This is a genomic window from Rhizobium altiplani (assembly GCF_001542405.1).
GTDB lineage: Bacteria > Pseudomonadota > Alphaproteobacteria > Rhizobiales > Rhizobiaceae > Rhizobium > Rhizobium altiplani.
Map to the genome: position 1 here is coordinate 55309 of NZ_LNCD01000140.1, position 56955 is coordinate 112263.

At 61.0% G+C, this 56955-nt stretch carries 53 protein-coding genes and 2 tRNA genes (2 of these 55 cut by a window edge); 29 read left to right on the plus strand and 26 right to left on the minus strand.

All coding sequences use genetic code 11. From position 1 onward, the window contains the following. The 6 genes from truB to AS026_RS35390 all read left to right on the plus strand — a co-directional run. Positions 1 to 46, plus strand: the 3' portion of a protein-coding gene (gene truB, locus AS026_RS35365) for a tRNA pseudouridine(55) synthase TruB (RefSeq protein ID WP_018855384.1). It extends 887 nt beyond the left edge of the window; the window shows 46 of its 933 coding nt (coding positions 888-933); its start codon lies off the left edge, out of view; it ends in the stop codon at positions 44 to 46. A 124-nt stretch (positions 47 to 170) separates the two neighbouring features. Beyond that, entirely contained in the window at positions 171 to 1022 is an 852-nt protein-coding gene (locus AS026_RS35370; protein WP_062375549.1) for an alpha/beta fold hydrolase, read from the plus strand. A 157-nt stretch (positions 1023 to 1179) separates the two neighbouring features. Beyond that, on the plus strand, positions 1180 to 1449 hold the full coding sequence (gene rpsO, locus AS026_RS35375; RefSeq protein ID WP_025659731.1) for a 30S ribosomal protein S15: 270 nt from the start codon (positions 1180 to 1182) through the stop codon (positions 1447 to 1449). A gap of 318 nt (positions 1450 to 1767) precedes the next feature. Continuing rightward, positions 1768 to 3918, plus strand: coding sequence for a polyribonucleotide nucleotidyltransferase (gene pnp / locus AS026_RS35380; RefSeq protein ID WP_025659732.1), 2151 nt, complete (start codon positions 1768 to 1770; stop codon positions 3916 to 3918). Between the two features lie 75 nt (positions 3919 to 3993). Beyond that, positions 3994 to 5010: a class I SAM-dependent methyltransferase gene (locus AS026_RS35385; RefSeq protein ID WP_025659733.1), complete on the plus strand. Its 1017-nt coding sequence runs from the start codon at positions 3994 to 3996 to the stop codon at positions 5008 to 5010. Positions 5011 to 5041: 31 nt separating this feature from the next. Further along, the gene (locus tag AS026_RS35390) at positions 5042 to 5449 is read left to right on the plus strand and encodes an ester cyclase (RefSeq protein WP_062375551.1); all 408 of its coding nucleotides are present in this window, start codon (positions 5042 to 5044) and stop codon (positions 5447 to 5449) included. A 50-nt stretch (positions 5450 to 5499) separates the two neighbouring features. Here AS026_RS35390 and fabI read toward each other — a convergent pair whose 3' ends face one another. Genes fabI through fabA form a run of 3 tightly spaced genes read right to left on the minus strand, consistent with a single transcriptional unit; the run spans position 5500 to position 8108 of the window. After that, positions 5500 to 6306: an enoyl-ACP reductase FabI gene (fabI, locus tag AS026_RS35395; protein WP_025659735.1), complete on the minus strand. Its 807-nt coding sequence runs from the start codon at positions 6304 to 6306 to the stop codon at positions 5500 to 5502. 4 nt (positions 6307 to 6310) lie between these two features. Further along, on the minus strand, positions 6311 to 7534 hold the full coding sequence (fabB, locus tag AS026_RS35400; RefSeq protein WP_062375552.1) for a beta-ketoacyl-ACP synthase I: 1224 nt from the start codon (positions 7532 to 7534) through the stop codon (positions 6311 to 6313). 58 nt (positions 7535 to 7592) lie between these two features. Next, the gene (gene fabA / locus AS026_RS35405; protein ID WP_016552232.1) at positions 7593 to 8108 is read right to left on the minus strand and encodes a 3-hydroxyacyl-[acyl-carrier-protein] dehydratase FabA; all 516 of its coding nucleotides are present in this window, start codon (positions 8106 to 8108) and stop codon (positions 7593 to 7595) included. A gap of 305 nt (positions 8109 to 8413) precedes the next feature. Between fabA and irrA the strand changes: the two genes are divergently transcribed. Next, positions 8414 to 8833: an iron response transcriptional regulator IrrA gene (gene irrA / locus AS026_RS35410; protein ID WP_018855376.1), complete on the plus strand. Its 420-nt coding sequence runs from the start codon at positions 8414 to 8416 to the stop codon at positions 8831 to 8833. A 2-nt stretch (positions 8834 to 8835) separates the two neighbouring features. Here the strand turns inward: irrA and AS026_RS35415 are convergent, their stop codons facing one another. Beyond that, on the minus strand, positions 8836 to 9471 hold the full coding sequence (locus AS026_RS35415) for a trimeric intracellular cation channel family protein (RefSeq protein WP_025659736.1): 636 nt from the start codon (positions 9469 to 9471) through the stop codon (positions 8836 to 8838). Between the two features lie 123 nt (positions 9472 to 9594). On the opposite strand from AS026_RS35415, the gene AS026_RS35420 reads away from it, so the two are divergent. Next, positions 9595 to 10077 (plus strand): hypothetical protein, encoded by a 483-nt coding sequence (locus tag AS026_RS35420; protein WP_018855374.1) that lies wholly within the window; start codon positions 9595 to 9597, stop codon positions 10075 to 10077. Positions 10078 to 10082: 5 nt separating this feature from the next. On the opposite strand, the gene AS026_RS35425 is transcribed toward AS026_RS35420, so the two are convergent. The 4 genes from AS026_RS35425 to AS026_RS35440 all read right to left on the minus strand — a co-directional run bounded on the left by AS026_RS35425 (position 10083) and on the right by AS026_RS35440 (position 12444). Continuing rightward, complete coding sequence (locus AS026_RS35425; protein WP_062375553.1) at positions 10083 to 10868, minus strand: YdcF family protein; 786 nt, start codon at positions 10866 to 10868, stop codon at positions 10083 to 10085. Positions 10869 to 10932: 64 nt separating this feature from the next. After that, positions 10933 to 11643, minus strand: coding sequence for a YoaK family protein (locus AS026_RS35430; RefSeq protein ID WP_062375554.1), 711 nt, complete (start codon positions 11641 to 11643; stop codon positions 10933 to 10935). Between the two features lie 188 nt (positions 11644 to 11831). After that, positions 11832 to 11907 (minus strand) — tRNA-Ala (locus tag AS026_RS35435). A 150-nt stretch (positions 11908 to 12057) separates the two neighbouring features. Further along, the gene (locus tag AS026_RS35440; RefSeq protein WP_018855371.1) at positions 12058 to 12444 is read right to left on the minus strand and encodes a TIGR02300 family protein; all 387 of its coding nucleotides are present in this window, start codon (positions 12442 to 12444) and stop codon (positions 12058 to 12060) included. A 238-nt stretch (positions 12445 to 12682) separates the two neighbouring features. Between AS026_RS35440 and AS026_RS35445 the strand changes: the two genes are divergently transcribed. The 3 genes from AS026_RS35445 (at position 12683) to rpsA (ending at position 15850) form a co-directional block, all read left to right on the plus strand. After that, positions 12683 to 13324, plus strand: coding sequence for an FMN-binding negative transcriptional regulator (locus AS026_RS35445; protein ID WP_062375555.1), 642 nt, complete (start codon positions 12683 to 12685; stop codon positions 13322 to 13324). Positions 13325 to 13332: 8 nt separating this feature from the next. After that, positions 13333 to 13980, plus strand: a complete 648-nt coding sequence (gene cmk, locus AS026_RS35450) for a (d)CMP kinase (protein WP_025659740.1) — start codon at positions 13333 to 13335, stop codon at positions 13978 to 13980. A 166-nt stretch (positions 13981 to 14146) separates the two neighbouring features. Further along, complete coding sequence (rpsA, locus tag AS026_RS35455; RefSeq protein ID WP_018855368.1) at positions 14147 to 15850, plus strand: 30S ribosomal protein S1; 1704 nt, start codon at positions 14147 to 14149, stop codon at positions 15848 to 15850. An 84-nt stretch (positions 15851 to 15934) separates the two neighbouring features. On the opposite strand, the gene AS026_RS35460 is transcribed toward rpsA, so the two are convergent. From AS026_RS35460 to AS026_RS35470, 3 genes are all read right to left on the minus strand, one after another. After that, complete coding sequence (locus tag AS026_RS35460; RefSeq protein ID WP_062375556.1) at positions 15935 to 17479, minus strand: hypothetical protein; 1545 nt, start codon at positions 17477 to 17479, stop codon at positions 15935 to 15937. Between the two features lie 229 nt (positions 17480 to 17708). Continuing rightward, positions 17709 to 18332, minus strand: coding sequence for a ribonuclease D (locus AS026_RS35465; RefSeq protein ID WP_025659742.1), 624 nt, complete (start codon positions 18330 to 18332; stop codon positions 17709 to 17711). Between the two features lie 73 nt (positions 18333 to 18405). Continuing rightward, positions 18406 to 19212, minus strand: a complete 807-nt coding sequence (locus AS026_RS35470) for a MerR family transcriptional regulator (protein ID WP_062375557.1) — start codon at positions 19210 to 19212, stop codon at positions 18406 to 18408. Between the two features lie 199 nt (positions 19213 to 19411). Between AS026_RS35470 and AS026_RS35475 the strand changes: the two genes are divergently transcribed. Both AS026_RS35475 and AS026_RS35480 read left to right on the plus strand, forming a co-directional pair. Next, positions 19412 to 20689: a 4-aminobutyrate--2-oxoglutarate transaminase gene (locus AS026_RS35475; RefSeq protein WP_062375558.1), complete on the plus strand. Its 1278-nt coding sequence runs from the start codon at positions 19412 to 19414 to the stop codon at positions 20687 to 20689. Between the two features lie 32 nt (positions 20690 to 20721). Beyond that, entirely contained in the window at positions 20722 to 22203 is a 1482-nt protein-coding gene (locus AS026_RS35480) for an NAD-dependent succinate-semialdehyde dehydrogenase (protein ID WP_062375559.1), read from the plus strand. Between the two features lie 72 nt (positions 22204 to 22275). On the opposite strand, the gene AS026_RS35485 is transcribed toward AS026_RS35480, so the two are convergent. Beyond that, a complete protein-coding gene (locus AS026_RS35485; protein WP_062375560.1) occupies positions 22276 to 22719 on the minus strand; it encodes a PACE efflux transporter in 444 nt (147 codons plus the stop codon). A gap of 118 nt (positions 22720 to 22837) precedes the next feature. Further along, complete coding sequence (locus tag AS026_RS35490) at positions 22838 to 23047, minus strand: SlyX family protein (protein ID WP_025659747.1); 210 nt, start codon at positions 23045 to 23047, stop codon at positions 22838 to 22840. Between the two features lie 181 nt (positions 23048 to 23228). Here AS026_RS35490 and uxaC point away from each other — a divergent pair, with 181 nt between their 5' ends. Both uxaC and AS026_RS35500 read left to right on the plus strand, forming a co-directional pair. Next, positions 23229 to 24644 (plus strand): glucuronate isomerase, encoded by a 1416-nt coding sequence (gene uxaC / locus AS026_RS35495; protein ID WP_062375562.1) that lies wholly within the window; start codon positions 23229 to 23231, stop codon positions 24642 to 24644. After that, positions 24641 to 26095, plus strand: a complete 1455-nt coding sequence (locus AS026_RS35500) for a mannitol dehydrogenase family protein (protein ID WP_025659749.1) — start codon at positions 24641 to 24643, stop codon at positions 26093 to 26095. Before uxaC ends, AS026_RS35500 begins: the two co-directional genes overlap by 4 nt. 245 nt (positions 26096 to 26340) lie before the next feature. On the opposite strand, the gene AS026_RS35505 is transcribed toward AS026_RS35500, so the two are convergent. The 7 genes from AS026_RS35505 to AS026_RS35535 all read right to left on the minus strand — a co-directional run bounded on the left by AS026_RS35505 (position 26341) and on the right by AS026_RS35535 (position 35059). Beyond that, entirely contained in the window at positions 26341 to 28791 is a 2451-nt protein-coding gene (locus AS026_RS35505; RefSeq protein WP_025659750.1) for a GcvT family protein, read from the minus strand. Between the two features lies 1 nt (position 28792). After that, a complete protein-coding gene (locus AS026_RS35510; RefSeq protein WP_062375563.1) occupies positions 28793 to 29668 on the minus strand; it encodes a choline/ethanolamine kinase family protein in 876 nt (291 codons plus the stop codon). 66 nt (positions 29669 to 29734) lie between these two features. Continuing rightward, on the minus strand, positions 29735 to 30814 hold the full coding sequence (locus AS026_RS35515) for an ABC transporter ATP-binding protein (RefSeq protein WP_025659752.1): 1080 nt from the start codon (positions 30812 to 30814) through the stop codon (positions 29735 to 29737). A gap of 24 nt (positions 30815 to 30838) precedes the next feature. Further along, the gene (locus tag AS026_RS35520; RefSeq protein ID WP_062375564.1) at positions 30839 to 31912 is read right to left on the minus strand and encodes a Gfo/Idh/MocA family protein; all 1074 of its coding nucleotides are present in this window, start codon (positions 31910 to 31912) and stop codon (positions 30839 to 30841) included. A 21-nt stretch (positions 31913 to 31933) separates the two neighbouring features. Then, positions 31934 to 32818: a carbohydrate ABC transporter permease gene (locus tag AS026_RS35525; protein ID WP_018855354.1), complete on the minus strand. Its 885-nt coding sequence runs from the start codon at positions 32816 to 32818 to the stop codon at positions 31934 to 31936. Further along, positions 32811 to 33767 (minus strand): carbohydrate ABC transporter permease, encoded by a 957-nt coding sequence (locus AS026_RS35530; RefSeq protein WP_025659754.1) that lies wholly within the window; start codon positions 33765 to 33767, stop codon positions 32811 to 32813. Before AS026_RS35530 ends, AS026_RS35525 begins: the two co-directional genes overlap by 8 nt. A gap of 5 nt (positions 33768 to 33772) precedes the next feature. Then, positions 33773 to 35059 carry an ABC transporter substrate-binding protein gene (locus AS026_RS35535; protein ID WP_025659755.1) on the minus strand — a complete coding sequence of 429 codons (1287 nt, stop codon included), beginning with the start codon at positions 35057 to 35059 and terminating at the stop codon, positions 33773 to 33775. Between the two features lie 200 nt (positions 35060 to 35259). Between AS026_RS35535 and AS026_RS35540 the strand changes: the two genes are divergently transcribed. Both AS026_RS35540 and AS026_RS35545 read left to right on the plus strand, forming a co-directional pair. After that, on the plus strand, positions 35260 to 35937 hold the full coding sequence (locus AS026_RS35540) for a TetR/AcrR family transcriptional regulator (RefSeq protein ID WP_062375566.1): 678 nt from the start codon (positions 35260 to 35262) through the stop codon (positions 35935 to 35937). Positions 35938 to 36095: 158 nt separating this feature from the next. Continuing rightward, positions 36096 to 37370, plus strand: a complete 1275-nt coding sequence (locus AS026_RS35545; protein ID WP_018855350.1) for a Gfo/Idh/MocA family protein — start codon at positions 36096 to 36098, stop codon at positions 37368 to 37370. Here AS026_RS35545 and AS026_RS35550 read toward each other — a convergent pair. Genes AS026_RS35550 through AS026_RS35560 form a run of 3 tightly spaced genes read right to left on the minus strand, consistent with a single transcriptional unit; the run spans position 37367 to position 41264 of the window. Beyond that, a complete protein-coding gene (locus AS026_RS35550; RefSeq protein ID WP_062375576.1) occupies positions 37367 to 38377 on the minus strand; it encodes a hydroxyacid dehydrogenase in 1011 nt (336 codons plus the stop codon). The two genes, AS026_RS35545 and AS026_RS35550, sit on opposite strands and share 4 nt — an antisense overlap. Next, positions 38374 to 40230 (minus strand): DUF2264 domain-containing protein, encoded by a 1857-nt coding sequence (locus AS026_RS35555; RefSeq protein ID WP_062375578.1) that lies wholly within the window; start codon positions 40228 to 40230, stop codon positions 38374 to 38376. The genes AS026_RS35550 and AS026_RS35555 overlap by 4 nt, the downstream gene beginning before the upstream one ends. A gap of 14 nt (positions 40231 to 40244) precedes the next feature. Continuing rightward, positions 40245 to 41264, minus strand: coding sequence for a LacI family DNA-binding transcriptional regulator (locus AS026_RS35560; protein ID WP_062375581.1), 1020 nt, complete (start codon positions 41262 to 41264; stop codon positions 40245 to 40247). Between the two features lie 140 nt (positions 41265 to 41404). Here AS026_RS35560 and AS026_RS35565 point away from each other — a divergent pair, with 140 nt between their 5' ends. The 6 genes from AS026_RS35565 (at position 41405) to AS026_RS35590 (ending at position 48970) form a co-directional block, all read left to right on the plus strand. Then, the gene (locus AS026_RS35565; RefSeq protein WP_062375582.1) at positions 41405 to 42694 is read left to right on the plus strand and encodes an ABC transporter substrate-binding protein; all 1290 of its coding nucleotides are present in this window, start codon (positions 41405 to 41407) and stop codon (positions 42692 to 42694) included. Positions 42695 to 42876: 182 nt separating this feature from the next. Beyond that, the gene (locus AS026_RS35570; protein ID WP_082728674.1) at positions 42877 to 43899 is read left to right on the plus strand and encodes a LacI family DNA-binding transcriptional regulator; all 1023 of its coding nucleotides are present in this window, start codon (positions 42877 to 42879) and stop codon (positions 43897 to 43899) included. 41 nt (positions 43900 to 43940) lie between these two features. Next, positions 43941 to 45179 (plus strand): ABC transporter substrate-binding protein, encoded by a 1239-nt coding sequence (locus tag AS026_RS35575; RefSeq protein WP_018855344.1) that lies wholly within the window; start codon positions 43941 to 43943, stop codon positions 45177 to 45179. Between the two features lie 74 nt (positions 45180 to 45253). Beyond that, complete coding sequence (locus AS026_RS35580; RefSeq protein WP_018855343.1) at positions 45254 to 46168, plus strand: carbohydrate ABC transporter permease; 915 nt, start codon at positions 45254 to 45256, stop codon at positions 46166 to 46168. Then, positions 46168 to 47031 (plus strand): carbohydrate ABC transporter permease, encoded by an 864-nt coding sequence (locus AS026_RS35585; protein WP_025659762.1) that lies wholly within the window; start codon positions 46168 to 46170, stop codon positions 47029 to 47031. Before AS026_RS35580 ends, AS026_RS35585 begins: the two co-directional genes overlap by 1 nt. A 25-nt stretch (positions 47032 to 47056) precedes the next feature. Then, positions 47057 to 48970, plus strand: coding sequence for a glycoside hydrolase family 127 protein (locus AS026_RS35590; protein WP_062375825.1), 1914 nt, complete (start codon positions 47057 to 47059; stop codon positions 48968 to 48970). 27 nt (positions 48971 to 48997) lie between these two features. Here AS026_RS35590 and AS026_RS35595 read toward each other — a convergent pair whose 3' ends face one another. Next, entirely contained in the window at positions 48998 to 49735 is a 738-nt protein-coding gene (locus tag AS026_RS35595) for a type 1 glutamine amidotransferase (protein ID WP_062375584.1), read from the minus strand. 119 nt (positions 49736 to 49854) lie between these two features. Between AS026_RS35595 and AS026_RS35600 the strand changes: the two genes are divergently transcribed. Then, positions 49855 to 50151, plus strand: a complete 297-nt coding sequence (locus AS026_RS35600) for an Rdx family protein (RefSeq protein ID WP_062375585.1) — start codon at positions 49855 to 49857, stop codon at positions 50149 to 50151. Between the two features lie 2 nt (positions 50152 to 50153). Here AS026_RS35600 and AS026_RS35605 read toward each other — a convergent pair whose 3' ends face one another. Beyond that, entirely contained in the window at positions 50154 to 50582 is a 429-nt protein-coding gene (locus tag AS026_RS35605; RefSeq protein ID WP_100248237.1) for a BA14K family protein, read from the minus strand. 177 nt (positions 50583 to 50759) lie between these two features. On the opposite strand from AS026_RS35605, the gene AS026_RS35610 reads away from it, so the two are divergent. Then, a tRNA-Leu gene (locus AS026_RS35610) sits at positions 50760 to 50844 on the plus strand. A gap of 240 nt (positions 50845 to 51084) precedes the next feature. Here the strand turns inward: AS026_RS35610 and AS026_RS35615 are convergent. Next, positions 51085 to 51420, minus strand: coding sequence for a hypothetical protein (locus AS026_RS35615; protein ID WP_062375588.1), 336 nt, complete (start codon positions 51418 to 51420; stop codon positions 51085 to 51087). A gap of 348 nt (positions 51421 to 51768) precedes the next feature. Here AS026_RS35615 and purU point away from each other — a divergent pair, with 348 nt between their 5' ends. From purU to AS026_RS35635, 4 genes are all read left to right on the plus strand, one after another. Then, positions 51769 to 52653, plus strand: a complete 885-nt coding sequence (gene purU / locus AS026_RS35620) for a formyltetrahydrofolate deformylase (RefSeq protein WP_018855336.1) — start codon at positions 51769 to 51771, stop codon at positions 52651 to 52653. Positions 52654 to 52762: 109 nt separating this feature from the next. Then, positions 52763 to 55690, plus strand: coding sequence for an aminotransferase (locus AS026_RS35625; protein ID WP_062375593.1), 2928 nt, complete (start codon positions 52763 to 52765; stop codon positions 55688 to 55690). Between the two features lie 521 nt (positions 55691 to 56211). After that, positions 56212 to 56406, plus strand: a complete 195-nt coding sequence (locus AS026_RS35630; protein WP_007529092.1) for a hypothetical protein — start codon at positions 56212 to 56214, stop codon at positions 56404 to 56406. Between the two features lie 117 nt (positions 56407 to 56523). Beyond that, positions 56524 to 56955, plus strand: partial view of a P1 family peptidase gene (locus AS026_RS35635; RefSeq protein WP_062375597.1) — the 5' end (the start) only. Its footprint extends 594 nt past the window's final position; the window shows 432 of its 1026 coding nt (coding positions 1-432); the start codon lies at positions 56524 to 56526; the stop codon falls past the right edge of the window.

Sequence of the window (56955 nt, forward strand, 5' to 3'; positions counted from 1 at the left end):
CGAGATCGGTCAGGGCGAGTTCCGCCCAAAGCGGGTCTTTGGCTGAGGGTCGTTAAACCTCCGGTTTTGCGGTGGGTCGGCCAAACCACAGATAGCAATTGTCAATGTTCGGCATTGGGATATGTTTCCCTGATCTGGGCCGTCGGGTCCTTCAGATCAGGGAGACAGTTATGCGCAGACTTGCAGCCGGCATCCTGATGTTCTTCTCGGCGGTTTTGATAGCCGCCAACGCTTATTCCGCGGAGCGCTGGGCAACGTTGCCAGCCTTCCCGCCAATGCCGACCGCAAAGACGAGCGGCATGGCCCCCGTCAACGACATCAAGATGTACTACGCCGAATACGGCGAGGGTGAGCCGATGCTGTTCATCCACGGCGGACTCGGCAGCGCCGATGTCTGGGGCTATCAAGTGGCCGAGTTTGCCAAGGATCATTTGGTGATCGTCGCCGACAGCCGCGGGCATGGCCGCTCGACGCGCAGCGAGCAGCCGTTCGGGTATGATCTGATGACCTCCGACTATGTCGCTCTCCTCGATTATCTGAAGCTAGACAAGGTGACCCTGGTCGGCTGGTCTGATGGCGGCATCATCGGCATCGACATGGCGATGAAGAACCCGGAGAAGTTGACGCGCGTGATCGCGCAGGCGGCGAATGTGACGACGGACGGCGTCAAAGCCGACGTCATGACCAACAAGACCTTCAGCGGTTACATCGATGCGGCCGGCGAGACCTACAAGAAGCTGTCGCCGACGCCGAACGAGTATGATGCTTTCGTCACCCAGATCTCCGCGATGTGGGGAAGCCAGCCTGCCTGGACAGCCGACGACCTCGGCAAGATCAAGGTACCCGTCACCTTGACGATCGGCGACCACGACGAGGCAATCAAGCTCGACCATACCGAGATGATGGCCAAACAAATTCCAGGTTCGAGGCTGGTGATCCTCAAGGACGCAAGCCACTTCGCCATGCTGCAGGATCCAGAGGGCTACAATGCCATGATCCAAGATGCCATAGCTGGAAAGTGACGAATCGGCCATCTGCGGCATGCCTCTTTCAATTGCAGCACATTTGGTTTATACGCAGCGCCAGCAATCGGGCTCTGCCCGGATGCATTCGCGGCCGAAGCTGGACGACATCCCGGCTTTTGGCGACCTAATCTCCTCTCATAGAAAGGAACATCCGATGTCGATTACTGCTGAGCGCAAGACGGCTCTGATCAAGGAATACGCAACGTTCGAAGGCGACACCGGTTCTCCGGAAGTTCAAGTTGCCATCCTGACCGAGCGTATCAACAACCTGACCGGCCACTTCAAGGACCACAAGAAGGATAACCATTCCCGACGTGGTCTGCTGACGATGGTTTCCAGCCGCCGCTCGCTTCTTGACTACCTCAAGAAGAAGAACGAAGGCCGTTACACCAAGCTGATCACCAGCCTGGGTATCCGCCGCTAAGGCTTTTTCGGCGGGCGTTCCCCTTGGGACACCCGCCGGATTTTTTCGGGGAGAGACTTCCCCATCCCGCCATGCGTGGCGGATTGCCCGGCAGACCCGGATGGGCCGGTTCTGCTAAACCAACCGTTGACCTGTCATGGGGCAGGATTGCCGGATGCTTTTGGCCAGAGCCTCACAAGCTTTGGCCCGGTCTCTTATGGACCGATGAATGTAAAGCCTCCCGTTGTCTTGCCCATGATGCGTCACACCGATTGCGGTTGACCGTGCACCGTGCCTTGGAAGGCGAGGCGCATGTTCCCGCATTGAAGGACAAGACATATGTTCGATACTCATAGTGTGGAAATCGAGTGGGCAGGCCGCCCGCTGAAGCTCGAGACCGGCAAGATCGCCCGTCAGGCTGACGGTGCCGTTCTCGCGACCTACGGCGAAACCGTGGTTCTCGCCACCGTCGTTTCCGCCAAGGCGCCGAAGCCGGGCCAGGACTTCTTCCCGCTGACCGTCAACTACCAGGAAAAGACCTACGCAGCCGGCAAGATCCCCGGCGGCTACTTCAAGCGCGAAGGCCGTCCGTCGGAAAACGAAACCCTCGTTTCCCGCCTGATCGACCGCCCGATCCGTCCGCTCTTCCCGGAAGGCTACAAGAACGACACGCAGGTCGTCGTCACCGTCATCCAGCATGACCTTGAAAACAACCCCGACGTCCTGTCGATGGTTGCTGCGTCGGCAGCTCTGACGCTGTCGGGCGTTCCCTTCATGGGCCCGGTCGGTGGCGCCCGCGTCGGCTACATCAACGGCGAATACGTTCTGAACCCGCATCTCGACGAGATGGAAGAGTCGATCCTCGACCTCGTTGTAGCAGGTACGCACGACGCCGTTCTGATGGTTGAATCCGAAGCCAAGGAACTTAATGAAGAAGTCATGCTCGGCGCCGTCATGTTCGGCCACCGGGGCTTCCAGCCGGTCCTCGATGCGATCATCAAGCTTGCTGAAGTGGCTGCCAAGGAACCGCGTGACTTCCAGCCGGAAGACTACTCCGAACTCGAAGGCGAGATGCTGAAGCATTTCGAAGCCGAGCTTCGCACCGCCTACAAGAACACGCAGAAGGCTGAACGCTACGCTGCCGTCGACGCCGTCAAGGCGAAGGTCAAGGCACACTTCCTGCCGGAAGAAGGCGAAGCCAAGTACACGGCCGAAGAAGTCGGCGCGATCTTCAAGCACCTGCAGGCGAAGATCGTTCGTTGGAACATCCTCGACACCAAGAGCCGTATCGACGGCCGCGACCTCGAAACCGTTCGTCCGATCGTCTCGGAAGTCGGCCTCCTGCCGCGCACTCACGGTTCGGCGCTCTTCACCCGCGGTGAAACGCAGGCGATCGTCGTTGCCACGCTCGGCACCGGCGAAGACGAGCAGTACGTCGACAGCCTGACGGGCATGTACAAGGAGCGCTTCCTGCTCCATTACAACTTCCCGCCCTACTCGGTTGGCGAAACCGGCCGCATGGGTTCCCCAGGTCGCCGCGAAATCGGTCACGGCAAGCTCGCGTGGCGCGCCATCCGTCCGATGCTGCCGTCTGCTGAGCAGTTCCCTTACACCCTGCGCGTCGTCTCCGAGATCACCGAATCGAATGGCTCGTCCTCGATGGCGACCGTTTGCGGCACATCGCTTGCACTCATGGACGCTGGTGTTCCGCTCGCCAAGCCGGTTGCCGGTATCGCCATGGGCCTGATCCTCGAAGGCGACCGCTTCGCGGTTCTCTCCGACATCCTCGGCGACGAAGACCACCTCGGCGACATGGACTTCAAGGTTGCGGGTACCGCAGACGGCATCACCTCGCTGCAGATGGACATCAAGATCGCTGGTATCACCGAAGAGATCATGAAGGTCGCTCTCGGCCAGGCTCAGGGTGGCCGCGCCCACATCCTCGGCGAAATGGCCAAGGCCATCACCGAGAGCCGTGGCCAGCTCGGCGAGTTTGCACCGCGCATCGAAGTCATGAACATTCCAGTCGACAAGATCCGCGAAGTCATCGGCTCCGGCGGCAAGATCATCCGCGAAATCGTCGAAAAGACCGGCGCGAAGATCAACATCGAAGACGACGGCACGGTCAAGATCGCGTCCTCGTCCGGCAAGGAAATCGAAGCGGCCCGCAAGTGGATCCACTCGATCGTTGCTGAACCGGAAGTTGGCCAGATCTACGAAGGCACGGTCGTCAAGACCGCCGACTTCGGCGCCTTCGTCAACTTCTTCGGCGCCCGCGATGGCCTCGTCCACATTTCGCAGCTTGCATCCGAGCGCGTTGCCAAGACGCAGGACGTCGTCAAGGAGGGCCAGAAGGTCTGGGTCAAGCTCCTCGGCTTCGACGAGCGTGGCAAGGTCCGCCTGTCGATGAAGGTTGTCGACCAGGCAACTGGCCAGGAACTCCCGGCTGCCGAAAAGTCCGACAAGAAGAAGGAGGAAGCGGCTGAATAAGCCGCGCCTTTCAAACCGTTCGAGGGCGTGGGAGTTTTCCCGCGCCCTTTTTGTATCCGAAGGCGAGAAGAGATCATGAGCCGCGAAACCCTGAAGACCCTGTTCCATCCCTTTGCCAGCGGCACCGTTGAAGCGCCCGGCGAGGGCGAGCGTGTGCTCTTCCTCGGCGCCGAGGCAGGCTTTGCCCTGCCGGAGGGCTTTGCCGCCTCGCTGAGCGCCGTACAGGGCTTCCGGCCGCTGTTTAGGCAACTCCTCTCGCAGCGGATCGAAACCACGCCTGAGATCGAAGGCGAGGACTACGATGCCGCGCTGGTTCTCTGCAACAAGCACAAGGGCGAGAACGAGGCGAACATCGCTGCCGCGCTTCAGCACGTGAAGGTGGGTGGCCTAATCGTCATCGCCGGCGGCAAGGAGGATGGCGTCCAGTCGCTCCGTAAGCGTATGGAGGGCTTCGGCCTCGAGATCGAACACATGCCGAAATATCACGGCGTGGCGCTCTGGTTCGGACGGCCGGCCGACGTTAGTGAGGTCGTCAGCAAGTTTTCCAAGCCGTCCGTGCGCGTGGATGGCCGTTTCCTGGCCGCGGCCGGCATGTTCTCGCACGACCGCGTCGATGATGGCTCGGAGTTGCTCGCCTCGCGTCTGCCTACCGATTTCACCGGTGATGTCGCCGACTTTGGCGCCGGCTGGGGTTATCTGTCCGTCGAACTGGCGGAGCGCTCGCCGGGTGTCAGTCGCCTCGACCTCTACGAGGCCAACCACGCGACTCTTGAAGCCGCCAAGGGCAACATGGCCGAGAACTGCCCCGACGTGCCGGCGCGCTTCTTCTGGCATGACCTGGCGAGCGAACCGGTCAAGGACAGGTACGACCTCATCATCATGAACCCGCCCTTCCATGAAGGACATGCGGCGGAGCCGTCACTCGGTCAGGCGATGATCAAGACCGCTGCCTCAGCGCTGCGCGGAGGCGGGCGTCTCTTGCTGGTTGCCAATCGCGGATTGCCCTACGAGCCGGTGCTTGCAGCAAACTTCAAGGAGAGCGGTGAAACTTGCCGCAATGCGCGCTTCAAGGTGCTGTGGGCGAAGAAGTAGCCGCGGAACAGCCCAAAGGGGAGGGGGAGCTATGGATACGGAAGCAAACAAGCAACTCGTGACTGCCTATGTCGAGGCGTTCAACCGCTTCGACATGGCGGCGTTGCGCGAGCTCTTTGCCGCCGATGCGCGGATTTACGGTGTTCTGGGATATGGCGGTCTCGATGAGGTCGAGCCTATCTGGCGTGAGCTCCACGAGGGGATGAACATCAACCTCGAGATCCTCGATATCGCCGCCGAGGGGAAGAACGTCGTCATCCGCTACCGGGAAAGCGGGCGTTATTCCGGCTTCTTCCGCGGTCTCGTGGGTCACGACCCGACTGACAAGAGCTACGAGCTCACCGCGATGGAGTGGTTTGTCGTCGAAAACGGAAAGATTGCGACCCGCTGGGGCGCCAGAGATTCGGCTGCTATTCTGCGGCAGGTCACGCATCCCTAGGGGATGCGTTTCGGAAAAGCCGGGCTCGTTTCCAAGCCCGGCTTCGGTCCTTATTCCACGTCTGCCGTGCGCAGTGCGTCCAGTGTCGGCATCGAGGTGATGTTGAAGCCTGCATCTACGAAATGGATTTCGCCGGTAACGCCTGCCGACAGGTCCGACAGCAGATAAAGGGCGGAATTGCCGACCTGATCGATCGTCACCGTCTTGCGCAGCGGCGAGTTCCGCTGGTTCCAGGAGAGGATTGCGCGTGCATCGGAAATGCCAGCGCCCGCGAGCGTCCGGATCGGGCCAGCAGAGATCGCATTGACGCGGATCCCGCTCGGCCCGTAATCCGCAGCCAGATAACGCACCGACGCCTCGAGAGCAGCCTTTGCAACACCCATGACGTTGTAGTTCGGGATGACGCGCGTCGAGCCATTGTAGGTCAGCGTCAGCATCGAACCGCCGGCATTCATGAGCGGCGCGCAGCGCTTGGCGATCTCGGTGAAGGAGAAACAGGAGATCACCATCGTGCGGCTGAAATTGTCGCGCGTGGTGTCGGCGTAAAGGCCCTTCAGCTCGTTCTTGTCGGAAAAGCCGATGGCGTGAACGACGAAGTCCAGTGTGCCCCAGCGCTCCTTGATGGCATCGACGGTGGCGTCGACCGAGGCGATGTCCTCGACGTCGCACGGCAGAACGAATTCTGAACCGACTTCGGCGGCCAGCGGCTTGACACGCTTGCCGAGAGCATCGCCCTGATAGGTGAAGGCAAGTTCCGCGCCCTGTGCTGCCAGCGCCTTCGAAATTCCCCAGGCGATGGAATGGTTGTTCGCGACACCCATGATGAGGCCGCGCTTACCCTGCATGATTCCCGTCATATTATTATCCGTTGTAGCGCTGGAAGACGAGCGTGGCGTTGGTGCCGCCGAAGCCGAAGGAGTTGGAAAGGGCAATGTCGATGTTGGCATCGTCGATGCGCTTGCGAACGATCGGAACGCCGTCGAATTCAGGGTCGAGCTCAGTGATATGCGCGCTTTCGCCGATGAACCCGGCCTGCATCATCAGCAGCGAGTAGATCGATTCCTGCACGCCGGCTGCGCCCAGCGAATGGCCCGTCAGCGACTTGGTCGACTGGATGTGCGGGATCTTGTCGCCGAAGACTTCGCGGATTGCACCGATTTCCTTGCTGTCGCCAACAGGGGTCGAGGTGCCGTGCGTGTTGATGTAGTCGACATCGCCCTTCACCGTCGCGAGCGCCTGGCGCATGCAGCGGATCGCGCCTTCGCCCGACGGAGCGACCATGTCGTAACCATCCGAGGTCGCGCCGTAGCCGACGATTTCAGCGTAGATCTTTGCACCGCGCGCCTTGGCACGCTCCAGTTCTTCCAGGACGAGAACGCCCGCGCCGCCGGCGATGACAAAGCCGTCGCGGCTGACATCATAGGCACGCGACGCCGTTGCCGGCGTCTCGTTGTACTTGGAGGACATGGCGCCCATGGCATCGAAGAGGTTCGACATCGTCCAGTCAAGGTCTTCGTGGCCGCCAGCGAACATCACGTCCTGCTTGCCCCACTGGATCATCTCTGCGGCATTGCCGATGCAGTGTGCCGAGGTCGAGCAGGCCGACGAGATCGAGTAGTTGACGCCGTGGATCTTGAACCAGGTGGCGAGCGTTGCCGATGCCGTCGAGGACATCGCCTTCGGCACGGCAAACGGGCCGATGCGCTTCGGGCTGTTGTTCTTGATGGTGATCTCGGCAGCTTCGATCAGCGTGCGCGTCGAAGGTCCGCCGGAGCCCATGATGATGCCGGTGCGCTCGTTGTTGCTGATGTCGCTCTCTTCCAGACCGGAATCGGCGATCGCCTGCTTCATTGCCACATGGTTCCAGGCGCCGCCCTGACTCAGGAAGCGCATGGCGCGGCGGTCGACCAGATCCGTCGGATCAAGCGACGGGCGACCCCAGACCTGGCACTTGAAGCCGTGCTCAGCAAAATCGTTGGAGAAGGAAATGCCGGACTTGGCGTCGCGCAGCGACGCAGTGACCTCGGCGGCATCATTGCCGATCGAGGAGACAACACCCAGACCCGTAACAACTACCCGTCTCATGTGTTTCGACCTTTTCGTTTTTTCTAACTTGGAAACCGGGCAACTACGCCCGGTGCAATCAGGCTTCTTTGTCCTTGGACAGGCCGACGCGCAGGTCGGTTGCCTGGTAGATGGTTTCGCCGTCGGCCTTCAGCCAGCCATCGGCGGTGCCGAGAACCAGGCGGCCGCGCATGACGCGCTTGAAATCGATGCCGTACTCAAGCAGCTTCGTGGTCGGGCGAATCATGCCCTTGAACTTCACTTCGCCGGTTGAAAGCGCCATGCCGCGACCGGGCTCGCCCAGCCAGCCGAGGAAGAAGCCGGTCAGCTGCCACATGCCGTCAAGGCCGAGGCAGCCGGGCATGATCGGGTTACCCTGGAAGTGGCAGGGAAAATACCAGTCGTCGGGTTTCACGTCGTATTCAGCGCGAATGTAGCCCTTGTCGAAGGCGCCACCGGTTTCGGAAATGTCGGTAATGCGATGAACCATCAACATCGGCGGGAGAGGAAGCTGTGCGTTGCCCGGACCGAACAGTTCGCCGCGGCCGCAAGCCAGAATTTCCTCGTAGTTGAAGCTGGATTGTTTCGTCGCCATGAAAACTCTAATTCCCCCCGCAACTATGCCGATGGATGTGAACGTTTAGTCCAAGTTCAGCGGAAAATGAAGCATAAGCATGACTGAGCTTCATCCAACCTCCGGAGGACCGGCTGCGCGCCTTATTTGGTGGTCGCATACAGGAAGGCCAAGCCCCCGGCCAGCACTAATTGCGCCAAAAGCCCGATTTTGCGGCGTTTTCGCACTCTTTGTCCCCATTGAAACTATTGAAACGCTTTTGCGCAAAAGTTATATGGCTAATGAAACCTGATTACTTGACGCTAGATTAAACCGGAGTTCGTCGGATGGTGGCAGAGGCCCCGCTTACCATTGAGGCACGGCTGAGACACGCCGGCCTTCGTCCGACGCGCCAGCGCGTCGCGCTCGGTGACCTGCTTTTCGCCAAAGGCGATCGGCACCTGACGGTCGAGGAACTCCACGAGGAGGCCGTGCAGGCGGGAGTGCCTGTGTCGCTGGCGACCGTCTACAACACGCTGCACCAGTTTACCGAAGCAGGGATGATCCGCGTTCTCGCGGTCGAAAGCGCCAAGACCTATTTCGACACCAACGTCTCCGACCACCATCACTTCTTCGTCGAAGGCGAAAACGACGTGCTGGATATCCCGGTCAGTAATCTGACCATCGGCAATCTGCCGGAGCCGCCGGAAGGGCTGGAAATCGCCCACGTCGACGTCGTGATCCGCCTGCGCGCGAAGCGGCGCTGATTTCACATCACATCATCAGGATGCCGGCCGGGCTTTGCCTTGTAGGTCGGAAAGGTCCAACCGAAATAGAGCGCGCCGCCGCGCACTGAGAATGCCGCGACGACACCGACGGCAGAGGCCGCATAGAGCGGCAGGTCGAGTGCGTTCGCAGCCGTAAATATGCCGCCGCCGACCAGTGCTGCGGTGATGTAGATTTCCGGCCGCAACAGCACGGACGGCTCGTTGGCCAGTAGATCGCGCAGGATGCCACCGAAGGTCGCCGTCAACGTCCCGGTCACGATGCCGATCGTTGGCGAGCCCGTGGCGGCGAGGCCCTTCGCGGCACCCATCACGCAGTAAGCCGACAGCCCTACGGCATCGAGCCAGATCAGCAAGCGATAGCGCGATTCAACGAGGTGGGCGGTAAAGAACACCAGGACGCCGATGGCGCAGCAGACGATGACGTAAGTCGGGTTCAGAACCCAGAACACCGGCACACGGCCAAGGACAATGTCGCGCACCGTACCGCCACCCGTCCCCGTGACGATGGAGAAGAACAGGAAGCCGATCAGGTCAAGCTGTTTCCGCGAGGCCGCGAGCGCGCCTGTTGCCGCAAAAAGCGCAACGCCGGCATAATCCACATAGACGAACAGCGGCATGCAGTCCTCCAGAACCGGCGCGTATCTTTCGAATATGAATCACGGCGGCAAGGGCGGCGCAAGCCGGATCAAGCAAACTGTCCGGCCAACAGCGTCCTTATTCGACCAAAAGAGAAACCCTTCGTGAAAACGCTCCTGATCGCTCTGAACCTTGCCGCGCTACTCGTCGCCCCCGTTGCGGCCTTCGCACAGCAATCGCTTATCTCGGATCCGGAGGTCTATGAGAAGAAGCACTTTCAGGAGCAGTGCACCAAGGCGGAATTTTCGGACGGCTTCGTCCTCCGCCAGGATATCAACAATGACGGCCTGATCGACGCCGTCGTCAACGAGGGTGAGCTCACCTGCGACGGCGAGAAGGGTCCGCAGTGCAATGATGACGGCTGCACTTATAATTTCTATCTGCAGGTCGCCGAGGGCGGCTATTTCATGATCGCGACCGCCCAGGTCTACGGTTATGACTTCGTGAAGCGCTTCGGCAACATGGTGCTGGCAATGAAGATGCACCCGCGTTTCTGCGATCGTCCGGATGCTGACAAGGCGAAGGAGCCTTGTGTCGTCACAGCCCGTGTGCGCGGCACCAAGTTCGTGACGATCTCCAAGAAATAGCTAGTTCAGCCCGGATAGAGCTCTGAAGTGCGGCCGGCGAGGTAGTAGCCGACGAGCCCGAACCATTCGCGGATTGCCGTTGCCAGGTTCTGGGAATTCCGGCTCGGCTGCGTGAAATCGAAGCCAAGGCTTTCTCGCCCGTCAGTGCGGTAGTCCGTCGGCCACGGCACGACGTCGATTCCAAGTTTACGGAAGATGCCGACCGATCGCGGCATATGGTAGCCGGAGGTGATCAGCAGGCAGTTCGAAAGACCTTGGCTTGCCAGAAGCTCCTTGGTGTTCATCGCGTTTTCGAAGGTCGTGCGCGATTTCGTTTCTTCGACCAGGCGGTCTCGGCCAATGCCGAACATCGGGAAGAAGCGCGCCGATATCGCCGCGTCACCTTCGTAGATGCCGGAGATCGACCCATCGCCGCCGGAAATCAGGATTCGCGTCTGCGGAAATTTCTGCGCCAGGCGCAGCGCTTCGACGAAGCGATCGGCCCCGGCATTGAGCTCTATTCCGTGGCGGGCGGTATTCACCTCGTTCTCGAATGCACCGCCCAAGACGATCATGCACTGCAGGCTTGCCGGATCCTGCGGTTTGACAAACCGATCCTCGAGACCCTGCAGAAGGTAGTTGCCGACGGTGGTGTAGAGCGTGACGAACAAAATCAGGCCCGCAATCGCCGAGGAAACGAGACTTGTCGCACGCCAGCGGACAAGGCCCGTCACCAGGGCAAACAGGACGAAAAGGAAAGCGAGCGACAATGGCTGCCCGAAGATCCAGATGAGCTTTGAAAAGAGAAACAAGGTTGTCTTCCTTCAGCGGTTTCCGCCCGCCATCTATCTGATTCGATAGGCCTCTATTGCGACTTCATTTCGTGCGCACCGCCGAACGTGGCGTGGCGTTAAACCGACGTTGCAGGCGTTTGGGGATGAGCAGAGAGGCGAGCGCAACCAGCATCGCAAAGACGGCAATCACCCACAGGGCCGCCGCACCCGCGATCTGTGTGAGCAGCGCGCCCATCACCGCGCCCGCAAACATGCCGGCCCACGGTACGATCTGGATCGTCCACTCCAATCGTTTGTCGCCGATAATCCAGCGCCCAAGGCCACGCCCAAAACGCGAGAGCGCTCCGGTCACATAGGTCAGCCCGATCGGCAGCCCCTCGATCTGCTCCACGGCCGCGTTCACCATCCCCATCGAAGCGACGATGAGATAGAAGCGCGGCATCGCCACGCTCTCGCCCATCATGAGAGAGGCGGTAGCCAGCGCGATGCTGACGCAGGAAAGCACGGCGAAGGTGCGCCGGTCCGCGAAATGCGCGATCACGATCCCGGCTGCATTGCCAAGCACGAAGACCATGATCGCCGAGAGTAGAATGGCCGCATGCCGTAGATCGCCGCCGCCGAGCGACAGGGCGGCGCGCGTTGTGTTGCCCGTCATGAACGACACGAAATCACCGGTCAGCGCCAGTCCGGTCGCATCGGTCATACCCGCCAGAAAGGAAATCGCGCCGGCAAGCATCAGGCCGGTCGTCGTTCTGCGCGTGCGTATGACGCGCCGCCGTCTTTCTCGTGTCATTGAACCAAGGCTCCAGGCTGCCGATCAGTCGGCATCGGAACCATACATACCCGCAGTTGCTAAAAATTTGGCAAAGCAGTGTATGAGGAAATGACCGCGAGCGAACAGTCCTCGGGCGCGACAGCCGTTAAGACGAAAGTGGTTCCAAACGCGTCGAACAGCCAGTGTTATTCGTGTCGGGAGAAATTTGGTGGAGCTAAGCGGGATCGAACCGCTGACCTCTTGCATGCCATGCAAGCGCTCTCCCAGCTGAGCTATAGCCCCATCAAGGCGGTCCGGCTAGGCCGGTCCTGGGATGCTTCGCGAAGCGCTTGCCTCGCGGAGTGGCGGCTTCTTACTTCCGGTTTTTGGAGATAGCAAGCCAAAAAAATCGGCCCGGCGAAATTTTCTCGTCCGGGCCGAGACTTAATCCGATCAGACTTCGTCTTCGTCGCCGGTGACGCCGATGATGTCGCTCATGTCGTCGTCATCGTCGTCTTCGTCGGCTTCGAGGAAGGTGTCGTCGTCGTCGCCTTCGATTTCGACGTCGTCATCACCCATATCTGGAATCTCGTCGCCGGATGCGCCTTCATCAGCGTCCTCGAGCGAGACCAGTTCGACTTCCGTGCTTTCGGTATCGACTTCTGCCACTTCCTCTTCATCCTGGGCTTCAGCCGCTGCGGCAGCAGAGGTTTCCTCGAAGAAGGAGAGCGGATAGGACTTGCCCGTATAGGGAGAAACGATCGGATCCCGGTTCAGGTCGTAGAACTTCTTGCCGGTTTCCGGATCGGTACGCTTCGTTCCAAGTTCAGCTTTCGCCACTGTTAGCCTCGTGAGAATGGCCGAATCAAGATTCGGCAAATGCCGTGAAACCCGGCGTTCTATTCGGAATTTATAAGCCGGTCCCCATAATCGTTGCAGCACGGCATGTCAAAGCCAAACTTCATGCATCGCTCATGCGCGCCAGATGACCGGCGCCGCCATTTGTGATAGTGAGCCGGCGATTGTTCATTTGCAGGGTAGATCGGCGCGTGGCCGGCTGCCGGGATAGGTGCGAGAAATGTACCAGCCGCCGCATTTTCGTGAGGAAGACTTGAGTGTCCAGCACGCCTTGATCCGGGCACATCCGCTCGGCATGCTGATCACTGCGGGTACTTCGGGCTTGATGGCGAATTCGGTCCCTTTCCATCTGGATGCCGCAGCCTCCGAAAAGGGGATCTTGCGCCTTCACCTCGCCAAGGCCAATCCGCAGTGGCGCGATATCGACGCCGGCGCGGATGTGCTCGCCGTCTTCCAGGGCGCCGATGCCTACATCACGCCATCCTGGTACCAGACGAAGCAGGAGACCGGTAAAGTCGTGCCGACCTGGAACTACGCGATCGTACAGGTCAGGGGCAGGGCCCGTGTCATCGACGACGCGGACTGGCTGCTTCAGCAGATCAACGCGATCACCACGCAACAGGAAGGCCCACGCGACAGGCCTTGGGCAGTGGGTGATGCGCCTGATGATTTCATCCGCGCGCAGATGAAAGGCATCATCGGCGTCGAAATCGAGATTGCAGCGATTGAAGGCAAGTGGAAGGTCAGCCAGAACCGACCGGTTGCTGATCGCGAAGGTGTTGTTGCCGGTCTCGGTGAAGAGTCCGGTCGGGAAGACATGGTCGATCTCGTCCGCCGCTACGGCGGATTGGCGGAGACATGAACGGACAGATGAGCTCCAAACAGTTTACGATCGCCATCGATGGACCCGCAGCCGCAGGCAAGGGAACGCTCTCGCGCCGCATCGCGGAGACCTACGGCTTTCATCATCTCGACACGGGGCTGACCTACCGCGCGACGGCAAAGGCTTTGCTCGATGCCGGCCTGACGCTCGACGACGAGGCGGTGGCAGAAAAGATGGCGCGCGAGGTTGAACTGGCCGGTCTCGATCGCGATATACTTTCGAAGCATGAGATTGGCGAGGCGGCCTCGAAGATCGCGGTGATGCCTTCGGTGCGGCGTGCACTGGTGGAGGCGCAGCGGCGGTTTTCTGAAAAGGCGCCCGGAACGGTGCTCGACGGCCGTGATATCGGAACCGTCGTCTGCCCGGCGGCGCCGGTAAAGCTCTATGTAACGGCAAGTCCCGAGGTTCGGGCGAAACGCCGCTACGACGAAATAACAGGCAAGGGAGGAATTGCCGATTTCGATGCCATTTTCGACGACGTCAAGCGCCGCGACGAACGCGACATGGGACGGGCCGACAGCCCTTTGAAACCAGCCGAAGACGCGCACTTGCTTGATACGTCGGAAATGAGTATAGAGGCCGCGTTTCAAGCTGCGAAGTCGATCATCGATGCAGCTTTGAGCCGAAATACCTAATTCGAGCGATTTGCCCAAGCTTTGCCTGGGCCGCTTCCGAAGACTAAGCCTGAAATTCCGTCCAAGCGCCGGATTGCTTCCCGACAGGAAGCGGACTGGGTTCAGGCCCGTTCAACACGAACCAACCGGCGCATACGTATCCGGATTCGGATATGCAGGAGATTACATGTCAGTAGCTACTCCCTCTCGCGAAGATTTCGCGGCCCTTCTCGAAGAATCCTTTGCCAAGCACGACCTGGCTGAAGGCTATGTCACCAAGGGCATCGTAACGGCAATCGAGAAGGACTCTGCCGTTGTCGACGTCGGCCTCAAGGTCGAAGGTCGCATCCTACTCAAGGAATTCGGCGCCAAGGCCAAGGACGGCTCGCTCAAGGTCGGCGACGAAGTCGAAGTTTACGTCGAGCGCATCGAAAACGCTCTCGGCGAAGCAGTTCTGTCGCGCGAGAAGGCTCGCCGCGAAGAAAGCTGGGTCAAGCTCGAAGCCAAGTTTGAAGCTGGTGAGCGCGTTGAAGGCGTTATCTTCAACCAGGTCAAGGGCGGCTTCACGGTTGACCTCGACGGCGCGATTGCCTTCCTGCCGCGTTCGCAGGTCGACATCCGTCCGATCCGCGACGTTACCCCGCTGATGCACAACCCGCAGCCCTTCGAAATCCTCAAGATGGACAAGCGCCGCGGCAACATCGTCGTTTCGCGTCGTACGGTTCTGGAAGAATCCCGTGCCGAGCAGCGTTCTGAAATCGTTCAGAACCTCGAAGAAGGCCAGGTTGTTGACGGCGTCGTCAAGAACATCACCGATTACGGTGCGTTCGTTGACCTCGGCGGCATTGACGGCCTGCTGCACGTCACCGACATGGCATGGCGCCGTGTGAACCATCCGTCGGAAATCCTGTCCATTGGCCAGCAGGTCAAGGTTCAGATCATCCGCATCAACCAGGAAACCCACCGCATCTCGCTCGGCATGAAGCAGCTCGAGTCGGATCCGTGGGATGGCATCCAGGCCAAGTATCCGGAAGGCAAGAAGATTTCCGGTACCGTCACGAACATCACCGACTACGGTGCGTTCGTCGAGCTGGAGCCGGGCATCGAAGGCCTGATCCACATTTCGGAAATGTCCTGGACCAAGAAGAACGTACACCCCGGCAAAATCCTGTCCACGAGCCAGGAAGTCGAAGTCGTCGTTCTCGAAGTCGATCCGTCCAAGCGCCGTATTTCGCTCGGCCTCAAGCAGACGCTGGAAAATCCGTGGGCGGCATTCGCTCGCAACCATCCGGCTGGCACTGAAGTCGAAGGCGAAGTCAAGAACAAGACCGAATTCGGCCTGTTCATCGGCCTCGACGGCGATGTTGACGGCATGGTGCACCTCTCCGACCTCGACTGGAACCGTCCGGGCGAACAGGTCATCGAAGAGTTCAACAAGGGCGACGTCGTTAAGGCGGTCGTTCTCGATGTTGACGTCGAAAAGGAGCGCATCTCGCTCGGCATCAAGCAGCTCGGCAAGGACGCTGTCGGCGAAGCCGCAGCTTCGGGCGACCTGCGCAAGAATGCAGTCGTTTCCTGCGAAGTCATCGCAGTCAACGACGGCGGCATCGAAGTGAAGCTCGTCGACCACGAAGACATCACGTCGTTCATCCGCCGCGCAGACCTGTCGCGCGACCGCGACGAGCAGCGTCCGGAACGCTTCTCGGTTGGCCAGGTTGTTGACGCCCGCGTCACCAACTTCTCCAAGAAGGACCGCAAGATCATGCTGTCCATCAAGGCTCTGGAAATCGCGGAAGAGAAGGAAGCTGTTGCTCAGTTCGGTTCGTCCGACAGCGGCGCTTCGCTCGGAGACATTCTCGGCGCGGCTCTGAAGAACCGCGGCGGCGAATAATCGCCAGCAGGCTTGAAGAACAAAAGAACCCGCCTGAGCGATCCGGCGGGTTCTTCGTTTCTGTACTGTCGTTGCAATGGCGAGCTATTCCCAGTCGACCTTGCGTCGGTAGTGCGAATAGGCTTCGTCGCCACTCACGGCGATTGGCAGGGCCGGCGCCGGGCGGTGAGGCGGCGTGCCGGCCTTGATCAGACTTTCTCGGGCGGCAATCGCTGCAGCCGCCTCACTGTCCATCAGGATGTCCGTTTCGTCGTCGTCCGACGGCTCGCCCTGCCGCTCTTCCTCTTCCGACGGCTCGCCGCCGTTGTGGTCCTCGCGGTACATCGCGTGGGCGCCACTATCGTCGGCCTCGTCCTTCGAGAACTCGTAAGGCTGCGTGGCGTACGGCACGCCCTCGACGATTTTCATGAGCACCGGCGCATAGGTCTCGTCGATCGCCTGCTGCACCGTCAAGGGTGCTGGCGGTTCCGCGGCAGGGTGTCTTTTTGCAGCCGCTGCGGCCGCTTCGGTTGCCGGTTGTTCCGCGATGAGGGGCGATTGGCGCGCAATGCCCTCCGGCAATGGATGCAGATCGGGCAGGGTGGTCAATTCTTCCGGCAGATCGGCGAGGACCGTTTCGTCGAGGATGATATCGATCTCGACCGCAGGATCGGGATCGGCGGCTTCCAGCAGCACTTCTGTTTCCTGGTCCTGAATGATTGTAACGATCAGCTTCGTGGTATCGTTCGACAGCGAGGCTGATATCGCCGGCCAACTCTTCGGAATGATCGGGTCGCCCTTGGACGTTGTCCGAGCGGTCTCGGCTTGTACGGTTTCCCGTGCCGGATCCGCGGCGTGCCTTGGCGGCACGCTCTCCTGCACATCTTGATTAGGCTCCGCGAGTGTTTCTTCGGCGGACGCCTTGGCGGTCGGATTGACGATCGGTTCGTCAGCGACTGCATCGTTCTTGATGAGTTCGGTCCGCTCGTCGCCGCCATCGATATGGGCCGCGGCAACCAGTGCGGTCTGCGGCCGTGCAGAGTCCGGTTCCTGCTTTGTCGGCAGAGGTACCTGCGCAGTCCCAGCAAGATTGTCCCGATGGATGCGAATTTCCGTCCGCTGTTCCTGGCGCGTCGGCGAGGCGTCGTTCTGGCCGTAGGAGCGAACCACAGCGCGGGCGGCGAGATCGCGATCCTTGTAGCGGATCGTTTCAAGATAGGTGGCGATGCGGGCAGCCTCCGGTCCAGCCGGGTTCCGGAGCGCCTCTGCAAGCAGGCGAAGCGGAACTGCGTGGCCTTGCATTGCAAGCTGTCGCTCGACTTTTTCGATCTTCGCCGGCGGCAGCTTCTCGATCGCAGCTGCCAGGCGGGAGGCAAAGGCTAGGTCGGTTTCGTCGTCCTCGCGCGGGGTCGCAAGCGCCTCGCTCGTGGCACTGAGCACATCGAGAAGGGCGTCGACCATCCGCGCCCGGACAGCTAGCAGAAGAATGCTGAGCTTGCCGGCAACAGAAGAATTGAGATCGGCGCCCTGAATCTGATGCACGGGAGCAACGGCGCTGGCCGCGCGCACGAGGCCATCGGTACTGACGGCCGCGGTCTGGCTCTGGGAGGAAAGGCTTCCATTTGACGCTGCACGAACCGGAGACAACATGTCATGCTCCTTCTTTCGTAAAGTGCGGTGAAGGCAGGCTACAAGAAGGCCGCGCTCATCCGGCCCGTTGCATTCCCCGGCAGTTCGGTCTGCCCGACGCGGCGCTCCGTCGCGCCGTTGAATGCATAAAAATTGGTAAATAATCTAACGAAGCGGCGTTAACGAATTACTAATGGCCGGTACGCGCATCGCCGCGCCCGGTTCAATACGTGCAAAATCCAGAAACGTCTTAGCTGTGGGCGAAAATGTCGGCTTCTTCCCAGCCGAGCAGATCGAGCTTGGCGCGCGTCGGAAGGAATTGGAAGCAGGCGTTGGCATGATCGATGCGGCCGTCTCGCACCAGCCGCTCGGTCAGCTTGTCGCGCAGCGCGTGCAGGTAAAGCACGTCAGAGGCCGCGTATTCCAGCTGCGCAGGGGACAAAGTTGCGGCAGCCCAGTCGGAGGATTGCTGCGTCTTGGAAATATCGACGTCAAGCATTTCCTTGAGATTGTCCTTCAGTCCATGCCGATCGGTATAGGTTCGGCAGAGACGTGAGGCGATCTTGGTGCAGAACACCGGCTGCATGGTGACGCCGAAGGTGTGGAACAAGACGGCAATGTCGAAGCGGCCATAGTGGAAGATCTTCTGTTGCCCATTGGCAAGCAGCGCCACGAGGTTCGGCGCTTCCTTCTGCCCGGCGGCGATGCGGATCACGTCGGCCGTGCCGTCGCCCGGTGAGAGTTGCACTACGCACAGCCGGTCGCGGCGCGGCACAAGGCCCAGCGTTTCGGTGTCGATGGCAATCGCTCCGGTATAGCGGGCGGCATCTGCCGCGGAAATATCACCTTCATGGTATCGTATGATGGCTGCCATCGATCTCATCTCACACTCGAACTGTCACTTGTGGCCTATAGCGCAAAGCCATGGCGGGCGATACCGCCAAGGCTCAGAATGTCGGCGGTGTATTGATCCAGATGAGGACGGTTTCGCCATCGTGACGGTTGCGCCAGGAGTGATAGCGACGGCTTTCGAAATAGAGCGAATCGCCGGGTCCGAGATCGAAGAACTGATCGGAATCGAGGACCAGCTCCAGCCTCCCGGAGAGTACGTGCATGAACTCCTCCCCTTCGTGTCGGTAGGCGCCTTCGCTCGCCGCACCGGGTGCGAGCACGAAACGGTGGCAATCCATCATCGTGCGGCCCTCGGCCAGAAGCTGCACCGTGACACCTGGCGTCGTTTCCGGCCATGTGCGCCAGGCGCCGGCGCGGACGACCTCGGGCATGTCGTCGCGCTCTTCCCCAGAAAGCCTGGAAACCGTGGTGCCATAATATGCCGCAAGGTCGTGCAACGTCTTGAAACTCACCCCCTGAGAGGTGCGTTCGAGCGTCGACAGTGTCGAGGCAGCAATGCCAACGTCACCGGCAACCTGATCCAGTGTCTTGCCGGCGCCGTGGCGCAGACTGCGCAGCCGCCGACCTAGATCCGAGGCGTCAGACGCATCCGAATTTTCAGATGGTTCTTCGCTTTCCAATGCCTCGCGAATGGCGGCCGGATTGAGTCCGCGCTCGGTTCGATACCAGGCTATCTTTTTTAACCGTGCGACGTCCTCGGCGCTGTATTGCCGGTGCCCGGTTTCCGACCGATCCGGAACGACGAGGCCCTGGCTTTCCCAAAGGCGCAAGGTCGATGCGGAAACGCCTGCTGATTTTGCCGCCTCCGCCACTTTGTAGCGCACGGGCATACCGTTGTTCATAAGCCAAATATTCCCGGTTCGTTTGTCTTCTTGAGGTCTTGTTCGACCTAGTTTTTCTTCGACGACCATCGCTGAAAACGACAGCAGTTTGAAGCGGCAAATGGCGCTTGCATTCTTGCAGGAAAAATGTAGGAATTTTCTACATGTCTTGCCGAAGTTATGCAAGATAGTTCATCCATTCCAGAGCAGGAACGCACCGATGGCCGCGACCACCCTCACAGACCGAAAGAATGCCGCAATCTCGCGTGGCGTTGGCATGACGACGCAGATCTATGCCGATCGCGCAGAAAATGCCGAGATCTGGGACAAGGAAGGTCGACGCTATATCGACTTCGCGGCCGGCATTGCCGTCCTCAACACCGGTCACCGTCACCCGCGCGTGATCGCCGCCGTCAAGGATCAGCTTGATCATTTCACCCATACCTGCCACCAGGTGGTGCCTTACGAGAGCTACGTCCACTTGGCCGAGCGTCTCAATGCGCTGACGCCCGGCAACTTCGAGAAGAAGACGATCTTCGTCACAACAGGTGCCGAAGCCGTCGAGAATGCGGTGAAGATCGCCCGTGCCGCGACCGGCCGCTCCGCCGTGATTGCCTTTGGCGGCGGTTTCCATGGCCGCACCTTCATGGGTATGGCGCTGACCGGCAAGGTCGTGCCCTACAAGGTCGGTTTCGGCGCAATGCCGGGCGATGTCTTCCATGTCCCGTTCCCGGTCGAGCTGCATGGCGTGACGCCGGATCAGTCGCTGGCCGCGCTGAAGAAGCTGTTTGCCGCCGATGTTGATCCGCAGCGCGTTGCCGCCATCATTATCGAGCCAGTTCAGGGCGAGGGTGGTTTCTACCCGGCGCCGGTCGCCTTTATGAAGGCGCTGCGCGAACTCTGCGACCAACACGGCATCCTCCTGATCGCCGATGAGGTGCAGACCGGCTTTGCTCGTACCGGCAAGATGTTCGCGATGGATCATCATGAGGTCGCACCCGACCTGATGACGATGGCCAAGAGCCTCGCTGGCGGCTTCCCGCTGGCCGCCGTCACGGGTCGTGCCGAGATCATGGATGCGCCCGGACCGGGCGGTCTCGGCGGTACCTATGGCGGCAATCCGCTTGGCATCGCTGCGGCTCACGCAGTCCTCGACGTCATCAAGGACGAAGATCTCTGCGATCGCGCCAATCAGCTTGGCAACCGGTTGAAGCAGCGCCTGGAATCACTGCGCGAAAAGGTGCCTGAAATCGTCGATATCCGCGGTCCGGGTTTCATGAACGCTGTCGAGTTCAACGACAAGACGACGAAGCTGCCGAGCGCCGATTTCGCCAACAAGGTTCGCCTGATTGCGCTTGAGAAAGGCCTGATCCTGCTGACGTGCGGCGTGCATGGAAACGTCATCCGTTTCCTCGCCCCGATCACGATCCAGGATAGTGTCTTTGGCGAAGCGCTCGACATTTTGGAAGCCTCGATCCTCGAAGCAAGCGGTAAGTAGGGCCATCCCTTCTTTGCCTGGAGTTACATGACATGGCATTCACGACTGCATTGACAAGACACGTTCCCTTTTCCTCGCCGTTCCTGCGCGATGCCGGCTATATCAACGGTAGCTGGACGGCCGGCGGCGCGACCAAGACCTTTGACGTCCTCAATCCTGCCACCGGCGAGGTTCTCGCCTCGCTGCCCGACATGGGGGCTGCCGAGACGCGGGAAGCAATCGACGCCGCCTACGCTGCTCAGCCGGCCTGGGCCGCGCGGCCCGCAAAGGAGCGCGCCGGGATCCTGCGCAAATGGCATGACCTGATGGTCGCTCATGCCGATGAACTGGCCGCCATCCTGACCGCTGAAATGGGCAAGCCTTTCCCCGAGGCCCGCGGCGAGATCCTTTACGCTGCAGCCTATGTCGAATGGTATGCGGAAGAGGCCAAACGCATCTATGGCGAGACAATCCCTGCGCCGTCGAGCGACAAGCGCATGATCGTCATCAAGCAGCCGGTTGGCGTCGTCGGCACGATCACGCCTTGGAATTTTCCGGCCGCGATGATCACTCGCAAGATCGCCCCGGCGCTGGCTGTCGGCTGCGCGGTCGTCTCAAAGCCTGCCGAGCAGACGCCGCTGTCGGCGCTGGCACTTGCCGTTCTCGCCGAGCAGGCCGGTATTCCGGCCGGCGTCTTCAACGTCATCGTCGGAGAAGACGGCCCGGCAATCGGCAAGGAGCTTTGCGGCAACGACAAGGTGCGAAAGATCAGCTTCACCGGATCGACGGAGGTCGGCCGCATTCTGATGCGCCAGTGCGCCGATCAGATCAAGAAGATCAGCCTCGAGCTTGGGGGCAACGCGCCCTTCATCGTCTTTGACGATGCGGATCTGGACGCAGCGGTCGAGGGCGCTCTGGCGTCCAAGTATCGCAATGCCGGCCAGACCTGCGTCTGCGCAAACCGCCTTTATGTCCAGTCAGGAGTCTATGATGCCTTCGCCGCCAAACTTGCGGCCAAAGTCGAGACGATGGCCGTCGGTGACGGCTTCAAGGCTGGCGTGACGATCGGCCCGTTGATCGACGAGCAGGGCCTATCCAAGGTGGAGAGCCACGTTGCAGATGCTGTTTCGAGGGGAGCGACGATTCTGACGGGCGGCAAGCGCGTCGAGGGTGCCGGCACCTTCTTCACACCGACCGTGCTCACCGGCGTCACCCGCGAGATGAAGGTCGCGCGCGAAGAAACGTTCGGTCCCGTCGCGCCGCTCTTCCGCTTCGATACGGTCGAGGATGTGATCGCCCAGGCCAACGACACCGAGTTCGGCCTCGCCGCCTACTTCTTCGCCGGCGACCTGAAAAAGGTCTGGCGTGTCGCAGAGGCGCTGGAATACGGCATGGTCGGCATCAATACCGGCCTGATGTCGACGGAAACGGCACCCTTCGGCGGCATCAAGCAGTCTGGCCTCGGCCGCGAAGGCTCGCGCCACGGTGCCGATGACTATCTGGAGATGAAGTATCTCTGCATGGGCAATGTCTGAGCGACACGTCGCTCACGACAGTTGAGGCATTGCAAACGGGATCGCCGGCCGCGGCGGTCCCGTCTTTTTCGGTTAGCTTTGCTGTGCTTGCCCTCCCAGCTGCCAATCCGGCAGCGGGAAGATGCGGTCATAGGCCCAGTTGAAGACGAACGCGTAGACCACGTAGAAAAGCGCGAAGGACACATCCATCGTCAGCGCCTGGATGACGCTGATGTCGAGGTACCAGGCGATCATCGGCAGCAGCGCGAGCAGCAATCCAATCTCAAACATGACCGCATGCAGGACGCGGACCGCAACATTCTTTTGCGTGCCGCCGGTGAGGTACTGCATCAGATGGTCGAAGCCGAGATTATAGAGATAGTTCCAGGCTGTCGCGAGCGTCGCGCCGGCGACGCCGATCACGCCGATATCGGCCATAGGCATGCCGAAGGCCAGCGCGCCGAGCGGCGTGACAAGCGCAAGTCCGATAATTTCGAAGCTGATGGCGTGACGGACACGGTCTGCGGTTTTACGCATGGTCTACCCCTAGTGGGAATGTTCGGGTCGTCCCGAGTTGATGCCCATAGAGGGGGAGGTCGTCCTCACACCCTTTTAATAGGTATTCCGGCAGTCGAAAACAAGGGCAGGACCCTGCTCAGTAGTGCGGCGGCCGTGTAATCGCCGGCGCTTCCAGCGATTGCTCCTCAAGCGACAGAAACCGTTCCGTCAGCCTGTCCAGCTTGGCCCGCGTCTGCTCAACGACCTTCCATTGTTCGGCTAGCTGATCGGACAGTTCCTCGATCGTCTTTGCCTGATGGGCAACGATTTCCTCGAGCTTTGTAATGCGGTTCGTCTCTTCGGACATGGAACCTCCTCGCCGCAACCGGCCAATGTCATGCCATCTGAAAAGCGGAAATAGTCCGCGCGGTCAATCGTTTCGAGGGCGGTGACGTGCGATTTGCAAAAGTGAACCGTTTGGTTACTAAAAGCCCTTGCCGCGCCCCACGTTGTGGGGTAGGGCCATAGCCCTTCAGGGAGGAATTCTCATGGATCTTGGTAACGGCTTTCTTCATCCAGACCGGCTCTTTCCGGCCGATCCGGCAATCCGAACGGTCGCGCGGGACCTCTACGAGACGGTTCGGGCCCTGCCGATCGTAAGCCCGCACGGGCATACGGAACCGTCGTGGTTTGCCGACGACAAGCCGTTCGAGGATGCGTCCTCGCTGCTTGTCATTCCGGATCATTATCTCTTCCGCATGCTGCACAGCGTTGGCGTCAAGCTCGACGATCTCGGCGTGCCTCGCCTCGACGGCAAGCCGGTCGCCAAGGGCCGTGACATCTGGCGCGCTTTCGCCGCGCAATACCATCTCTTCCGCGGTACGCCCTCCAGCCTCTGGGTCGATCATGCGATGTCGGCCGTCCTCGGCTGTGAAGAGCCGCTGACGCCTGAAAATGCGGATGCGCTTTACGACCATATCAATGCGCAGCTGGCGCTGCCGGAGTTCCGCCCGCGCGCCCTGCACAAGCGCTTCGGTATCGAGACGATCGCCACGACCGAGGGCGCGCTCGACCCGCTGGTGCATCACCAGAAGATGGCGGAAGACGGCTGGATCGGCCGCGTCCGCACCACCTACCGGCCGGACAGCGTCACCGACCCGGATGCCGTCGGCTTCCGCGAAAACCTGGTTCGGCTTGGCGAACTGACCGATTGCGACGTGACAAAGTGGGATGGGCTGATCGATGCCCACCGCAAGCGCCGCGCCTATTTCCGCCAGTACGGCGCGACTGCCACCGACCATGGCGTGCCGACGGCCTTCACGGCGGACCTGCCGCTGGCTGACAAGCAGCGCTTGCTCGACAAGGCGCACAAGGGGACGCTGAGCGCCGAGGAAACGGAGCTTTACCGCGGCCAGATGCTGACCGAAATGGCCGGGCTTTCAGCCGAAGACGGCATGACGATGCAGATCCATGCCGGCTCGCGCCGCAACACCGATCGCGAACTGTTCCAGACGCGCGGCCCGAACATGGGCGCGGATATCCCGACGCCGACCGATTGGGTCGGCGGGCTTTCGGCGATGCTCGCAAAGTACGGCCATGCGCCGGGCCTGCGCGTCCTCCTCTTCACCCTCGACGAGACGACCTATGCCCGCGAGCTGGCGCCGATGGCCGGCCACTGGTCCTGCCTGATGATCGGCCCGCCCTGGTGGTTCCATGACAGCCCGAACGGCATTCGCCGCTATCTCGACCAGGTGGTGGAGACGGCCGGTTTCGCCAACCTGGCGGGCTTCAACGACGATACGCGCGCGCTTCTGTCGATCCCGGCGCGCCACGATGTCTGGCGCCGCGAGGTCTGCCGCTTCCTGGCGCAGTTCGTGACCGAACACCGCATGTCCCGCAAGGAAGCCGAGATCGTCGCCGGCGAGCTCTCCTACGGAAATGCGAAGAAGGCATACAAGCTGTGACCGAACGTCTGACGAGCCTTTCCGACCTCGCGCCGACTGCCAAGCTTCCCGGCTATAATCGCAACGGGTTGAAGCCGGGTATCCTGCATCTCGGTCCCGGCGCATTCTTTCGCGCCCATTTCGCGCCGTTCACGGATGCCGCGATTGCGGTCGCCGGTGGCGATTGGGGCATCGAGGTCGCGAGCCTGCGGACAGCCGACGTTGCCGATCACCTGAATGAGCAGAACGGGCTCTATACAATGCTCGTGCGCGATACATCGGGTACGACGGCGAATATCATCGGTCCGATCCTGCGCGCTCATGTGGCGCCCCGCAATCCCGGCGATCTCCTTGCCCGGCTTGGGGATCCCGCGATCAAGATCGTCAGTCTGACGGTCACCGAGAAGGCTTACGGCTTCGATTCCGCGACCGGCGGCTTGGACTTGAAGCATCCCGACATTGCCGCCGACCTTGCCAACCGCCATGCGCCCCGTGGCGTCATCGGCTACATCGTCGAGGGGCTTGCACGCCGCCGCGCCAAGGGTATCGCGCCGTTCACGCCGCTCAGCTGCGATAACCTGCCGAGCAACGGCGCCGTCCTGAAGCGGCTCGTGCTCGAGTTCGCCGCTCGCATCGATCCGGAGCTTCGTGAGTGGATCGAAAAGAACGTGCCCTTCCCATCGACCATGGTCGATCGCATCACGCCGGCAAGCACGGATGCCACCTATCGCGATGCCGAAAGACACACGGGCAGGCAGGATCTGGTGGCGATCGAGACCGAACCCTTCACGCAATGGGTGATCGAGGATCACTTCGCCAACGGCCGCCCGGAATGGGAAAAGGCCGGCGCGCTGATGGTCGAGGAAGTCTCCGCTTACGAAAAGATGAAGCTGCGGATGCTGAACGGCGCGCACTCGCTGCTAGCCTATCTCGGTTACATAGGCGGCTATGAATTTATCCGCGACGTCATGGATGACGTCGGCCTTGCGGCGCTTGCGCGCCGCCACATGAACGCAGCCGCCGCCACGCTCGATCCCGTGCCCGGTATCGATCTTGAAGTCTATGCCGACGAGTTGATAGCGCGCTTTGCGAACAAGGCGATTGCCCACCGCACCTATCAGATCGCCATGGACGGCACGCAGAAGCTGCCGCAGCGCCTCCTCGAGCCGGCCGCCGAAGCCTTGGCGAACGGCAGCAAGGCGGAAACCTATGCGATCGCAGTGGCTGCCTGGATGCGCTATGCCCTTGGCGTTAACCGGGATGGCGAACGCTACGAATTGCGCGATCCCCGCGCGGGGGAAATTGCTGCTCTCCTGGCCGACGTGCCGCGCAATGGCGGCGCGGTGTCGAAAGCCCTGTTCGGACTATCGGGCCTTTTCCCGGCGGCGCTGACTGGCAATATCGGCTGGACCGAGGATGTGGCGAACAAGCTTGAGATCCTGATCCAGGACAACAAGCTGCCGCTGTTCTAAGGAAGGGTGCTGCGACGGTGCGGGCCGTCGCAGTATGGATTTTCGAGGCCCTTCCATCTGTGGCGAGGGCTGGGTTTTGGCGCGTTGCCCTCCCATGACCCGTCATCCCTGTGCTTGTCACAGGGATCCTGCGCCCAAGTCCTTGGGCGCAGGAGGTTCCTTTCCACGAGTTATGGTCATTCACCGCGCCCGGCCGGTGGCTGGATTCCTGTGACAAGCACAGGAACGACGCCTGGGCTCAGTGCCTATCCCTTCACGCGCGCCATATCGGGATCGTAAAGCGGTTTCAGCGAGACCTGACAGGGCACGCGCTCGCGCGCCACGTCGAGTTCGTAGCTGCCGGACAGCACGAAATCTTCGCTCACACCGCCCGGGTTGCGCACATAGCCGTAGCCGATCGGCTTCCCGATCGTGTAGCCGAAGCCGCCGCTGGAAAGCCAACCCACACGCTTGCCGTCGCGATAGATGGTCTCGCGGCCAAGCAGCACGATATCGGGATCCTCGGGCACGAAGCAGGCGAGCATCTTTTTGACGCCCGACGCGAGCTGCCGTTCGATCGCCTCGCGGCCGCGAAACGGCGTGTCCTTCCTCGTCTTCACGGCCCAGCCAAGCCCGGCTTCAACAGGTGTATGATCGGGACCGATGTCCGAGCCCCAGGCGCGATAGCCCTTCTCGAGGCGGCAGCTTTCGATGGCGCGGTAACCGGCATTGGTAAGCTGCAGCGGAGCGCCCGCTGCCATCAGCGCATCATAAACGGTCGTCGCATATTCAACCGGCACATGCAGTTCGTAGCCGAGCTCGCCGACATAGGTGATGCGCAGCGCCCGCACCGGGCAGCCGGCAATGCCGATCGTCTTGACGCGACCGAATGGGAACGCCGCATTGGAAACATCGCTGCTCGTCACCTTCTCCAGCACGGCGCGCGCATTCGGCCCCATCAGAGACAGCGCGGAGTAGGCTGAGGTGACATCGACAAGTTCCGCATGCATTCCGCTCGGAATACTGCGCGCTATCCAATCGAAATCGTGGGTCGCAAAGCCAGTGCCGGTGACGATGTAGTATTCGTCGTTGGCGATGCGCGCACAGGTCAGGTCGCATTCGATGCCGCCCTTGTCGTTCAGCATCTGCGTGTAAATCAGCGATCCGATCGGTTTGGCAACATCGTTGGAGGCGATCCACGACAGCGCCGCCTCGGCATCGCGCCCCTTCAGCACGAACTTGGCGAAGGAGGTCTGGTCGAAGATGACGGCGGCCTCGCGCACAGCCTCGTGCTCGCGGCCGACGGCATCGAACCAGTTCTGGCGGCCATAGGTGTAGACATCCTTCGGTTCCTCGTTGGCGAAGAGATCGGCAAACCAGTTTGGCCTTTCCCAGCCAAGCTTTTCGCCGAAGCAGGCGCCCTGTGCCTTGAGCCGGTCGTAGAGCGGCGATTTGCGGCACGGCCGGCCGCTCGAATACTCCTCGAAGGGGAAGGCCAGCGTGTAATGCTTGCCATAGGCCTCGAGCGTGCGGGTTCGCACCCAGTCGGTATCGAAATGCGGCCTGCCGAAGCGGCGGAGATCGACCGGCCAGAGATCGTAGGGCGGCTCGCCCTTGGCGACCCATTCGGCCAGCGCCATGCCGGCACCACCGCCGGATGCGATGCCAAAGGCATTGAAGCCGGCACCGACGAAGAAATTCTTCAGCTCCGGGGCCTCGCCGAGAATGAAGTTGCCATCAGGCGTAAAGCTCTCCGGTCCGTTCAGCAGCTGCTTGACACCGACAGACTCGAGCGCCGGAACGCGGCCAAGCGCCTGCTCCATGATCTGCTCGAAATGGTCGAAATTGCTGTCGAGCAGGGTGTAGTGGAAGCCCTCGGGAATGCCCTTCACCGCCCAGGGGATAGGGTTCGGCTCATATCCGCCCATGACGATGCCGCCGACTTCTTCCTTGTAATAGGTCAGCCGGTCCGGATCGCGCAGCGTCGGCAGGTTCGACGGAACGCCGAAGGACTCGGTGATGATGTATTGGTGCTCGACGGAGACGAGCGGCACGTTGACGCCGAAGCGCGCAGCAAAGGATCGCGTCCACTGGCCAGCGCAGACAACGACGCGCTCGCACTCGATCCGCCCGTGCTCGGTGATCACGGCGCGGATCCGGCCCTTGTCTATCTCGAGATCGAGAACCTCGGTATCCTCGAATGTCGAGACGCCCGACATGCGCGCGCCCTTGGCAAGCGCCTGCGTGATATCGGACGGATTGGCCTGGCCATCGGTCGGCAGGTAGGCGGCGCCGACGAGGTCGTCTATCGTCATCAGCGGCCAGAGGTCGAAAGCCTCTTGCGGTGTCAGCAGCTGCATATCGAGCCCAAAGGATTGCGCCGTCGTCGCCTGCCGTTTGACTTCGGTCCAGCGTTCCTCGTTGCAGGCAAGCCTGAGACCGCCATTCATTTTCCAGCCGGTGCCCAACCCCGTCTCGGCTTCCAGTTTCTTGTAGAGATCGACGGAATAGCCGAGCAGCTGGGTGATGTTGGCGCTGGTGCGCAGCTGGCCGACGAGGCCGGCTGCATGAAAGGTCGTGCCCGAGGTCAGCTTCTTGCGCTCGAGGAGAACTGTGTCCGTCCAGCCGAGCTTGCCGAGATGGTAGGCCGTCGAGCAGCCGATGATGCCGCCGCCGATGACGACCGCCTTGGCGGTCTTTGGCAATTCCTTCGTCATATTATCGGTCCTGTTCAAAAAGGTCGTAGGCGCGCTCGAAGCGCGCAAGATTCTCGGCCGTATAGCCGGCATAGTCGAAATCGATGGTGGAATGGATCTCGGAGACCATGCTCCACAGCGTCTCACGCAGCAGCGAAGCGCATTTCATCGCCGAGTAGCGGTACCAGAGATCGCTCGTCACTGCCTGACCGAAGTAGATCTCCAGCATTTGGTGTTCGTCCTCCTCGCCAAGCTGGTTGTTGGAGGCGAGCCCCCCGAGATCGAAGAGCGGTGTATTGAAGCCGGCATAGTCCCAATCGATCAGCCAGAGGCGCTTGCCGTCATCGAGGAAGTTTGCCGCAAGTAGATCGTTGTGGCCGAAGGCTATGTCAAAGGGACCGGCCGCCTTCTCGAGCCGCTCCGCTTTTTCAAGCACGGCTGGCAGGCGCGCAACATAGGTGCTGCCGGTGGCAGCGAGATGCGCCGCATAGTCTCGAATGACGTGAAACACCCAGAAGATTGCGGCGGGGCCGCGGAAGTGTCGGGCGATCTCCCGATGACAAGCGTGCACGAGCGGCACCACGCGCTTGAGCATTGCGGGATTCTTTATGTCGTCGGGTGTCAGCGCCCTGGCTTCGATGAAATCAAGGACCAGTACGCCGGGCTGATGATGGATTACGGCCGGCGAAAGCCCGGCTGCGTGTGCGGCGTGGCTGGCGGCAAGCTCGTTTTGCCGGCTGATGTGATGAACGGGAATGTCTTCTCCGAGCCGAACGACACGGCAAACCGCGCGATCCCGCACCAGATAATTCCGGTTGGTGATGCCGCCGGTGATAGGCTCAATCTCGATCGGACCCTGCCAGATGCCGAGTGCATAGATCCGATCTTCAGGCGTCACGCTAGTCTCCCCTCGCGGCCTATCCTATTGAAATCATGGCCAGAGCGGGATCGGCTGTCAAGCGTGCTAGATGGTAGCACCCGAGGCGTCGAAGACGTGACACCGCGCCGGGTCGAACGAGGCCTTCACGTTCGTCCCCCGTTCGACCTTCTGCTGCCCGTCGAGCGCGATCGTCAGTTGCTGCCCATCCGGCGTCGTTGCATAGAGCATCGTCGCGCCGCCGAGGTTCTCGACAAGATCCACGTTGACGGTCGCGAGCGTGATACCGCTGTTTTCAAGCACGGAGAGATGCTCCGGGCGGATGCCGAAAGTGACGGTTTGTCCGGCCTCGGCCTTGAGCCTGCGCGGCAGGCGAACGGAATTGCCGCAGACGTTGATGGTCGTCTCGGCTTCGCCGACCTGCTCGACGCGCGCCTGCAGGAAGTTCATCTTCGGGCTGCCGATAAAGCCTGCCACGAAACGGTTGGCCGGATTGTTGTAGAGATCGAGCGGTGCACCGACCTGCTCGATGCGGCCAGCGTTCAGCACGACGATCTTGTCGGCCATGGTCATGGCTTCCACCTGATCGTGGGTGACGTAGATCATCGTGTTGCCGAGGCTGCGGTGCAGCCGGGAAATCTCCACACGCATCTGCACGCGCAGTTCCGCGTCGAGGTTGGAGAGCGGTTCGTCGAATAGGAAGATGCGCGGCTCGCGTACGATCGCGCGGCCGATCGCCACGCGCTGGCGTTGGCCGCCGGAGAGTGCCTTCGGCTTGCGCTCCAACAGCTTTTCGATCTGCAGGATTTCGGCGGCGCGCTTCACCTTCGGCTGGATTTCGGCTTTCTTGTAGCCAGCAGTCTCCAATCCAAAGGCAAGGTTCTTGTAAACCGACATATGGGGATAGAGGGCATAGGACTGGAAGACCATCGCGATGCCGCGCTTGGCCGGCGCCACTTCATTCATCCGCTCGTTGTCGAGCAGAAGTGCGCCGCCGCTAATCTCCTCGAGCCCCGCGATCATGCGCAGCAGGGTGGACTTGCCACAGCCTGACGGGCCGACGAAGACCGCGAACTCGCCGGGATCGATCTTCAGGTCGATACCGTGAATGACGTCCAGGGAGCCGTACCGCTTCTCGACCTTCTGGAGAACGACGCTTGTTGCCATGATCTCAGGATCCTCCCTGGTCCATTATTTCGTGCGAGCACGCCAGTCGGCGTACTTCGGGCTGTCCGATCCGATTGGCAGGATGACTTCGCTGCCGGTATCGGACGATTGGTAGATGGCGGTCACGAGTTCCAGCGCGCGGCGCGCGTCCCCTGTTGTCACCGGCAACGGTCCATTGCCGCTGAGAAAGGCGTGGAAATGCTCCATCTGCGTTGTAAAGCGCGGCGCGACCGGTCGCCAATGACCGATGATGGCATTGATGCGCGCCTGCACATCGTCATTCGCGGCGATGATCTTCCATGGATCTTTGCCTGGCGAATAAGGTTCATGATTGCTTTCGAAGGTGACGTTTTCAAAGTGCAGCCGCAAACGGCTGATCTCCTCCTGGGAGCCCAGCGTGCAGGAGAGAGATACGAAGGCGCCGCTCTGCATCAATAGGCTTGCCGACGCACAGTCCTCGACCTCGATGTCGTTGACGCGAGTTGCAACGCGACCGAACACCTTCGATACCGGCCCCATCAGATACAACAGCATATCGTGCAGGTGCAGCGCATGGGTTACCAACACGCCCCCAAGCTCTGTCGCCCATTTGCCGCGCCAGGGCACGGAGTAATATTCGGGCATTCGGCGCCAGAAAGTCTCCACCGAGCCCAGATAAGGCCTGCCCGCGATACCCGCCTCGATGATCCGCTTCGCCTTCTCGATGCCGTCGCCGTAGCGATACTGGAAGATCGGCATCAGCGTGCCCTTGGCCGTCTTCTCCGCCTCCATGATCGTGTCGACGCCGGAAAGCGATCCGGTTAGCGGCTTCTCGCAGATGACGTGCTTGCCGGCGGCGAGAGCTGCCACCACCTGCTCAAGGTGAATGCCGGGCGGAGTGCAGATATCGACGATGTCGACACTCGCGTCATCAAGCACATCGGCAAACGAGGTCGTGCGCTTGGCGATGTCGAATTCGTCGCCGATTTCCCGCAGGCGTTCCTCGTTCAGGTCGCAGATCGCCACGACCTTGAACTTGTCGGGATGCGGCAGGTAGCCTTCGACGATGTGTGAACGGCCGATGCCGCAGCCGACGATCGCAACTCTCTTGATACTCATTGACCTATATCCGCAATTGCATCAGCGCTTCATGCCGGTCGTGGCGATGCCCTCGATCAGCAGGCGCTGGAAGAACAGGAAGAAGAAGAACACCGGCACCAGCGTCAGCGTGGACATGGCGAACAGGCCGCCCCAATCCGATGCGCTGGTCGAGTCGACGAATGTGCGCAGACCGAGCTGGATCGTGTAGGTGTTCATATCGTTGAGGTAGATCAATGGCCCGAAGAAGTCGTCCCAGGTCCAGATGAAGGAGAAGATCGCGGCGGTCGCAAGCACCGGCAGCGACAGCGGCAACATGATCTTCCAATAGATGCGCCAGGCGCTGCAGCCGTCCATCATGGCGGCCTCATCGAGCTCGCGCGGGATACCGCGGAAGAACTGAACCATCAGGAAGATGAAGAAGGCATCGCTTGCCAGGAACTTCGGCACGACAAGCGGCAGGATGGTGTTCACCCACCCGAGGTTGAGGAACAGCACATACTGCGGAATGAGCGTCACGTGATACGGGATCATCAGCGTGCCGAGCATGATCGCAAACCAGAAGTTCCGGCCGGCAAAGCGCAGGCGTGCAAAGGCATAGGCTGCCAGCGAGCAGGCAACGACATTGCCGATGACTGTCAAAATCGAGATGACGAGCGAGTTCCAGAAGAAGCGGCCGAAAGTGATGTCGAGCCCGATCCAGCCGCGCAGGTAGGACGAGAAGTCGATCGACGACGGAATAAGCGACGTAGACGAGAAGATCTCGTTTTCTGGGCGGACCGAAGCGGACACCATCCACAGCAGCGGATAGAGCATCAGCAGCGAGCCAAGGATCAGCAGCGTGTGGATCGCGATTGACGTCGGAAAGCTGCGCTTGGTGATATCAGACGGCGGCGCCGTGACAGCAGTGGTGATCCCGTTAGTCATCGTAGTGCACCCAATAACGCGAGGTCAGGAAGGAGAAGGCAGTGAAGATCGCGATGATCAGCACGAGGATCCAGGCAAGCGCCGAGGCGTAGCCCATGCGGAAGTTTCCGAAAGCCTCCTGATAGAGATAGAGCGTGTAGAACAGCGTCGAATTGATCGGCCCGCCCGTCCCACCCGAGATGATGAAGGCCGGCGTGAAGGCCTTGAAGGCGTCGATCGTCTGGACGACGGCATTGAAGAAGATGACAGGCGTCAGGAGCGGCAGGGTGATCTTGTAGAACTGCCGGAACTTGGATGCTCCGTCGAGGCTGGCCGCCTCATACATGTCGGTCGGAATCTGCCGCAGACCAGCCAGGAAGATGATCATCGGAGAGCCGAACTGCCAGACGCTGAGTGCCACGAGCGTGTAGAGCGAGTAGCTCGGATGCGAGATCCAGCTCGGTCCCTGGATGCCCAAGTGGGCAAGTGCGGCATTGACCAGTCCGTCGCCGGCAAACAGCTGCCGCCAGAGGACGGCGATCGCCACGCTGCCGCCCAACAACGACGGCAGATAGAAGATCGCGCGGTAGAGCGGCAGGCCGCGAACGCCCTTGTTAAGGGCCATTGCGACCAATAGCGCGAAGGTCAGCTTGAAGGGCACCGACAGCACCACATAAGTCAGCGTGACCCGCATCGCTGCGGCAAATTTCGGGTCGGCGGTTGCGATGCGCACGTAGTTTGCCGCGCCCACCCACTCGGCCGACCGGATCATGTCGAAATCCGTGAACGAGAGGTAGAGCGAGATGACGGCCGGTCCGAGCGTCAGCCCGAAGAAGCCGATCAGCCACGGCAAAAGGAAGAGATAGCCTGGGGCATTGGCGGTCCAGAGGCGTTTGAAACGCCCCTGGGCTGCCGCCCCATATTCACTCTTGATACCCTCCGGGGCGGTCGTGCGCATCACATCACTCATCCGCGTCAGCCTTTGGCGAGAATGCGGCTGAGTTCGTCGACCAACTGCTTGCCACCGTCGCTCGGCGAAAGCTGGCCGAAGGCAATCTGCTCGGCGATCGTGCGAAGCACGACCTGGCCTTCACCGGCACCGGAGGGCGGCGGCGGCGGCAACTTGCCGGCAAGGTCACCAAGGCCGCTGACATAGTCGAGCGCGATCTTGCCTGTTGCATCAAGCTTGGCAGCCACGACGTCGCGCATCGCCTTCGATTCCGGAATACCGCGTTCGACGTCGAGCGCGAGAGCGGCATCGGGGTTGGTGACGAAGAAGTTGACGTAGTCGACAGCTTGGTCGATCACCTTCGACTGCGAGGATACGGAGAAGAACATCGACGGCTTGCGGTAGTGGCCGCCCTTCGAATCCGACTTGATGCGCGGATAGTTGTTCAGCGCCAGCTTGTCCTTGCTGACGGCCTGGAAGCCGACGAACTGGTTACTGTGCGCGTAGTCGGCAGCAGCCTTGCCGAGCGTGACCGGGCTAGTGTCGATCGTATCCTTGTAGAGCGCCTGGACATCAGGTGGCACGCAGGCGTTCGCTTCGCGGAACTTGCTCCACATGTCGAACCATTCAGAAGCGTCCTCTGCGCCGAAGGCGACCTTGGAATCGGCCGTGTAGAGTGCCTTGCCGCGCTGTCTGAGATAGTTTTCCAGGAGCGGTTCGTTGCCACTGCCGTCGGCAAAGCCGAAGAAGCCCTTGCGCTTGCCGGCCTTGGTAATCTCGGCACCGATCTTGCCAAACTCTTCCCAGGTGGTTGCCTGCGTCGGCAGATCGACGCCAGCTTCCTGGAACGCGGTGGTGTTCAGAACCGTCGCTGCGGCGTTGGCGCCGAGGCTGACGCCGTAGAAGTGCCCGTCAACGCTGCCGCCCTCGATCTGCGCCGGGTCGAAATCGCCAAGATTGAGCTTCGACGGCATGTAGGACTCAAGCGGGGCGAGCGCGCCGCGCCGTGCATATTCAACGATATAGCGGTAGTCCATCTGGATGACGTCGGGCGCATTGCGGCCGGCGACCTGCGTCGCCAGGCGTGGCCAATAGTCGCCCCATCCGAGGAATTCACCGGTGATCGACGTTCCCGCATTCTTTGTCTGATAGAGTTGCGAGACCTTGTTGGTGCGGTCGGCGCGGGGCTGCGAACCCCACCATAGAAGCCGCAAGCGGGTGTCGGCGGCAAAAGCCTTGGATCCGAGTGCGGACAGTGAAAGAAGCGTTGCTCCCCCCGCCATGAAGTTACGTCTGCTTACGCGTAGTGTCATCTGTTCTCCTCCTCCCTTGGGGAGCGCCTCCACACGCTCCTTGCTGGTTTCTCTTGCAACAAATAACTAATTGGTTACAAGCTATGGAGAAGCGTTGAGGCTGTCAAGCGCTGATGTGATAGCCCTCCTCTCGCTTCTCGTTTTTACAATCTGTTCTCAACGTATTATGAGCGCAATGGGGAAATTAGAAAGGTGAACCGATGGAAGGCGCCGGCGGAAATGGGGAAAAGAAGAGAGTAAGGCGGCAATCGCCCGAGCGTGTACTGCAACGCGATCCGGAACGGACTCGTGCAGCAATCCTCGAGGCCGCGACCAAGGAATTCGCCGAGAACGGCATGGGCGGGGCTCGTGTCGATGCCATCGCCGAGCGTGCCGGGACAAACAAGCGGATGCTCTACCATTACTTTGGCGACAAGGAGCAGCTGTATCTCAGGGTGCTCGAGGAGGCCTATGTTGGTATCCGCACCGCCGAGCGCGAGCTGCATATCGGCGACCGGACGCCGCAGGAAGGCATTGGCGAACTGGCGCTGTTTACCTGGCGGTATTTTCTGAAGCATCCCGAATTCCTCAGCCTGCTCGGGACCGAGAACCTTCACCGCGCGCGCTGGCTGCGCCAATCCGTCCGGCTCAAGGAGCTGCATTCGCATCTGATTGGAGAGCTCTCCGACGTGCTGGAGCGCGGCAAGAAGGCCGGTGTCTTCATCGCAAACGCCGATCCGCTCAATGTCTATCTGACGATTGCCTCGCTCGGATATTTCTACCTGTCCAATCAGTACACGCTTTCGACGATTTTCGGCCGCGACCTGGTCGAGCCCGGCAATCTCGATGCCTGGGAACGCCACATCGTCCACGTGACCCTCGCATCGATTTCTTCCTGATCCGCGAAATTCGAGATCGGCTATTGACAGGAAACCATCTCTGCCGTCAGGTAACCGTTTAGTTACAGCCTTGCCATGAGCCGCGAGTAGGGGGCGCGGTTTTTGTCGGCCAGGCGTCAGGACGCTGTTCGTTTCATACGCATGAGGAGGATCATTCGATGGAGAAACGTCGCTTTGCCTTGATTGGAACGGGAAACCGCGGCACGACCATGTGGGGCAAGGAACTGCTTGCCGGCTGGCGCGAGCATGTGGATCTCGTCGCGATCGTGGATACCAACTCGCTGCGGGCCGAGCGAGCCCGCACGATGATCGGCAGCAATGCGCCGATCTACGAAAACATCGATGCCATGCTCGCCGAGCAGCAGGTCGATCTCGTCATCGTCTGCACGCCCGACTATACGCATGACGATATCGTCGTGCGCGCGCTGGAAGCGGGCATCGACGTCATAACCGAAAAGCCGATGACCACAGCGGTCGACAAAATCCGCCGTATCCTCGATGCGGAGAAGCGCAGCGGCAAGCGGGTGGATGTCTCGTTCAATTATCGCTATTCGCCGACGGCCGCCAGGATCAAGGAACTGCTGAACGCCGGCGAGATCGGCCGCGTCACTTCGGTCGACTTCCACTGGTACCTCGACACCAAGCACGGTGCGGACTACTTCCGCCGCTGGCACGCCTACACGGAAAATTCCGGCAGCCTCTTCGTGCACAAGGCGACCCACCACTTCGACCTTTTGAACTGGTATCTGGATAGCGATCCGGATGCCGTCACCTCCTTTGCCGACCTGCAGAACTACGGGCGCAAGGGCCCCTTCCGTGGTCCACGCTGCAAGCTCTGTCCGCATTCGGGTGAGTGCGACTACTTCCTCGACCTCGAGGCCGATCCCTTCCTCGACACGCTCTACGAGGATCCGTCGAAGATTGACGGCTACTTCCGAGACGGCTGCGTCTATCGCGAGGATATCGACATCCCCGACACCATGGTCGTCAGCATCCGCTACAAGAACGACGTCCACGTTTCCTATTCGCTGAACACCTTCCAGCCGATCGAAGGCCACCACATCGCCTTCAACGGCACGCATGGGCGTATCGAACTCAGGCAATACGAGAAGCAGCCATGGGAGACGCCTGACGAGGACACGATCCTGCTCGTCCGCAATTTCCCGAAGGACAAGCCGGCCGTCGAACGCATCGTCGTGCCGCATTCTTCGGGCGGCCACTACGGCGGCGACGACCGGATGCGCAACATGATCTTCAAGCAGGGCATGGAAGACAAGCTTGGTCAGCGTGCCGGGACGCGCGCCGGCGCCATGTCCGTGCTGTGCGGCATTGCCGCTCTGACCAGCTCGCGCAGCGGCAAGGTTGTCAAGATCGCCGACCTGATGCCTGAGATCGTCGCGGGCGGCGCTTCGACGAATCTGAAAGCCGGCTAAGCAATCAGGGCGAGGTCGCGACGCAGGATCTGATAGAGGAGCGGTTCGCCTTTGGTGAACCGCTCTATTTCATCGACTGCCATATCCCCGAGCCGCCCGCGCTCCAGCCCTACCGCGCCGGCGATATGCGGCGTCAGGAACACATTCGGCAGGTCATAGAAGGCCGATGCCGTCTCCGGGACTTCAGGATCCGTTACGTCGATGATCGCGTCGATCCGCCCGGTGCTGAGCGTCTCCAGCAGCGCGGCTTCGTCGATCAAGGCGCCACGCGCCGTATTGATCAGCGTCGCTCCTTCTTTCATCAGCGACAGCTCCCGGGCTCCGATCATATGGCGCGTCGATGGCAGCGACGGTGCGTGCACGGAGACGATGTCGGACTGCGTCATCAGTGTCGGCAGATCTGCCTTCTCGGTTCCGAGGCTGATTGCCTCGATCGCATCGACGGTGGGGTCGAAAAGAAGGACGCGATATTCGAACGGTCGCAAGAGCTCGATCACTCGTCGGCCGATGCGTGAGGCGCCGATGATGCCGACCGTGCGATGATAGTTGCCGATCGCCAACCGTTGCATCGGGTGCGTCCGGTCGCGATTGCGATCCGCCAGATAGAGGTCGCGGAAGCGAAATACCTGCTTGCCGGCGAAGATGATTGCCGCAAGCGTGAACTCCGCAACGGGAACCGAATTTGCCTCGGCGGCGTGCGTCACGGCTATGCCGGCATCGAAGATCTGCTCGTCGACAATTCCCTTAACTGTTCCGGCCGCATGGGCGATCAGCCGCAGCCGTGGGGCCGCCGCAACTACCTCGCGCCCGACATAGGGCGATCCCCAACCCGTGATGAGAATGTCAGTCTCGGCGAGAATGCGCCGGGCGCGATCGTCGCTAAAACTCCGGAGCGGTTGAGGATCGAGAAGTTGGCCGATCTCGGCAAGCCGGTGCAGGGCCTGCGCGGTGAGGACATGCTCCGTTCGCGAAGGCTGCATCGCAAGTGCGATGGAGGGGCGCCTCATGGCATCTGCCCCGGCGCCTCGATGGCGCTGACCCTTATGCCCGCGCTCGCAACAAGCGCTTCAAGCTCCGCAACGTCAGGAGCCTTTGGGGGAGTGGTCCAAGCGCCGGTTACGGTGCCCGCGTCGTTGGCGGCAAGGACGGCGGTCATCAGGATCGTTTGGCCTGCCGGAATTTCACCACGCAGTTGCGGCACCAGCGTTTTCGCAACGATCATGTTGGTATTCGGCGGAGCCTTCTGCGTGAGACCGGCGCGCGGCGTCAGGGAGCCGATATCGGTGATCCCGCTGAAATCGGCTTCGCCGATCGCATAGGCGCTTGAGCCATTCGCGACCAGCGTATCGAGCTCGAAATCCCGGCGTGCGATCGCAAAGCCACCCTCCGCCGTCTGCAGCGGCCGGGGTGTGTTGATGCGGTGGACGCGGATGTGCCACGGCGCCGCCGGCACCAGCCAGGTTTCGACATCCACATCCCGGAATGGCGACCACTTGGAATAAAGAACATCACCCGCAAGCTTGGCTTCGCGGTTGGTCTCGCGAACGCGGTAGTGCAGGCCATCATCACTGAAGGCGAGGGCGGAATCGAAGGCCGCGCCGGCGAAGTTGCGCTCGTCGGATTCGACGCTGAAACCGTAGCGGCTGGAATAGGCGAACTTCGCGTATTTCTCCGTGCCGAACCGCATCTGCAGGTTCTCCTGGCCAGAGGACAGCGCGACGACGTCGCCGCCATTGCGCATGAGCACCATACCGGGATGGCGTTGCGGCAGGACGCTTAAAGTTTCCGAAGGCCGCGTTTCCTCAGCCGTCCAGAAAGGGTGATCTTCGGACAGGGCCAGCGGCAGGAACGCCTTGAACGCCCAGTAGGGCGAACCAGCCGAATTGTAATTTTCCGACATCAGCAGGTTGGGATAGCCGAAGCCGATCGACAGAATGCCGTCGCGGTTGGTCATCGGCTTGTCCTTCCACCAGCGCAGGTGCTGCAGGCAAAGGCTCTTGATTTCGCCCCAGGGCAGCGCTTCAAGATTGGCGAAGGCGAGGGCCGACCAGAAGCCGGCGCAGGCGAAACGGTAAGTCAGGCTGCGGCCGAAGGGAATCGTCGCGCCATCCGAGCCGAACCAATGCTTGAAGTCGTTTGCAAAGAGGAGGGCGCGTTCGCGGTAACGCTGTGCGTAGTCGTCATCGACGAGCTTGGAATAGATCAGCCCATAGAAGTGCATGGCGAACGGAATGTAATGGTCGATCCGGCGAACATTGCCGTCGCGGTACCAGCCGTCGCCGAGATAGAAGCCCTCAAGCTCCTCGAGATATTGCTTGGTCAGGCTCCGGTCGAAATTGGCGCCGACGCAGTCGAGCGCGATGTCGACGAAGATGCGGAAGAATTTCCAGTTGTTATCGGCGTAGTCGAATTGCCGGGCATGCTTGAGATAGGCGACCACGTTGTCGCGCGCCCGGCCGCCAAGCGGCTCCCAGACCTTCTCCGGCACAAGCGCTAAGGCAAATCCGAGCGCCGCAAGCTCGACCATGCGCTGGTCTCGGCCGTTGACCGTGCCCCAATATTCCGGATGCTTTGGGTCCGTACCGTTGGCGATACCCTCGGCAATACGATGCCATTCGGCAAAGTCGCCGCCACCGGCGCCAAACGGCGCCAATCCCCAGAGCGGCCGCGCAAAGCCTTCGAGATCCGCTGCTGCGCGGTCGAAATGCGCAGCTGCGCCGTCAAGGCGGACGCGGGCATTGCCGGCCGAGAAATAGGGGAGCAGCGGATCGAAGAGGTCGCGAAGCGCGCGCGACATGTCCTCGCGCGTCTTCAGCGGATTGTTGGCAAGCGGATTTGAACTGGCAGGATCATAGGTCATCGGCATTGCTCATGTCAGGGGTTCGGAACGGTGCCGCCGGCAATCGGGACGACGGCATGGCAAATCTGGCGGGCGGGGGCGTTGCGGTCCCTGAATCGCGCCACCATGAGACTGACCGCCTCCCGGCCAAGCGCCACGCGATCGACACGCATGGTCGATAGCGGCGGGTTGGTCATCAGCGCGCAGGGAAGATCGTCGAAGCCGACGATGGCGAAATCCTCCGGCACCCGAAGCCCGGCTTCGGTGACGGCTTCGAGAACGCCGACGGCGATGAAGTCGTTCATGCAGAAGGCGGCGGTAAAGCCGGCCTTCTCCGCGAGTACTGCGGACGTCAGTTCGTGCGCCTCATGAATTGCGCTGCCCTGGAAGCTCATCGACACAAGGCGCCCTTCCGCACCGTCCGCGTCGGTGATCGCGGCCTTGAAGCCGCGCACACGCTCGCGGATGGTGTTTCGATGCGATCCCGTCAGATGCAGGATCTTGCGGTGGCCGGCATCCAGCAGTCGGGTCGTCGCTTCATATGCGCCGAAGAAGTTGGAGGGTGACGCGCCGTCGAGCCTGAGCTTCGGATCGGTGCCATTGACCAGCACCGTCGGGATTGCCGCGTCCTCTAACCAGGCGCGCAACTCGGCGCTTGGATCGATCCCGACCAGGAACAAGCCGCCGGCGCCGGCCGTCTGCATGTACTCGTGGACCCCATCAGGCGTGGCCCTGTTCTCGCGGATCAGCCGCACCTCGAAGGGGACACCGGCATCGAGCGCCCCGGCGCGCAAGCCTTCGACGATCCCTTCGTAGAAGACGCTAAGCCCGCCCGTCACCCCGTCGCTCGCAATCAGGGCGAGGGTGCCACGAAGCGCGCCGGTTGCGGTGCGCGCTGAGTAGCCGTTTTCGGCCGCCACCTTGAGAATGTGCTGGCGGACGCTTTCGCTGATGCCGGGCTCATTGGCGAGCACGCGGGAAACGGTGGATACGGAAACCCCCGCCATGGTGGCAATGTCGGCCTGTCGCAGTCTCTTGGTCTTGATCTCGTTCATACGGCGAAGTTTATGCAAATAATGCAAATTTGCAAGCAAAAGATAATTTGTTGCATTGATGAATTTTTTGCGTAATCTACGCCGCATAAGCCCGTAGAGCTGTTGGAGGATGGCGGGGCAATGAAAGAGGAGGATGAAACATGCAGGTCAATCGCCGTTCATTTCTGATGGGTTCGGCAGGCGTCGCTGCCGGGCTGGCCTTTGGTGCCACAAGCTCAATTCCGGCCTTTGCGGAAGATGCCAAGCTGCGCGCCATGTGGTGGGGATCGAACGATCGCGCCAAACGCACGCTTGATGTCGCCAGGCTCTATGAAAGCGAGAACCCCGGCGTATCGATCGTTGGCGAATCGCTTGACGGCAACGGCTACTGGACAAAGCTCGCCACCCAGATGGCCGGCCGCGCCGTGCCCGACGTCTTCCAGCTCGAACCGAGCACGATCTCCGACTATTCGAAACGCGGCGCATGCCTGCCGCTCGACGAATTCGTGCCTTCGACGCTGAAGGTCGACTCGTTCGGCAAGGATATGTTGAAGCTGACGACGGTCGACGGCAAGCTCTACGGCATCGGCCTCGGCCTCAACTCCTTCGCGCTGTTCTTCGACCAGACGGCCTTTGAAAAGGCAGGCATTCCGGTACCGACGGCGGATTTGACCTGGGACGAGTACGCCAAGATCGCAGTCGAGCTGACGAAGGCCGGCGGCAAGAACAATTACTGGGGCGGCCCTTATGGCGCGCGCTACACCTACGTCTTCGATGCCTGGCTGCGCCAGCGCGGCAAGAGCCTCTATGCCGACGGCAAGCTCGGCTTCAATGCCGACGATGCAACGGCGTGGTACACGTTCTGGGAAGACCTGCGCAAGAAGGGCGGCACGGTCGCTGCCGATGTCCAGACGCTCGACCAGAACACCATCGACACGAACGCACTCGCGCTCGGCAAGTCGGCAATGGGCATGGCCTATTCCAATCAGCTCGTCGGCTACCAGTTGATTTCCAAGAACAAGCTCGCGATCACGCTCCTGCCGCGCGAAAAGAAGGGTGGTCCTTCCGGCCACTACTATCGCCCGGCGTTGATCTGGAGCGTCGGCGGAGCCACGAAGAACGGTGAGGCTGCCGCCAAGTTCATCGATTTCTTCGTCAATGACGTCAAGGCCGGCAAGATCCTTGGCGTGGAGCGCGGCGTGCCTATGTCGCCTACCGTGCGCGAAGCGATTCTTCCGCAACTCAATCCAGCCGAACAGGCTACCGTGCAGTATGTAAACCTGCTGAAGGATCAGGTGGGCGAGTACCCTGCTCCTGCGCCGCTCGGTTCGACGCAATTCGACCAGCGCGTCTTCCGCCCGATTGCCGATGAGCTTGCATTCGAGCGGACGACGCCTGCCGAAGCGGCCGCCCGTCTGCTGGAAGAAGGCAAGGAGACGATCAAAGGCTGATCGAAACCCACATCGCTCAAGCTTTGGATCGCGGCGGGCATTGGTCTGCCGCGATTTTCTTTATTCCCGGCCGCTCCTGAGGCTCTGATGGCAATTGTATGATTTTTGCTTGAGAAAACCTTTTCTCACTTGACGCTTCGGTTGGGAAAAGCTTTTCTCATCTGCAAATGGGGAGAAGCGCGGTGAACGTCGCGGGAGGAAAAAGAGGCCGGATTACCATCCACGACGTCGCGGCGGCGGCGGGGGTCAGTATTTCCACCGCCTCGAAGGCGCTGAACGAAACCGGTCGGATGAGCGTCGAAACCCGGGAGCGGGTAAAGCGCATTGCCGGCGAGGTCGGTTTCCGCCCGAATGCGCTCGCCCGGGGCCTCTTGAGCAAGCGCAGTTTCACTATCGGGCTGCTGACCAACGATACCTACGGCCGCTTCACGCTGCCGGTCATGGCCGGTATTTCCGAAGCGCTCGTCGATCACGGCGTTTCGGTTTTTCTCTGCGCCATCGAAGACGATCCGGCGCTCGGTCAGACCCATGTCGATGCCATGCTGGAAAAGCAGGTGGATGGCATTATCGCCACCGGCAAGCGATTGGACCGGCAGCTTCCGGTCGATCTGTCGAACCTGCATGTCCCCGTGGTCTACGCCTTCACCGAAGGGACGCCGACGAGCGTCACCTTCCGCTCCGACGACGCGCAGGGTGCGCGATTGGCGGTGGAGTGGCTGGTGAAGATGGGCCGTCGACGGATCGCGCATATCACGGGGCCGGAGGATTTCTTCTCGGTTCGTGAGCGCGCGGGTGCCTACCGCAATGTTATCGGCGGGGAGGGGGTCGTCATGTTCGGCCGGTGGGCGGAAGCCTGGGGCCACGAGGCCGTCGCGCAGATATGGAGCCGTCAGGACGAAAAGCCGGACGCGATCTTCTGCGGAAACGATCAGATCGCGCGTGGTGCTGTCGATGCGCTGCGCGAGCGCGGTATTCGGGTGCCGGAAGATGTTTCCGTAGTCGGATTCGACAATTGGGAGATTGTCGCCGGCCAGACGCGGCCACCGCTCACTTCCGTCGACATGGAGTTGAAGGAGCTGGGGCGCCAGGCCGGATTGACGATTCTGGCGCTGGCCGAGGGACGCCCAGTGGAGCCGGGCGTCAGGAAATTGCCGTGCCGCCTCGTGGTGCGGCAGTCATGCGGGGCCCAAAGCCCCAGGAGATGAGGAACCGGCGCGGAGGAGTGCGCCAATTTGGGAGGAGTGCCATGATTAAGCGTCTGTTGGCTGCGACAAGCGTTGCCACCCTATGCCTGGTGTCCGGAGCATCGGCCGCCGAGAAAGTCGAAATGTGGGTTCGTTCCGGTATCGGCGAATCCTTCAAAAAGGTTGTCGAAGCCTACAACTCCAGCCACGAGAACCAGGTCGTCGCGACCGAGGTGCCGTTCTCGGAGCTTGTCCAGAAATACGCCACCGCCATCGCTGGCGGCCAGGCGCCGGATGCGTTGTCGATGGACCTCATCTATAACCCGGCCTTTGCTGCTGCGGGACAGTTGGAAGACCTGACAGACTGGGCAAAGAAGCTGCCTTACTTCAATTCGCTGTCGCCGTCGCACGTCCGCCTCGGCACCTATCAGGACCGCGTCTACGGCCTGCCGCTGTCGGTCGAAACCTCGGTCTTCGCCTGGAACAAGGACCTCTACAAGAAGGCGGGACTTGATCCTGAAAAGGCGCCCGCGACCTGGGAGGAAATCACCGCTAACGCCGAGAAGATCCGCAGGGTCGGTGACGATACCTACGGTTTCTATTTCTCCGGCGGCGGCTGCGGCGGCTGCATGATCTTCACGTTCACGCCGCTCACCTGGGGTGCAGGTGCCGATATCCTGTCGGCCGACGGCAAGACGGCGACGCTCGACACCCCGCAGATGCGCAAGGCGGTCGATTATTATCGCGACATGGTGAAGAAGGACCTCGTCCCGGCAAGTGCGGCCAGCGACAACGGTGCCAACTTCCTGAGCTTCACCAACGGCAAGATTGGCCAGCAGAGCCTTGGCGCCTTCGCGATCGGCACGCTGGTGACCGAGCATCCCGACATCAACTTCGGCGTGACGCTCATCCCGGGCGTTGACGGCAATCCGTCCTCCTTTGCCGGCGGTGACAACTTCGTCATCACCAAGGGCACCAAGAAGATCGACGCCGTGAAGGAATTCCTCGAATATATCTATTCGATGGACGGCCAGAAGATCATGGCGAAGTACGGCAGCCTGCCGACCCGTGGTGATATCGCCGACAAGGTGCTCGAGGGCCTCGATCCGAGGTTGCAGGTCGGCCTGAAGGCCATCTCGGTCGCCAAGACACCCTACACGCTGCAGTTCAACGATCTGATCAACAGCGCCAATGGTCCCTGGGCGACCTTTACCAATGCGGCCATCTTCGGTGACGACGTCGACGGCGCCTTCAAGAATGCACAGTCGGAGATGCAGTCGATCATCGACAGCGGCCAATAATCTCCCAGAGGCCGTGGCCGGAGGGTGTGGCAGTCCTCCGGCCGATTTTACTAGGAATGATGCGGAGTGTTTCGATGACCGTGACGGGTCGAAAGCAGACAGCATGCGTGCGCAGACGTGCCCCACGACCGGAATGGACGGGCCTCCTCTATATCGCTCCGGCGATGCTTCTGGTGATCATGTTCTTCGTGCTGCCGGTCGGATTTACCGCCTGGATGAGCCTTCACAACTGGCCGCTGATGGGCGCCCAGCGGTGGATCGGCTTCAACAACTACTTCCGCATGTTCAATGACGGCCGCTTCGTCGCGGCGCTGAACTTCACCGCCTACTATACGGTCATCGTGACGATCCTTATCTTCGCGGTCGCCTTTCCGCTTGCTCTTTTCGTCGAGCGACAGCGGGCCTTCGTCAGCACCTATCGCACCGTCATCTTCCTGCCCGTCGTCGTCGGTCTGGCCTCTGCATCGCTGCTTTGGGTGTGGCTGGCCAATGTTGACAGCGGTTTCATCGGTCCTGCCTTGAAGGCGCTCGGACTTGTCGAGAAGAGCCCCAATCTGCTTGCCACCTTCGACAGCGCATTCCTGACGATCTGCGTCATGGTCGTGTGGAAGATAGCCGGCTTTACAATGATCATCCTGCTGACCGGGCTGCAGGCGATCCCGACCGATCTGACGGAGGCGGCCGTCGTCGATGGCGCCAATTGGTGGCAGCGCTTCCGCTTTCTGACGCTGCCGTTGATGCGCAGGACGATCGCGCTCGCGCTGATCATCTCCGTGACCGGCTCGATCCTCGCCTTCGATCAGTTCTACATCATGACCTCAGGCGGGCCGCAAAACCGAATGATCTCTGTCGTCTACTATATCTTCAACCAGTCCTTCGTGTCCTTCAATCTCGGGTACGGCGCGGCGCTGTCGATTGCGCTTCTGGCCATTCTCGTGGTCATCAGTGTCGTGCAGCTTTGGCTGCTGCGTGTCGGGGAGGAGCGCTGATGAGCCTCGTCACCGGTCGCAAGAAAAGCCGTGTAATCCGCGGGCAGGCCGCCTATCACGGCACCGGTATTGCCATTACCATCTTCTTTCTCGCTCCCTTTGTCATCACACTGCTGGCCTCACTCCGGCATGGCACGGAGGCGCGGCTGCCACCGCTGCCGCCATGGCCGACGAACGGTATCAGCTTCGATTCCTATCGCTCGCTCGACAGTTTCGGTGCCGGCATCTGGCAGCACACGCTCAATTCGCTCATCGTGTCGGTTGCGACCGTGGTGCTGACCGTGGTGATCAGCCTGCTCGCCGGTTACGGTTTCTCGCGCTATCGCTTTCCGATGAAGAATGTCTTCTTCATCCTGATCATCGCGACGCTGATGATCCCCTTCCAGTCGATCCTGACGCCACTCTTCATCATCCTCGCCAGGCTCGGGCTCAACAACTCGCTCTTCGGCCTGACGCTGGTCTACGTGACGCTGCAGCTGCCGTTCTCGGTGTTCATGATGCGCAACGCCTTTGACGCGGTGCCGAAGGAGATCGAGGAGGCCGCGCGTATCGACGGCGCCCATGACCTGAAGATGCTCGTGCTGGTTCTGCTGCCGCTTGTGCTGCCGGGCGTCGCGACCGTGGCGATCTTTGCCTTCCTCAATGCCTGGAACGAATTTCTGGCCGCGCTCGTGCTGCTCTCCAGCAACGAGAAATACACGCTGCCCGTCCTGATGATGGCGGTGCGCGCCGGCCGTCTCGGGGCGATCAACTGGGGCGCCGTGCAGGCAGGTGTCGCCGTCATGACGATCCCCTGCCTCATCGTTTTCCTGCTTCTGCAACGCTACTACATGCGCGGGCTGATGGCCGGCGCGGTGAAATGACTTCTGAAGAAAGATGGATCAAGCCATGAACAAGTTGAAAAGAGACCGCCAGTTTCGCCCGCTTCCCGTGCCGGATGTCGATGTGCACGGGCTGTTCGGGGAGCGCCAGGACGCGATCTGCGACAGCACCGCTGAAACGCTGCTCGACCGTTGCGTCACGGCGGGTATGCTGCAGGCGATCGACGTCACCAAGCCGAGCCCCGGCGTCGTAATCCCCATCGGTCCCTGGGGCGGCTCGACGCAGATGTTCTGGGATAGCGACCTCGGAAAATCGATCGAGACGGTGGCCTATTCGCTCTATCGCCGGGCCAATCCGGAGCTCGAAGCCCGGGTCGACGCCATCGTCGACATGTATGAGAAACTGCAGGACAAGGACGGCTATGTGAATGCCTGGTTCCAGCGGGTTCAGCCCGAGCGTCGCTGGACCAACCTGCGTGACCACCACGAACTCTATTGCGCCGGCCACTTGATGGAAGGCGCCGTCGCCTACTATCAGGCCACCGGCAAGCGCAAGCTGCTCGATATCATGTGCCGCTTTGCCGATTACATGATTACGGTCTTCGGTCATGGCCCGGGCAAGATTCCTGGCTATTGCGGCCACGAGGAAGTCGAGCTGGCACTGGTCAAGCTTGCCCGCGCGACCGGCGAGAAGAAGTATCTGGACCTTGCCAAGTTCTTCGTCGATGAGCGCGGAACCGAGCCGCACTTCTTCACCGACGAGGCGAACCGCGACGGCCGCAGTGCAGCGGACTTTCACCAGAAGACCTATGAGTACGGCCAAGCTCATCAGCCGGTTCGCGAACAGAAAAAGGTCGTCGGCCACGCCGTTCGTGCCATGTACCTCTATTCCGGCATGGCCGACATCGCGACGGAATATAACGACGACAGCCTGACCGGCGCCCTAGAAACCTTGTGGGACGATCTGACGACCAAGCAGATGTATGTCACCGGCGGCATCGGGCCGGCGGCCGCCAATGAGGGCTTCACCGACTATTATGACCTGCCGAACGAAAGCGCCTATGCCGAGACCTGCGCTTCCGTCGGTCTGGTGTTCTGGGCAAACCGCATGCTCGGCCGCGGCCCGAACCGGCGCTATGCGGATATCATGGAGCAGGCACTCTACAACGGCGCGATGGCCGGGCTCTCGCTCGACGGCAAGACGTTCTTCTACGAGAACCCGCTGGAAAGTGCCGGCAAGCATCATCGCTGGGTCTGGCACCATTGCCCCTGCTGCCCGCCGAACATTGCCCGCCTGCTCGCCTCTATCGGTTCCTACATGTATGGCGTCGCGGATGACGAGATCGCCGTCCACCTCTATGGCGAAGGACGCGCGCGGTTCAAGATCGCGGATGCCAATGTCGAGATGACGCAAAAGACCCGCTATCCCTGGCACGGGGCCGTCCACTTCGACATCAAGACGAGCAAGCAGGCACGCTTTGCGGTTTCGCTGCGCATCCCGGAATGGGCAAAGGGGACGACACTTGCCGTCAACGGTGAGACAATCGATCTCGGCTCGGTCGAACTCGATGGTTACGCCCGCATCGAACGCGAATGGCGCGATGGCGACAAGATCGACCTGAACATTCCGCTCGAAGCACGCGCTCTCTGGGCAAACCCGCTGGTACGCCAGGATGCCGGACGGACTGCCCTGATGCGTGGCCCGCTCGTCTATTGCGTCGAGGCGACGGATAACGGCGCAGGCCTGAACGGAATCAGGCTCGGCGAAAATATATCCGCGAAGACGGCTGAGATCGCCGAACTCGGTGGTGCGGTGGCTCTCGATATCGCTGTGACCAAGGATGAGTCGGATTGGGGTGCGACGCTCTATCGGACCAAGCCGCCGGCAGCTGGAACGGGTACGGCCCGCTTTGTGCCTTACCATCTGTGGGACAACCGCGCCCCCGGCGAAATGCTCGTCTGGATCCGCTCCGCCACCTAAGCCGGCTAGGGATGTCAGGTCGCCGGCTTAAACGCCGGCGACCATGGGCTGTGATCGGACTTCCGCTCGGATCATGCGCACCCAATTGCGGCCGATGGCAAGGCCGGTAGCATCTGATGCCGCGGCGTGCGCGGAGGCAAGCGCCGCGTAGCGTTCATGCCAGCCCGGCTCCATCTGTTCGATCGATTCCGCAAACTCGCCCTTCCAGCTATCGATGACAGATGCGCTGGCCTCGAAATGGAACTGAGTGCCGTAGGCCGCGCGCCCGATACGAAATGCCTGGTTCTGAGTAAGCTCGCTGACGGCAAGACGGGTGGCACCCTGCGGCAGCGTGAAGGTGTCGCTGTGCCACTGGAATGTCGTGAAATCCGCCTCGAGGTCGGAGAGCAACGGATCCGCGTGCCCATCCTCGGACTTGCTGACCGAGTGCCAGCCAAACTCCAGTCCGGCATTCAGCTGGTTCTCCGCACCGTAGGCGCGCGCCAGGATCTGCGCCCCAAGACAGATGCCGAGCACCGCCTTGTCGGCCTCGGCGAAGTCGCGCATGAGCTGTGCAAGTCCTGGCAGGTAGGGATAGTTCGCGTCGTCGATCGCATTCTGCTCGCCGCCGAGCACCACCAGGGCGTCATGATCGGCAATGCCTGCCGGTAGCTTGCCGTCGATCCAGGGGTAGAAGTGCTCGATCTCGGCCTTGGCTTCCGCCAGCGCCAGCCCCAGCGAGCCGAGCGGCGTGCTTTTCATGTTTTCGATGACGGCGACCCGCATCAGCATCTCCAGTACGATTTCTGGCTCCGAGAGGAACACCAAGCGCCCGGTGATTGCAATACGGATTGCGCCACGCCACGGCAGTTCTTAAATCGGAGTGACGAAAGGAAACCCCTGATATGAGCGACAGGAAAGCCCGCGTGACGATCCTCTACTGCACCCAATGCAACTGGCTGCTGCGCGCCGGCTGGATGGCGCAGGAACTTCTGCAGACCTTCACCGACAGTCTCGGCGAAGTGGCGCTCGTTCCCGGCACCGGCGGCAATTTCGAAATCCGGGTCGATGGCGACCTGATCTGGGAGCGCAAGCGCGATGGCGGCTTTCCCGGTCCGAAGGAGTTGAAGCAGCGCGTGCGCGACATCATCGAACCCGGCCGGGATCTCGGCCATGTCGATCGCACTTCGCTGGAAAGCTGAGCCTAGTCGTAAGGCGAATTGCAGGTCTTGTAGATACCCTCATAGGTCAGGAACCGATCAGTCTTCGGATTGTAGGTCCGGTACTGGTTACGGCACCAATCCACATGGAACTGTTGTCCCTGTGCCTTCGGCTGCACCGTGCGCACGGGCGGGGGATCGTAATAGAGCGGTCCGCGACCTCGCGCAGCCGGCCGATAGTAGGTCGGACCGGTGGCCGTCGGCGGCCGATAGTTCGGCTGCACATAGGACGGGCGGAACGATTGGACCGGCCCGAAAGTGAAGCAGCCGCGCGCGTCACACATCGTCGACCCAACACGGATGATGTCCGATGCGCCGGCGGCGGGCGGAGACACGCCGAGCGGCATCGCAAACGCCGTGTAGGGCAGCAGGGTGAAGAGCGCGATCAGGCAAAAATTACGAGAGCCGGCCATCAGACGATCCTTTCTACTGTGTATATAGGACGCCTTTGCAGCAATCGCTATCGCGGCCGCCTCAGATTGCAACCGCGCTGGCGAAGAGTGGCATGAACGACTTTTTTGCTGCCTGTCAGGAAAACTTCAAAAACCCTGTTGACAGCAAGGGGCCGCCCCCGTACATGGCTCTCCGTCGCCCAGATGGCGGAATTGGTAGACGCGCAGGTTTCAGGTACCTGTGCCGCGAGGCGTGGAGGTTCGAGTCCTCTTCTGGGCACCATTTCCCTAAGAAATGCAAAGTGAAGGCCGATATAAGGTCTTCCCATTTCTTCCCCCAAAGACATTAGCAGCGCAGGTAAAGACGTCCGATCAGGCTGCTGATTGCGGTTGCGATCAGGACTTGGGCGCGCTGTCGACAGCGAGCTGTCGTTCGGACAATGCTGGGCGTAAAATCCGGCTGCACGAGCTCCCGGACACTCATAATGCTCAGTAGGGGCGACCGCCTGGGCAGCCCAACGGGTCAGCGGACCGGCTGATAGTGTCCGCGCAGCGGCACCTGCGTGCCGACACTTTCCACGCCGTCACGATCGCAGACGTAGACGAGGGTTGGCAGCCCGCCGGTCCGGAAGATTTTGTCATATCCGCGGCGCAGCGGCCGCGTCTCCGTCCGGCAGCTATACTGTTCCTCGTCCTTTGGATCCCGCTGCGCCTTGACGCCCGGCAGGTTTGCATAGGGATAGATCGACTGGACCTGCGGCTCGCCGGCTCGCCGCCAATCCGCGGCAAAGCTCGCGCCGGGCGCCAAACTTGCGCCGGTTGCTGCCAAGGCTATCAACCACACTCTTGCGAACCGCATATCGCCGGATCCGTCGTATTACATCTTTATTGTCGATGTAGGCGCGGCGTCGGCTTCCATCAAGCGAGCGCTTCGCTCGGTTGGCCGTCATCTCGAAAACGTGACTTCGTCGAAGGGGCCGCGCAAGTGCGGCCCACGGCGGGGATACGCGTCTTGACGACGCAAGCGGAACGGAGTTTTGCACACTCTGCCGTAAGTTGATCGCGACGGGGAGGCGCCAGGAACCTGAAAGCTTCTGATGGCGTCTCTTGCAAATAGTTGCACGAATGAAGGCGCGGTGCTCTATCCGTGACTTTCGCTTTGATCTAAGCAGCCGGCCGACAGGCGGCGCGAGAAGGACGGAAACAGATGACGAGCTATGTATTGACGGTGACGTGCAAGTCGACGCGCGGGATCGTGGCGGCGATCGCGAACTACCTGGCCGATCAGGGCTGCAACATCGTCGATTCGTCGCAGTTCGACGATCTCGATACCGGCAAGTTCTTCACCCGTGTCAGCTTCATTTCAGAAGAAGGCGTCGGTCTTGCGGCACTCAAGGAAGGCTTCAAGCCGGTCGCAGAGAAATTCGACATGGAAGCCGAAATCCATGATGGCGCCAGCCGCATGAAGGTGCTTTTGATGGTGTCGCGCTTCGGCCACTGTTTGAACGACTTGCTCTACCGCTGGAAGATCGGTGCGCTTCCGATCGATATCGTCGGCGTGGTCTCCAATCACTTCGATTATCAGAAGGTCGTGGTGAACCACGATATTCCGTTCCACCACATCAAGGTGACGAAGGAAAACAAGCCGCAGGCCGAGGCTCAGCTCCTCGATCTCGTGGACCAGACCGGCACCGAACTGATTGTGCTCGCCCGCTACATGCAGGTCCTTTCCGATGCCATGTGCCGCAAGATGTCCGGCAAGATCATTAATATCCATCACTCCTTCCTGCCGAGCTTCAAGGGCGCCAACCCCTACAAGCAGGCCTATGAGCGCGGCGTGAAGCTCATTGGCGCCACGGCGCATTATGTGACGGCCGATCTCGATGAGGGGCCAATCATCGAGCAGGATACCGCCCGCATCACCCACGCTCAGAGCGCTGACGATTACGTCTCGATCGGCCGCGACGTGGAGAGCCAGGTGCTGGCTCGCGCCATCCATGCGCATATCCATCGCCGCGTCTTCCTGAACGGCAACCGCACGATCGTATTTCCCGCAAGTCCGGGCAGCTACGCATCGGAACGCATGGGCTGATCGCCGCGGCCGCTTTGCCGTCGTTCGACCGCGATCTCCTCGCTTGCCGGTGGCAAGGATTCGATTATCTGCGTAGTCTGCGAAATCGAATCATGCCGCGGGGGATGCCATGACTGACGAGACGCTTGCCGATCGCGCGACGTTGCCACGCCCTGACGTGACCGCTGCGGAAGCCGGCGACATCCTTCAGTCGCGTTATGGCTTGTCAGGAGCGATCACCGAGCTCGGCAGCCAGCAGGATCGCAACTATCGCCTCGATACCGGCGAACGAAGCTACGTGCTCAAGATATGCCATGTGACATATGAGACGGTGGAGCTCGAGGCGCAGAACGCAGCCATCCGCCATATCGGCACGAAAGAGGATGCGCCGCGCGTTCCTCACGTCATCCCATCGACGGACGGGCAGGACATCATCGCTGTCACCGTGCGCGACCAGACCTTTCAGGTTCGACTGCTGGAGTATCTTGAAGGCGAGGGGCTGACGCACCGCAAGCACCTGCCGAAAGAGTCGGTGGCGGCACTGGGAGCTCTCTGCGCCCGCCTGGCGCAGTCGCTGGCCGACTTCACGCATCCTGGTCTCGACCGCAGCCTGCAATGGGACCTGCGCCGCGCCGGTCCGGTCGCGGTCCAGTTGTTGTCGGCGATCACCGACAGCGCCGCACGTGATCGCATCGCCAAGACGATGGTGTCAGCCGTGAGGCGAATCCAACCCCTGGCGCCGTCCTTGCGGCTACAGGCCGTGCACCATGACGTGACCGGCGACAACGTTGTCAGCCGTCGTGATGAGCGGGGCCATCTGGTCCCTGACGGCGTCATCGATTTCGGCGACATCATTCGCGGCTGGCTGATCGGCGATCTGGCGGTCACCTGCGCCTCGCTGCTACATCAGGCTGATGGCGATCCGCAGTACATTCTTCCTGCAGTGAAGGCATACCACGAGGTTTATCCGCTCACCGAGGAGGAGCTGCGCGCGCTCTGGCCGCTCGTCGTTGCCCGCGCGGTCATTCTGGTCGCCAGCAGCGAGCAGCAGATCTCGATCGATCCCGAGAACGACTATGTTCGCGGCAATCTCGAGCTCGAACGCCGCATATTCGATATGGCGGTATCCGTTCCATTCGAACTCATGGAAGTCGCGGTCCTGAAGGCGGTAGGCATCGAAACGGCCGCGGTTTCGATGGAGGACTGGCGTCCATTGTTGCCCGACATCGACCCGGCGACCATATCCTTCGTCGATCTCGGTGTCCAAAGCCCGCATTTCGCTGCGGGAAACTGGGCGCAGTCCGACATGGATTGGCGCCTGCTCGCGCGCGCGGCAGCCGAGACGGGCACTGCGGCCACGCGCTATGGCGAATACCGATTGTCGCGCTCGAAGCCTCGGAGCGCCACCCCATCCGCAACCTTCACGCTGCATTCCGACGTCTGTCTTGCGGGCGGCAGCACGGTTGCTGCTCCATTCGCGGGGAAGGTCATTCGGAAGGATCACCATTTCGTTCTGGCAGGCGAGGGTGTCAGCCTTCATCTCGACGGGATTGAGCCGTCGCTTGAAAACGAAGCCGAGGTCGAGCCCGGGCAACCGCTCGGGACCATATCCGGTGAGAGCGGATCTCTCGGCGGGCTGCGCGTACAACTCTCCACCTTGCCAGGCGTCGAACCGCCGCTGTTCTGCACTCCGCAGGAGGCCATGGCCTGGTCGGAACTATGTCCATCGCCGGCTGCCCTTCTGGGCGTTGGCGTCAATGCGCCGAAGCTGGCGTCGGCAGCGTTGTTCGCGCTCAGGCAGGCCCATCTCGCAAGGCCGCAAAAGAACTACTACGAAATACCGCCGCAAATGGAGCGCGGCTGGCAGGAGCATATGTTCGATATCGAGGGCCGTGCCTATCTCGACATGCTGAACAACGTCACCATTCTGGGGCATGGCCACCCGCGCCTGGCGGAGGCGGTCAGCGAACAGTGGCTGCGGCTGAACACCAATTCACGCTTTCACTATGGCGCCATTGCGGAATTTTCCGAGCGCCTGACCTCCCTGGCGCCGGAAGGGCTGGATGCGGTGTTCCTCGTCAACAGCGGATCGGAAGCCAACGACCTCGCCCTGCGACTAGCTTGGGCGCACACGGGCGCCAAGCATATGCTCAGCCTTCTCGAAGCCTACCACGGCTGGTCGGTCGCGAGCGATGCGGTGTCCACCTCGATCGCCGACAATCCGGAGGCTTTGACGACGCGGCCCGACTGGGTGCACGCGGTCCTCTCGCCCAATACCTATCGTGGTGCGTTCCGCGGTTCGGAATCGACGATCGGCTACGTGGAGGCCGTCGTCGACGCCCTTGAAGCCGTCGATGCACGGGGCGAGGGATTGGCCGGCTTCATCGCCGAGCCGGTCTACGGGAATGCCGGCGGAATATCGCTGCCGGACGGATACCTTGCAGCAGTCTACAGGCAGGTGCGGGCCCGCGGCGGCGTCTGCATCGCCGACGAAGTACAGGTGGGCTACGGTCGGCTTGGGCACCATTTCTGGGGCTTCGAGCAACAGGGCGTCGTCCCCGACATCATCACGGTGGCGAAAGGCATGGGCAATGGACATCCGCTCGGCGCTGTGATCACGACCAGGGCCATTGCCGATTCGCTGGAGAAGGAAGGTTATTTCTTCTCGTCCGCTGGCGGCAGTCCGGTCAGTTCTGTGGTGGGTATGACCGTCCTCGATATCATGGCCGATGAAGAACTGCAGGCGAATGCGCGCGATGTTGGCGATCATCTCAAGAGCCGTCTGGTCGCGCTGATCGACCGCTATCCGATCGTCGGCGCGGTGCACGGCATGGGACTTTACCTCGGGCTCGAACTCGTCCGCGACAGAACGACGCTGGAACCCGCGAGCGAAGAGACAGCGGCAATCTGCAGCCGCCTGCTCGATCTCGGGGTCTTGATGCAGCCGACCGGCGATCACCTCAATGTGTTGAAGATCAAGCCTCCCCTTTGCCTGACAGTGGAGAGCGCCGATTTCTTCGTCGACATGCTGGAAAAGGTGCTCTCCGAGGGGTGGTAGCCTGTTTTTTGCCCGCGTTAACCATTTCGGTCATTTCGAGGCTTTCCCGTTTTTTCATCAGATGCCCATTGCCGGAATCAGCGGGACTTCCTATCTCTGCGCCGTGATCGAAAGAGACCGTCGGACTGTCACGCGAATTGCACAAAGACTTGATAGAGTTCTTTCAGTCAATTCGATCTTAATGGAATGAAATTTTCCGAATGGTCGATATTTTGACACGTTTCGGAATATGTTTCTTGTAGGCTGCTAGCTATAGTCTACCAACAAAGTAGATTAATAGCGCGGCCGTCGCCGGTCTTGGAACACCAGGGCCTCAAACAAGCGCAACGCCAGAGAAAGGAACGAGACATGACTGACATCGACACTCTCGCCAATTTCCCTGGGCGATCTGTGCTTGGCAATGACCGTCCGGGCGCTCTCTCCCGCCCGAACTGTCGAATGTGACCTTCGTCCACCCTTAACGGAATCAGACAAGTCAATTCGCCATCGCCAGCGCATACCGCGCGGCAGGAGTTCTACGCATGAAAAAAGAAGTAATCGAATACGCAGGCGTTCCCGTCGGGATCGTCATCCCGGATGAGAACCGGTTGAAGTTCATCGCAGTGAAATTTCACGTTCACGATCTGGACGAGCAGCATTTCAGCTCGCCGGCTGAGGTGAAGCTCGCGATCCATGATCTGATGACCCGCCGTCACCCTAAGCCCATCCATGCCTGAGGGCATGAAGCACGGCCCAACCAGCCCTGACAGATTTCAGACCGGTCTTGCCAAAGGTGAGGCCGGTCTTGTGTTTTGACCGCCATTGCGGTCCTATCGCGCTCTTGCTCAACAAGGGTGGCGCGCTTGCTCAATCTAATTACCGACATTGATGGCGTCTCGGTCGGAAACGCGACGGATCTGAGGCTCGGCTCAGGTGTGACCGCGATCGTCTTCGACGAACCGGCAACGGCCTCCGCTGTGGTTCTCGGAGGCGCGCCCGGCGGTCGTGACACGGCGCTTCTCGATCCGTCGATGACGGTCGGCGCAGTCGATGCCTTCGTGCTGTCAGGTGGCTCGGCCTTCGGCCTTGACGCGGCTGGCGGCGTTCAGGCGGGTCTTCGGGAAGCCGGGCGAGGTTTTCCCGTCGGCGACGTGAAGGTGCCGATCGTTCCGCAGGCGATCCTGATGGACCTGCTGAACGGCGGCGACAAGGATTGGGGGCTGCAGTCGCCCTATCGCGACATGGGCTATCAAGCCTTCAAGACATCGGCGAAAGGGCCGTTTACC

Bases quoted from the DNA above. Each gene is read 5' to 3' on its own strand.
- AS026_RS35575 (WP_018855344.1), top strand. From the start codon at position 43,941: ATGATTAAGCGTCTGTTGGCTGCGACAAGCGTTGCCACCCTATGCCTG.
- AS026_RS35390 (WP_062375551.1), top strand. From the start codon at position 5,042: ATGGATACGGAAGCAAACAAGCAACTCGTGACTGCCTATGTCGAGGCG.
- AS026_RS35540 (WP_062375566.1), top strand. From the start codon at position 35,260: ATGGAAGGCGCCGGCGGAAATGGGGAAAAGAAGAGAGTAAGGCGGCAA.
- AS026_RS35615 (WP_062375588.1), bottom strand. From the start codon at position 51,420: ATGCGGTTCGCAAGAGTGTGGTTGATAGCCTTGGCAGCAACCGGCGCA.
- uxaC (WP_062375562.1), top strand. From the start codon at position 23,229: ATGGATCTTGGTAACGGCTTTCTTCATCCAGACCGGCTCTTTCCGGCC.
- AS026_RS35445 (WP_062375555.1), top strand. From the start codon at position 12,683: ATGTACCAGCCGCCGCATTTTCGTGAGGAAGACTTGAGTGTCCAGCAC.
- AS026_RS35530 (WP_025659754.1), bottom strand. From the start codon at position 33,767: ATGAGTGATGTGATGCGCACGACCGCCCCGGAGGGTATCAAGAGTGAA.
- AS026_RS35595 (WP_062375584.1), bottom strand. From the start codon at position 49,735: ATGCGGGTCGCCGTCATCGAAAACATGAAAAGCACGCCGCTCGGCTCG.
- AS026_RS35465 (WP_025659742.1), bottom strand. From the start codon at position 18,332: ATGGCAGCCATCATACGATACCATGAAGGTGATATTTCCGCGGCAGAT.
- AS026_RS35625 (WP_062375593.1), top strand. From the start codon at position 52,763: ATGACTGACGAGACGCTTGCCGATCGCGCGACGTTGCCACGCCCTGAC.
- AS026_RS35490 (WP_025659747.1), bottom strand. From the start codon at position 23,047: ATGTCCGAAGAGACGAACCGCATTACAAAGCTCGAGGAAATCGTTGCC.
- AS026_RS35370 (WP_062375549.1), top strand. From the start codon at position 171: ATGCGCAGACTTGCAGCCGGCATCCTGATGTTCTTCTCGGCGGTTTTG.
- AS026_RS35630 (WP_007529092.1), top strand. From the start codon at position 56,212: ATGAAAAAAGAAGTAATCGAATACGCAGGCGTTCCCGTCGGGATCGTC.
- AS026_RS35525 (WP_018855354.1), bottom strand. From the start codon at position 32,818: ATGACTAACGGGATCACCACTGCTGTCACGGCGCCGCCGTCTGATATC.
- AS026_RS35505 (WP_025659750.1), bottom strand. From the start codon at position 28,791: ATGACGAAGGAATTGCCAAAGACCGCCAAGGCGGTCGTCATCGGCGGC.
- AS026_RS35585 (WP_025659762.1), top strand. From the start codon at position 46,168: ATGAGCCTCGTCACCGGTCGCAAGAAAAGCCGTGTAATCCGCGGGCAG.
- AS026_RS35590 (WP_062375825.1), top strand. From the start codon at position 47,057: ATGAACAAGTTGAAAAGAGACCGCCAGTTTCGCCCGCTTCCCGTGCCG.
- AS026_RS35555 (WP_062375578.1), bottom strand. From the start codon at position 40,230: ATGACCTATGATCCTGCCAGTTCAAATCCGCTTGCCAACAATCCGCTG.
- AS026_RS35475 (WP_062375558.1), top strand. From the start codon at position 19,412: ATGGCCGCGACCACCCTCACAGACCGAAAGAATGCCGCAATCTCGCGT.
- AS026_RS35385 (WP_025659733.1), top strand. From the start codon at position 3,994: ATGAGCCGCGAAACCCTGAAGACCCTGTTCCATCCCTTTGCCAGCGGC.
- AS026_RS35460 (WP_062375556.1), bottom strand. From the start codon at position 17,479: ATGTTGTCTCCGGTTCGTGCAGCGTCAAATGGAAGCCTTTCCTCCCAG.
- AS026_RS35560 (WP_062375581.1), bottom strand. From the start codon at position 41,264: ATGAACGAGATCAAGACCAAGAGACTGCGACAGGCCGACATTGCCACC.
- AS026_RS35605 (WP_100248237.1), bottom strand. From the start codon at position 50,582: ATGGCCGGCTCTCGTAATTTTTGCCTGATCGCGCTCTTCACCCTGCTG.
- fabA (WP_016552232.1), bottom strand. From the start codon at position 8,108: ATGGCGACGAAACAATCCAGCTTCAACTACGAGGAAATTCTGGCTTGC.
- purU (WP_018855336.1), top strand. From the start codon at position 51,769: ATGACGAGCTATGTATTGACGGTGACGTGCAAGTCGACGCGCGGGATC.
- AS026_RS35600 (WP_062375585.1), top strand. From the start codon at position 49,855: ATGAGCGACAGGAAAGCCCGCGTGACGATCCTCTACTGCACCCAATGC.
- cmk (WP_025659740.1), top strand. From the start codon at position 13,333: ATGAGCTCCAAACAGTTTACGATCGCCATCGATGGACCCGCAGCCGCA.
- AS026_RS35415 (WP_025659736.1), bottom strand. From the start codon at position 9,471: ATGCCGCTGTTCGTCTATGTGGATTATGCCGGCGTTGCGCTTTTTGCG.
- rpsO (WP_025659731.1), top strand. From the start codon at position 1,180: ATGTCGATTACTGCTGAGCGCAAGACGGCTCTGATCAAGGAATACGCA.
- fabI (WP_025659735.1), bottom strand. From the start codon at position 6,306: ATGACGGGAATCATGCAGGGTAAGCGCGGCCTCATCATGGGTGTCGCG.
- AS026_RS35580 (WP_018855343.1), top strand. From the start codon at position 45,254: ATGACCGTGACGGGTCGAAAGCAGACAGCATGCGTGCGCAGACGTGCC.
- rpsA (WP_018855368.1), top strand. From the start codon at position 14,147: ATGTCAGTAGCTACTCCCTCTCGCGAAGATTTCGCGGCCCTTCTCGAA.
- irrA (WP_018855376.1), top strand. From the start codon at position 8,414: ATGGTGGCAGAGGCCCCGCTTACCATTGAGGCACGGCTGAGACACGCC.
- AS026_RS35515 (WP_025659752.1), bottom strand. From the start codon at position 30,814: ATGGCAACAAGCGTCGTTCTCCAGAAGGTCGAGAAGCGGTACGGCTCC.
- AS026_RS35485 (WP_062375560.1), bottom strand. From the start codon at position 22,719: ATGCGTAAAACCGCAGACCGTGTCCGTCACGCCATCAGCTTCGAAATT.
- fabB (WP_062375552.1), bottom strand. From the start codon at position 7,534: ATGAGACGGGTAGTTGTTACGGGTCTGGGTGTTGTCTCCTCGATCGGC.
- AS026_RS35470 (WP_062375557.1), bottom strand. From the start codon at position 19,212: ATGAACAACGGTATGCCCGTGCGCTACAAAGTGGCGGAGGCGGCAAAA.
- AS026_RS35545 (WP_018855350.1), top strand. From the start codon at position 36,096: ATGGAGAAACGTCGCTTTGCCTTGATTGGAACGGGAAACCGCGGCACG.
- AS026_RS35535 (WP_025659755.1), bottom strand. From the start codon at position 35,059: ATGACACTACGCGTAAGCAGACGTAACTTCATGGCGGGGGGAGCAACG.
- pnp (WP_025659732.1), top strand. From the start codon at position 1,768: ATGTTCGATACTCATAGTGTGGAAATCGAGTGGGCAGGCCGCCCGCTG.
- AS026_RS35430 (WP_062375554.1), bottom strand. From the start codon at position 11,643: ATGACACGAGAAAGACGGCGGCGCGTCATACGCACGCGCAGAACGACG.
- AS026_RS35480 (WP_062375559.1), top strand. From the start codon at position 20,722: ATGGCATTCACGACTGCATTGACAAGACACGTTCCCTTTTCCTCGCCG.
- AS026_RS35565 (WP_062375582.1), top strand. From the start codon at position 41,405: ATGCAGGTCAATCGCCGTTCATTTCTGATGGGTTCGGCAGGCGTCGCT.
- AS026_RS35520 (WP_062375564.1), bottom strand. From the start codon at position 31,912: ATGAGTATCAAGAGAGTTGCGATCGTCGGCTGCGGCATCGGCCGTTCA.
- AS026_RS35550 (WP_062375576.1), bottom strand. From the start codon at position 38,377: ATGAGGCGCCCCTCCATCGCACTTGCGATGCAGCCTTCGCGAACGGAG.